This is a genomic window from Streptosporangium fragile (assembly GCF_039534445.1).
Taxonomy (GTDB): Bacteria; Actinomycetota; Actinomycetes; order Streptosporangiales; family Streptosporangiaceae; genus Streptosporangium; species Streptosporangium fragile.
In genome coordinates this window covers 1-57,671 of the sequence record NZ_BAAAVI010000022.1, presented here as the reverse complement: position 1 = coordinate 57,671, position 57,671 = coordinate 1, and the positions used below count along the sequence as shown (strand labels likewise).

The 57,671-nt window shown below is 72.0% G+C and carries 51 protein-coding genes and 1 pseudogene; 26 read left to right on the top strand and 26 right to left on the bottom strand.

From position 1 onward, the window contains the following. Positions 1-177: 177 nt before the first annotated feature. The gene (locus tag ABD841_RS16765) at positions 178-870 is read right to left on the bottom strand and encodes a TetR/AcrR family transcriptional regulator (protein WP_344972413.1); all 693 of its coding nucleotides are present in this window, start codon (positions 868-870) and stop codon (positions 178-180) included. Positions 871-936: 66 nt separating this feature from the next. On the opposite strand from ABD841_RS16765, the gene ABD841_RS16760 reads away from it, so the two are divergent. Beyond that, positions 937-2,097 carry an FAD-dependent oxidoreductase gene (locus ABD841_RS16760; protein WP_344972411.1) on the top strand — a complete coding sequence of 387 codons (1,161 nt, stop codon included), beginning with the start codon at positions 937-939 and terminating at the stop codon, positions 2,095-2,097. Here ABD841_RS16760 and ABD841_RS16755 read toward each other — a convergent pair. Together ABD841_RS16755 and ABD841_RS16750 are read right to left on the bottom strand one after the other, a co-directional pair. After that, positions 2,085-2,591 carry a transposase gene (locus ABD841_RS16755; RefSeq protein ID WP_344972534.1) on the bottom strand — a complete coding sequence of 169 codons (507 nt, stop codon included), beginning with the start codon at positions 2,589-2,591 and terminating at the stop codon, positions 2,085-2,087. The two genes, ABD841_RS16760 and ABD841_RS16755, sit on opposite strands and share 13 nt — an antisense overlap. Positions 2,592-3,408: 817 nt before the next feature. Next, complete coding sequence (locus ABD841_RS16750) at positions 3,409-4,005, bottom strand: chymotrypsin family serine protease (RefSeq protein WP_344972409.1); 597 nt, start codon at positions 4,003-4,005, stop codon at positions 3,409-3,411. A 286-nt stretch (positions 4,006-4,291) separates the two neighbouring features. Here ABD841_RS16750 and ABD841_RS16745 point away from each other — a divergent pair, with 286 nt between their 5' ends. The 3 genes from ABD841_RS16745 to ABD841_RS16735 all read left to right on the top strand — a co-directional run bounded on the left by ABD841_RS16745 (position 4,292) and on the right by ABD841_RS16735 (position 8,713). Beyond that, positions 4,292-4,729, top strand: a complete 438-nt coding sequence (locus ABD841_RS16745; protein WP_344972407.1) for a Fur family transcriptional regulator — start codon at positions 4,292-4,294, stop codon at positions 4,727-4,729. A gap of 34 nt (positions 4,730-4,763) precedes the next feature. After that, positions 4,764-6,995 carry a catalase/peroxidase HPI gene (katG, locus tag ABD841_RS16740; protein ID WP_344972405.1) on the top strand — a complete coding sequence of 744 codons (2,232 nt, stop codon included), beginning with the start codon at positions 4,764-4,766 and terminating at the stop codon, positions 6,993-6,995. Between the two features lie 578 nt (positions 6,996-7,573). Continuing rightward, a complete protein-coding gene (locus tag ABD841_RS16735) occupies positions 7,574-8,713 on the top strand; it encodes an MBL fold metallo-hydrolase (protein WP_344972403.1) in 1,140 nt (379 codons plus the stop codon). A gap of 109 nt (positions 8,714-8,822) precedes the next feature. Here ABD841_RS16735 and ABD841_RS16730 read toward each other — a convergent pair whose 3' ends face one another. Further along, entirely contained in the window at positions 8,823-8,978 is a 156-nt protein-coding gene (locus ABD841_RS16730) for a hypothetical protein (protein WP_344972401.1), read from the bottom strand. Between the two features lie 111 nt (positions 8,979-9,089). Here ABD841_RS16730 and ABD841_RS16725 point away from each other — a divergent pair, with 111 nt between their 5' ends. Further along, positions 9,090-9,239, top strand: a complete 150-nt coding sequence (locus ABD841_RS16725) for a hypothetical protein (RefSeq protein WP_344972399.1) — start codon at positions 9,090-9,092, stop codon at positions 9,237-9,239. A 206-nt stretch (positions 9,240-9,445) separates the two neighbouring features. Continuing rightward, complete coding sequence (locus tag ABD841_RS16720; RefSeq protein ID WP_344972397.1) at positions 9,446-9,847, top strand: hypothetical protein; 402 nt, start codon at positions 9,446-9,448, stop codon at positions 9,845-9,847. Between the two features lie 677 nt (positions 9,848-10,524). Here ABD841_RS16720 and ABD841_RS16715 read toward each other — a convergent pair. Continuing rightward, complete coding sequence (locus ABD841_RS16715; RefSeq protein ID WP_344972395.1) at positions 10,525-11,175, bottom strand: nucleotidyltransferase domain-containing protein; 651 nt, start codon at positions 11,173-11,175, stop codon at positions 10,525-10,527. A 158-nt stretch (positions 11,176-11,333) separates the two neighbouring features. Between ABD841_RS16715 and ABD841_RS16710 the strand changes: the two genes are divergently transcribed. Continuing rightward, complete coding sequence (locus ABD841_RS16710) at positions 11,334-11,504, top strand: hypothetical protein (protein WP_344972393.1); 171 nt, start codon at positions 11,334-11,336, stop codon at positions 11,502-11,504. 46 nt (positions 11,505-11,550) lie between these two features. Here the strand turns inward: ABD841_RS16710 and ABD841_RS16705 are convergent, their stop codons facing one another. Continuing rightward, entirely contained in the window at positions 11,551-12,570 is a 1,020-nt protein-coding gene (locus ABD841_RS16705; RefSeq protein ID WP_344972391.1) for an oxygenase MpaB family protein, read from the bottom strand. 89 nt (positions 12,571-12,659) lie between these two features. Between ABD841_RS16705 and ABD841_RS16700 the strand changes: the two genes are divergently transcribed. The 6 genes from ABD841_RS16700 to ABD841_RS16675 all read left to right on the top strand — a co-directional run bounded on the left by ABD841_RS16700 (position 12,660) and on the right by ABD841_RS16675 (position 19,461). After that, entirely contained in the window at positions 12,660-13,283 is a 624-nt protein-coding gene (locus ABD841_RS16700; RefSeq protein ID WP_344972389.1) for a TetR/AcrR family transcriptional regulator, read from the top strand. 159 nt (positions 13,284-13,442) lie between these two features. Beyond that, the gene (locus ABD841_RS16695; protein ID WP_344972387.1) at positions 13,443-15,425 is read left to right on the top strand and encodes a Xaa-Pro dipeptidyl-peptidase; all 1,983 of its coding nucleotides are present in this window, start codon (positions 13,443-13,445) and stop codon (positions 15,423-15,425) included. A gap of 187 nt (positions 15,426-15,612) precedes the next feature. Next, complete coding sequence (locus ABD841_RS16690; RefSeq protein WP_344972385.1) at positions 15,613-17,676, top strand: phosphocholine-specific phospholipase C; 2,064 nt, start codon at positions 15,613-15,615, stop codon at positions 17,674-17,676. A gap of 124 nt (positions 17,677-17,800) precedes the next feature. Beyond that, a complete protein-coding gene (locus ABD841_RS16685; RefSeq protein ID WP_344972383.1) occupies positions 17,801-18,292 on the top strand; it encodes a hypothetical protein in 492 nt (163 codons plus the stop codon). Beyond that, complete coding sequence (locus ABD841_RS16680; protein ID WP_344972381.1) at positions 18,264-19,136, top strand: alpha/beta fold hydrolase; 873 nt, start codon at positions 18,264-18,266, stop codon at positions 19,134-19,136. Before ABD841_RS16685 ends, ABD841_RS16680 begins: the two co-directional genes overlap by 29 nt. A gap of 154 nt (positions 19,137-19,290) precedes the next feature. Then, on the top strand, positions 19,291-19,461 hold the full coding sequence (locus ABD841_RS16675) for a hypothetical protein (protein WP_344972379.1): 171 nt from the start codon (positions 19,291-19,293) through the stop codon (positions 19,459-19,461). 116 nt (positions 19,462-19,577) lie between these two features. Here ABD841_RS16675 and ABD841_RS16670 read toward each other — a convergent pair whose 3' ends face one another. The 3 genes from ABD841_RS16670 to ABD841_RS16660 form a co-directional block, all read right to left on the bottom strand. Then, entirely contained in the window at positions 19,578-22,148 is a 2,571-nt protein-coding gene (locus ABD841_RS16670) for an MXAN_6230/SCO0854 family RING domain-containing protein (protein ID WP_344972377.1), read from the bottom strand. A gap of 373 nt (positions 22,149-22,521) precedes the next feature. After that, positions 22,522-22,740, bottom strand: a complete 219-nt coding sequence (locus ABD841_RS16665; protein ID WP_344972375.1) for a DUF2277 domain-containing protein — start codon at positions 22,738-22,740, stop codon at positions 22,522-22,524. A gap of 155 nt (positions 22,741-22,895) precedes the next feature. After that, the gene (locus ABD841_RS16660; protein WP_344972373.1) at positions 22,896-23,243 is read right to left on the bottom strand and encodes an ArsR/SmtB family transcription factor; all 348 of its coding nucleotides are present in this window, start codon (positions 23,241-23,243) and stop codon (positions 22,896-22,898) included. Between the two features lie 169 nt (positions 23,244-23,412). Between ABD841_RS16660 and ABD841_RS16655 the strand changes: the two genes are divergently transcribed. Beyond that, positions 23,413-24,513 (top strand): NADH:flavin oxidoreductase/NADH oxidase, encoded by a 1,101-nt coding sequence (locus tag ABD841_RS16655; RefSeq protein WP_344972371.1) that lies wholly within the window; start codon positions 23,413-23,415, stop codon positions 24,511-24,513. Between the two features lie 242 nt (positions 24,514-24,755). On the opposite strand, the gene ABD841_RS16650 is transcribed toward ABD841_RS16655, so the two are convergent. Continuing rightward, positions 24,756-26,063, bottom strand: coding sequence for a glycine hydroxymethyltransferase (locus ABD841_RS16650; RefSeq protein ID WP_344972370.1), 1,308 nt, complete (start codon positions 26,061-26,063; stop codon positions 24,756-24,758). A 176-nt stretch (positions 26,064-26,239) separates the two neighbouring features. On the opposite strand from ABD841_RS16650, the gene ABD841_RS16645 reads away from it, so the two are divergent. From ABD841_RS16645 to ABD841_RS16635, 3 genes are read left to right on the top strand one after another with little or no spacing between them, the layout of a single operon-like run. Continuing rightward, a complete protein-coding gene (locus tag ABD841_RS16645; protein WP_344972368.1) occupies positions 26,240-27,310 on the top strand; it encodes a PucR family transcriptional regulator in 1,071 nt (356 codons plus the stop codon). A 29-nt stretch (positions 27,311-27,339) separates the two neighbouring features. Continuing rightward, on the top strand, positions 27,340-27,498 hold the full coding sequence (locus tag ABD841_RS16640; protein ID WP_344972366.1) for a hypothetical protein: 159 nt from the start codon (positions 27,340-27,342) through the stop codon (positions 27,496-27,498). A 3-nt stretch (positions 27,499-27,501) separates the two neighbouring features. Beyond that, positions 27,502-28,938: a WS/DGAT/MGAT family O-acyltransferase gene (locus ABD841_RS16635; RefSeq protein WP_344972365.1), complete on the top strand. Its 1,437-nt coding sequence runs from the start codon at positions 27,502-27,504 to the stop codon at positions 28,936-28,938. Here the strand turns inward: ABD841_RS16635 and ABD841_RS16630 are convergent. From ABD841_RS16630 to ABD841_RS16615, 4 genes are all read right to left on the bottom strand, one after another. Next, positions 28,825-29,352, bottom strand: coding sequence for an ATP-binding protein (locus tag ABD841_RS16630; protein ID WP_344972363.1), 528 nt, complete (start codon positions 29,350-29,352; stop codon positions 28,825-28,827). The genes ABD841_RS16635 and ABD841_RS16630 overlap by 114 nt on opposite strands. Before the next feature lie 98 nt (positions 29,353-29,450). Then, positions 29,451-29,996, bottom strand: coding sequence for a type 1 glutamine amidotransferase domain-containing protein (locus ABD841_RS16625; RefSeq protein ID WP_344972361.1), 546 nt, complete (start codon positions 29,994-29,996; stop codon positions 29,451-29,453). A 62-nt stretch (positions 29,997-30,058) separates the two neighbouring features. Then, positions 30,059-30,343, bottom strand: coding sequence for a DUF4031 domain-containing protein (locus ABD841_RS16620; protein WP_344972360.1), 285 nt, complete (start codon positions 30,341-30,343; stop codon positions 30,059-30,061). After that, positions 30,340-30,903, bottom strand: coding sequence for a TetR/AcrR family transcriptional regulator (locus ABD841_RS16615; RefSeq protein WP_344972358.1), 564 nt, complete (start codon positions 30,901-30,903; stop codon positions 30,340-30,342). Before ABD841_RS16615 ends, ABD841_RS16620 begins: the two co-directional genes overlap by 4 nt. Positions 30,904-31,048: 145 nt before the next feature. Between ABD841_RS16615 and ABD841_RS16610 the strand changes: the two genes are divergently transcribed. Further along, positions 31,049-32,581, top strand: a complete 1,533-nt coding sequence (locus tag ABD841_RS16610; RefSeq protein ID WP_344972357.1) for an MDR family MFS transporter — start codon at positions 31,049-31,051, stop codon at positions 32,579-32,581. Between the two features lie 60 nt (positions 32,582-32,641). Next, positions 32,642-33,595, top strand: a complete 954-nt coding sequence (locus tag ABD841_RS16605; RefSeq protein ID WP_344972356.1) for a GNAT family N-acetyltransferase — start codon at positions 32,642-32,644, stop codon at positions 33,593-33,595. A gap of 331 nt (positions 33,596-33,926) precedes the next feature. Here ABD841_RS16605 and ABD841_RS16600 read toward each other — a convergent pair whose 3' ends face one another. The 4 genes from ABD841_RS16600 to ABD841_RS16585 form a co-directional block, all read right to left on the bottom strand. Continuing rightward, entirely contained in the window at positions 33,927-35,222 is a 1,296-nt protein-coding gene (locus tag ABD841_RS16600; RefSeq protein ID WP_344972355.1) for an AAA family ATPase, read from the bottom strand. A gap of 121 nt (positions 35,223-35,343) precedes the next feature. Further along, a complete protein-coding gene (locus tag ABD841_RS16595; protein ID WP_344972354.1) occupies positions 35,344-36,813 on the bottom strand; it encodes a hypothetical protein in 1,470 nt (489 codons plus the stop codon). Positions 36,814-36,922: 109 nt separating this feature from the next. Beyond that, positions 36,923-38,050 (bottom strand): hypothetical protein, encoded by a 1,128-nt coding sequence (locus ABD841_RS16590; protein WP_344972352.1) that lies wholly within the window; start codon positions 38,048-38,050, stop codon positions 36,923-36,925. 28 nt (positions 38,051-38,078) lie between these two features. Then, positions 38,079-38,855, bottom strand: coding sequence for a hypothetical protein (locus ABD841_RS16585; protein ID WP_344972351.1), 777 nt, complete (start codon positions 38,853-38,855; stop codon positions 38,079-38,081). Positions 38,856-39,103: 248 nt separating this feature from the next. On the opposite strand from ABD841_RS16585, the gene ABD841_RS16580 reads away from it, so the two are divergent. Then, on the top strand, positions 39,104-39,919 hold the full coding sequence (locus ABD841_RS16580; RefSeq protein WP_344972349.1) for a TIGR02452 family protein: 816 nt from the start codon (positions 39,104-39,106) through the stop codon (positions 39,917-39,919). Positions 39,920-40,078: 159 nt separating this feature from the next. Here the strand turns inward: ABD841_RS16580 and ABD841_RS16575 are convergent, their stop codons facing one another. After that, a complete protein-coding gene (locus ABD841_RS16575) occupies positions 40,079-41,398 on the bottom strand; it encodes an aminotransferase class I/II-fold pyridoxal phosphate-dependent enzyme (protein ID WP_344972348.1) in 1,320 nt (439 codons plus the stop codon). 76 nt (positions 41,399-41,474) lie between these two features. Here ABD841_RS16575 and ABD841_RS16570 point away from each other — a divergent pair, with 76 nt between their 5' ends. Together ABD841_RS16570 and ABD841_RS16565 are read left to right on the top strand one after the other, a co-directional pair. Next, positions 41,475-42,908 carry a hypothetical protein gene (locus ABD841_RS16570; protein WP_344972346.1) on the top strand — a complete coding sequence of 478 codons (1,434 nt, stop codon included), beginning with the start codon at positions 41,475-41,477 and terminating at the stop codon, positions 42,906-42,908. After that, positions 42,884-44,242, top strand: a complete 1,359-nt coding sequence (locus ABD841_RS16565) for a hypothetical protein (protein WP_344972345.1) — start codon at positions 42,884-42,886, stop codon at positions 44,240-44,242. The genes ABD841_RS16570 and ABD841_RS16565 overlap by 25 nt, the downstream gene beginning before the upstream one ends. Positions 44,243-44,359: 117 nt before the next feature. On the opposite strand, the gene ABD841_RS16560 is transcribed toward ABD841_RS16565, so the two are convergent. Together ABD841_RS16560 and ABD841_RS16555 are read right to left on the bottom strand one after the other, a co-directional pair. Continuing rightward, the gene (locus ABD841_RS16560; protein WP_344972344.1) at positions 44,360-44,809 is read right to left on the bottom strand and encodes an SDR family NAD(P)-dependent oxidoreductase; all 450 of its coding nucleotides are present in this window, start codon (positions 44,807-44,809) and stop codon (positions 44,360-44,362) included. A gap of 133 nt (positions 44,810-44,942) precedes the next feature. After that, positions 44,943-46,967 carry a HelD family protein gene (locus ABD841_RS16555; RefSeq protein ID WP_344972342.1) on the bottom strand — a complete coding sequence of 675 codons (2,025 nt, stop codon included), beginning with the start codon at positions 46,965-46,967 and terminating at the stop codon, positions 44,943-44,945. 97 nt (positions 46,968-47,064) lie between these two features. Between ABD841_RS16555 and ABD841_RS16550 the strand changes: the two are divergent. Beyond that, a pseudogene (locus ABD841_RS16550) lies at positions 47,065-47,184 on the top strand (TetR family transcriptional regulator); the annotation flags it as partial. Between the two features lie 645 nt (positions 47,185-47,829). Here ABD841_RS16550 and gndA read toward each other — a convergent pair. From gndA to ABD841_RS16535, 3 genes are all read right to left on the bottom strand, one after another. Continuing rightward, positions 47,830-49,260 (bottom strand): NADP-dependent phosphogluconate dehydrogenase, encoded by a 1,431-nt coding sequence (gndA, locus tag ABD841_RS16545; protein WP_344972340.1) that lies wholly within the window; start codon positions 49,258-49,260, stop codon positions 47,830-47,832. A 231-nt stretch (positions 49,261-49,491) separates the two neighbouring features. Next, positions 49,492-50,694 carry a serine/threonine-protein kinase gene (locus ABD841_RS16540; RefSeq protein ID WP_344972338.1) on the bottom strand — a complete coding sequence of 401 codons (1,203 nt, stop codon included), beginning with the start codon at positions 50,692-50,694 and terminating at the stop codon, positions 49,492-49,494. Positions 50,695-50,739: 45 nt separating this feature from the next. Next, on the bottom strand, positions 50,740-52,026 hold the full coding sequence (locus tag ABD841_RS16535; protein ID WP_344972336.1) for a glycosyltransferase family 4 protein: 1,287 nt from the start codon (positions 52,024-52,026) through the stop codon (positions 50,740-50,742). A 478-nt stretch (positions 52,027-52,504) separates the two neighbouring features. On the opposite strand from ABD841_RS16535, the gene ABD841_RS16530 reads away from it, so the two are divergent. The 3 genes from ABD841_RS16530 (at position 52,505) to ABD841_RS16520 (ending at position 55,514) form a co-directional block, all read left to right on the top strand. After that, a complete protein-coding gene (locus ABD841_RS16530) occupies positions 52,505-53,089 on the top strand; it encodes a TetR/AcrR family transcriptional regulator (RefSeq protein WP_344972334.1) in 585 nt (194 codons plus the stop codon). 848 nt (positions 53,090-53,937) lie between these two features. Continuing rightward, entirely contained in the window at positions 53,938-54,960 is a 1,023-nt protein-coding gene (locus tag ABD841_RS16525; protein ID WP_344972332.1) for a TerC/Alx family metal homeostasis membrane protein, read from the top strand. A 125-nt stretch (positions 54,961-55,085) separates the two neighbouring features. Continuing rightward, complete coding sequence (locus ABD841_RS16520; protein ID WP_344972330.1) at positions 55,086-55,514, top strand: phosphatase domain-containing protein; 429 nt, start codon at positions 55,086-55,088, stop codon at positions 55,512-55,514. A gap of 250 nt (positions 55,515-55,764) precedes the next feature. Here ABD841_RS16520 and ABD841_RS16515 read toward each other — a convergent pair whose 3' ends face one another. Both ABD841_RS16515 and ABD841_RS16510 read right to left on the bottom strand, forming a co-directional pair. Further along, entirely contained in the window at positions 55,765-56,583 is an 819-nt protein-coding gene (locus ABD841_RS16515; protein ID WP_344972328.1) for an ABC transporter permease, read from the bottom strand. After that, positions 56,580-57,299 carry an ABC transporter ATP-binding protein gene (locus tag ABD841_RS16510; protein ID WP_344972326.1) on the bottom strand — a complete coding sequence of 240 codons (720 nt, stop codon included), beginning with the start codon at positions 57,297-57,299 and terminating at the stop codon, positions 56,580-56,582. Before ABD841_RS16510 ends, ABD841_RS16515 begins: the two co-directional genes overlap by 4 nt. Positions 57,300-57,671 lie beyond the last annotated feature (372 nt).

Below are 57,671 nucleotides of genomic sequence, written 5' to 3'. Positions count from 1 at the left end.
CTTGTCCCCCCAGAGCCGGCGCTCGTCAGAAGCTTCAGCGGATGCGGAAAATCAGAGTCCGGACGATCACGGTTCCGCTGGGCCCCACACGCCGTTCCCGAGCTTGTTCTTTAACCGGTCAGGCAGGGTGGGCGCGCAGTCCGGCGGCGTCATGCGGTGCCACGGGAATCCTGAGCGTCACGCCGACGGCCGGGCGAGTCTGGCGGCCACGGCGTCGAGGACCCAGTCCAGGCCGGTCGCGAAGGACGCCTCGGCGTCCACCTCCGTGCCGTCGTGCACGACCTTGGCCAGCGCCGGGAAGCGGCCCGTGGCCAGCATCCTCATCACATGCGGGCCGGAGGCGCGCTGCCAGTCGCGCTTGGACAGGCCCGTGGCGCGCTCGGCCCGCAGGTTCGCGATCTCGCGCCTGATCGCGCCGGTGAAGTAGGCGCTGACGGTCTCCACGGCGCGCATGACGGTCTCGAGGTCGGCGAGGCCGTCGAAGGCGGCCAGCGTGGCCTCGGCCACGGCGAGGGCGTTCGGGCCCAGGGCCGGACGGCCGCCGAGCAGGTCGGCCAGCCATTCGTGACGGAGGGTGGCCTGCCTGGTGCGGTGGGCGAGGACGCGCAGCGCCTCCCGCCAGTCCCCGGGCTGCTCCTCGGGGAGGATCTCGGCGTGGACCTCGTCGACCATGAGGTCGAACAGCTCCTCCTTGGTGGAGATGTATCCGTACAGTCGCATCGGACGGGCGTCTAGCTGGGCGGCGACCTTGCGCAACGACACGGCCTCCAGCCCGCCCTCGTCGGCCAGAGCGATGGCGGCGGCGACGATCCGCTCCCGGCCGAGCGGCGCGGCGCGAAACTGCGGCTCCGGCCGGTCCCATACAGTCATGGGCTCCATCGTACTGTTGCGATATGTCGCAATCGTCAAGTACAGTGCGTCGCTATGATACACCGTATGATACAGCGTATCGCTGTGGTCGGAGGGGGCCCGGCCGGCCTCACCTTCGCCCGCGTCCTGCACCGCCACGGTCACCCCGTCACCGTCCTCGAACGCGATCCCGCCCCCGACGCCCGTCCCCCGGGCGGCACGCTGGACCTGCACGAAGGGATGGGCCAGCTCGCGCTGGGCAAGGCGGGGCTGCTGACGGAGTTCCAGGCGCTGTCCCGTCCCGAGGGGCAGGCCATGCGCATCCTGGACGCGGACGGGACCGTCCTCCGCGACTGGCAACCCCGTCCGGGTGACCGGGCCAATCCCGAGATCGACCGGGGGCAACTCCGTGACCTGCTGCTCGGCCCCTTGGACGTTCGGTGGGGGCGGGGCGTGACGGAGGTGGTGCCGGGGACCCGGGATGGCGTGCTGGTCCGTTTCGCGGACGGGCGACAGGAGACGTTCGACCTCGTGGTCGGCGCGGACGGCGCCTGGTCCCGGGTCCGCCCGGCAGTCTCGTCCGCGACGCCGCACTACACCGGCGTCACCTTGGTCGAGACCTCCCTGGACGACGTCGACACCCGCCACCCCGACCTCGCCCGCCTGATCGGCGACGGTTCCATGGCTGTGTACGGCGTGAACCGCGCCCTCGTCGCCCAGCGCAACAGCGGCGGCCACGTCAAGGTGTACGCCCAGTTCCGCGCGCCGCTGGACTGGCACACGAACCTGGACCGGCATATGGGCCTGAACCGGCGCGCGGGCCTGGACCCGGCCGACGTCGAGGCCGTGCGATCAAGCCTGCTGGCTCTGTTCGACGGCTGGGCCGCTCCCCTCCTCGACCTCCTCCGCCACGGCACCGCTTTCGTCCACCGCCCCCTCTACGTCATGCCCGTGTCCCACACCTGGGCCCACGTCCCCGGGGTGACGCTACTGGGCGACGCCGCCCACCTGATGCCCCCATTGGGGGTGGGCGCGAACCTCGCGATGCTGGAAGGCGCCGAACTCGCCGAGTCCGTCGCCGCCGCCCCCGGCCCTGGCGATCTGGACGAGGCCGTCCGCGCCTTCGAGGAACAGATGTGGGCGCGGGCCGGCAGGTGGGCGAAGATCACGACGGCCGGTCTGGAACGCCTCGTGAGCCCGGACCCCACCGAAGCCCTCGCCCTCTTCGACGAAGTTCAGCCATCCTGACTGCCAGGCGCGGGAGCACCAGCGCCAGCAGCTCGCCACGGCTTCACGGGGCGGCACGGCACCGCCGCGGTTCCTTCCGGCAGATCCACCGCCCGCCACGAGGCTGCGATAGTTCGGAGAAGACAGTAGACCCGTTCGTCGGCCCACCGGGTGGTCACCGCCACGATCCCGTTCTCGATCTTCCCGACCGAGTCCGGATACTGATGGGCGGTGTGCGCGGTGGCGGTGCCGTCCTTGCGGTCCCCGGTGTCATCGACCACCAGCGCCCCGCCCGCGTGCGGCGCGGTCGCCGGATCGGCACACGGCAGCTCAACGCGCCGGGCATTGACCCTCTCGTGGTCCCACCGCGACTCCGACAGCAAGAACCGCAGCCGCTGCACCGCCGCACTCCGGGCCCCGCCACCGGTGAAGACGACTGATTTCCCGCTGCGATGGCCGCAGGTGAGAGCGGCTGATGGCGGACCTGGTGTCGGGTGCCTACCTTGTCGGTCCAGACGCCGGGTCCGCCACGGCTTACGAACCGCCGGGCGATCGGTTGATCTCGACGCGTCGATGGCGCGTGTTGTCCAAGACGGTTCGCCCGCTAAGCGGTTGCCTTAATTTGAGTTTCACGAAACGCACATACCCTACGGCGAGGGTGGCTTTCCCCGGGCGTGGGCAACTGTTGCCTACCTGGATCCCGATGATCACTTGTGAAGGGGATTCACTTACTTCGGTGTCCGTGATCCTCTCGCATTGCGAGTCGTCGTCTCCCGGTGATGCGAGAACCAATTCCACGGTCAGTGTCCGCTCGTCTTCTGACAGCGTCGCCGTATTGATGTCCTGCCACTGGAGTCCGCTACAGGCCGTCAAGGCCAGGGTCGTCAATCCCGTAAGGAGGACTGGGGACAGTCTGCTGACGAGGGAAACGGTCATGGAAAATAGCCTGCTCTTATTGGCGTTTCATAACGTCGCCGCCGAAGGCCTGGCGGGCGTCATGAATATCAGTGAAGCGTAACGTGCGATAGCCGAGAAAGCCGCTCCCGCCATTGATGATTCCCTTGGCGGTCACGTATGCCTTTACGTCCGTCCCGACTTGGACCTTCTCGACAGTGTCGACCGGACCGCCGGAGTCGCCCGGTTCCGCGCGGCCGCCGGACCATGTCGCTGAGACCCCATGCGGGAGATGGCCTCCGAAGGCACCGGAGCCGGGATCGTGTGGCTTCATTGGCTTGTTGACTTCTCCGACCTTCCAGTTGCATGACTGGCCAGTGGTCCTTCCTCCCATGCACAAGAGGTCGCCCGGCACCGAGCGGCGACCCCAGCTGCGCCTTACAGGGCGCTTTTCAGCCGGTTCGACCCCCCGACGAATATTGACGCCGTGGGCTTGACCGCGGTGTCGGAGCACGCTATCAGTGCGATATTCCCGCGAGTCTTCGTCCGGCCGGGGAGCTTCGCGGATCCCGTGCCCGTCACCCAGTTGCCGGCCACGGCAACTCCGATATTTCTCCCGTCTCTGACCACGTATTGGAATTCACCGTCGGCGAGGTCGGGAAAACAGTGACCGGCCGTCACCATGCGCCTGCCGTCGGTATGCGCCCAGGCGAATCCCGTGGTGCATACGCGGCTCTTCGAGGTGTTGAATGAGCTTCCGCCGTTGATGTGGCCATCATTGTCGGCGTCTCGCGTGCCATGAGCCTGGCCGTGTGCGGCGTCTGGGTTCAGCCGGATGGTCACGGTGTTCGTACCGTAGCGCTGCGCCAAGGCCAATCGCGGCTCTGGGGTCACGGCGTTCGCGGTAAGGAGGACCTGGTTCCGTCCGGGCCACGGACGTGTTTCGACGACGCCACCGATACCGGGCACCTGGCTGGCGTCCAGCGTCAAAGTCTCGCTCGCGATGGTCGACAGCCGGCTGTAGCTGTTGACCACATCGGGGACCTGCGGGCTGAAGTTGTACTCCTCCGTCGGGCCTGCTGGCGCTTCGGCGTCGTCTTTGCCCGTCGAAGCGGCACACCCTCCTGGCGGAGCGGAACCCGCGGGCCCTCTCCGTTGTCGATCTCACGTGCGCGTACTCGTTCCGCCACCGGGACGGCCCGATCGTGACGCGCCCCCAGACCGTCACGCCGCGACGGGACGGACGCCGCCTGGCGCGGCGCAAAACTTGGACCGTTCACTATCTTGTATCGTTCGTGTTTATACCGGTAGGTTTGGCGCCATGATCTCACCCAGGACTCCGACCACCGCCGAGGAGCTGCGCGGTGCCGGACTGCGGGTGACGGCCGCCCGCGTCGCGCTGCTTGAAACCGTCCGGGACGGTGACCACCTCGACGTCGAGGCGATCGCCTCCGGGGTGCGCGATCGCGTGGGCCACATCTCCCTTCAAGCCGTGTACGAGGCCCTCCACGCGCTCACCGCGGCGGGTCTCATACGCCGCATCGAACCGGCCGGCAGCCCGGCCCGGTTCGAGGGACGCGTCGGGGACAACCACCACCACGCCGTGTGCCGGTCGTGCGGTGTCGTCGCCGACGTCGACTGCGCGGTCGGCGAGGCGCCCTGCCTGACCGCGTCCGACGACCACGGCTTCTCGATCGACGAGGCCGAGGTCATCTACTGGGGCCTGTGCCCCGGCTGTTCCACCGCCCGCAGTTCCTGAGCACCGTGATCCCCTCCAGTCCGGAAGGATTTCCATGTCTGAGAACCATGACGCAATCGTCACAGACCCGAAGCCGGAGAGCGCGGGTGGCTGCCCGGTCGCGCACGGGCGTGCCCCGCACCCGACTCAGGGCGGCGGAAACCGTCAGTGGTGGCCGGAGCGGCTGAACCTGAAGATCCTCGCCAAGAACCCCCCCGTGGCCAACCCCCTCGGCGAGGAGTTCGACTACGCCGAGGCGTTCAAGAGCCTCGACCTCGCGGCCGTGAAGCAGGACATCGCGGAGGTGCTGACGACCTCGCAGGACTGGTGGCCGGCCGACTTCGGCCACTACGGCCCGTTCATGATCCGGATGGCGTGGCACAGCGCGGGCACCTACCGGATCAGCGACGGCCGCGGCGGCGCCGGGGCCGGCCAGCAGCGCTTCGCCCCCCTCAACAGCTGGCCGGACAACGGAAACCTCGACAAGGCCCGCCGCCTGCTGTGGCCGGTCAAGAAGAAGTACGGCCAGAAGATCTCGTGGGCCGACCTCATGATCCTCACCGGTAACGTCGCCCTGGAGTCGATGGGTTTCAAGACCTTCGGCTTCGCCGGTGGTCGTGAGGACGTCTGGGAGGCCGACGAGGACGTCTACTGGGGCCCCGAGTCCACCTGGCTCGGTGACGAGCGCTACACCGGCGACCGGGAGCTCGAGAACCCCCTCGCCGCGGTCCAGATGGGCCTCATCTACGTCAACCCGGAGGGCCCGAACGGCAACCCGGACCCGCTCGCCGCGGCCCGCGACATCCGTGAGACGTTCCGGCGGATGGCGATGAACGACGAGGAGACGGCCGCCCTGATCGTGGGCGGTCACACCTTCGGCAAGACCCACGGCGCGGGCCCGGCCGACCACGTCGGCCCCGATCCCGAGGCTGCCCCGATCGAGGCGCAGGGCCTCGGATGGAAGAACACGTTCGGCACCGGCAAGGGCGCCGACACGATCACCAGCGGTCTCGAGGGCATCTGGACGAACACCCCCGTGACGTGGGACAACAGCTTCCTCGAGATCCTGTACGGCTACGAGTGGGAGCTGTTCAAGAGCCCCGCCGGCGCGCACCAGTGGCGGCCGAAGGACGGCGCCGGGGCCGGTACCGTCCCCGACGCCCACGACCCGTCGAAGAGCCACGCGCCGACGATGCTGACGACCGACCTCGCGCTCCGGTTCGACCCGATCTACGAGCAGATCACGCGACGCTGGCTCGAGAACCCCGACGAGCTGGCGGACGCCTTCGCCCGGGCGTGGTTCAAGCTGACCCACCGCGACATGGGCCCGGTCGTGCGCTATCTCGGCCCGGAGGTCCCGGCCGAGACGCTGCTGTGGCAGGACCCCCTCCCCGAGGTGACGCACGAGCTCGTCGACGCCGCGGACATCGCCTCCCTCAAGGGCCGGATCCTCGCCTCGGGCCTGTCGGTGTCCCAGCTCGTGTCCACCGCGTGGGCGTCGGCCTCGTCCTTCCGTGGCAGCGACAAGCGCGGCGGCGCCAACGGCGCGCGCATCCGCCTCGAGCCGCAGAGCGGCTGGGAGGTCAACGACCCCGACCAGCTGGCGACGGTGCTGCGCACTCTGGAGGGGGTCCAGGAGGCCTTCAACGCCGCCCAGACCGGCGGCAAGCAGGTCTCGCTCGCCGACCTGATCGTGCTCGGCGGGTGTGCCGCCGTCGAGCAGGCCGCCGAGGACGCCGGCTTCGACGTCGAGGTCCCCTTCACGCCGGGCCGCGTGGACGCGTCGCAGGAGCAGACCGACGTGGAGTCGTTCGCCGCGCTCGAGCCGACCGCCGACGGGTTCCGCAACTACCTCGGGAAGGGCAACCGGCTGCCGGCCGAGTACCTGCTGATCGACCGGGCGAATCTGCTGACCCTGAGCGCCCCCGAGATGACGGTCCTCGTCGGCGGCCTCCGCGTCCTGGGCGCGAACTACCGGCAGTCGCCGCTCGGCGTCCTCACCGCGACGCCCGGGTCCCTGACCAACGACTTCTTCGTCAACCTGCTCGACCTGGGCACGACGTGGAAGGCGACGTCCGAGGACGCGAACACGTTCGAGGCTCGTGACGCCGCCACGGGCGAGGTGAAGTGGACCGGCAGCCGTGCCGACCTCGTCTTCGGCTCGAACTCCGAGCTGCGCGCGCTCGCGGAGGTCTACGCGAGCGATGACGCGAAGGAGAAGTTCGTGAACGACTTCGTCGCGGCGTGGAACAAGGTGATGAACCTCGACCGGTTCGACCTCGTCTGATCATGACGTCCAGGTCGGCCCGCGCCGGCCGACCTGGACGTCTCAGTCGAAGGACCTCGGCTTCAGTCGAAGGGCCTCGGCGTCGTCCGTCTCCGGCGCGACGTCGAGAGGGGCGCGGTCGGGCAGGGCCGAGCCGGCATCCGCGCCGCAGTCGCCCTGCCGGCCCGGTCGCGGGAACACGGCACCGAACCGCGGCTCTGCGCTCAGGGCCACCTGGACGAATGGATGGCCACCGGAACCACGATCCGCTGCAGCGCCTGCGGCTTCATCGAGGGGTGCCGCCGGAACCGGCACATCGGCAAAGGGCTGCTCCCCGACCGGCCCGACGCCGGAGCCTAGGCGGTCGCCCGGCACCGGCATGGCATGCCGGCGTCGGCTGAAGCGCCGGTGTTCGGCAGCGCCTGCACGAGGCGCTCCGGGCCAGGCTTCGCGCAACCGACGCCCTCGACTGCCCCCGCGCCGGCGCCGGCGCGGGCCGGGCGCCCGCCCGCATGACGCCTCTCGCCCAGAGCGAAACGGGAACACCGGTGAAATCTAGATCGTTTTTTGGGGCGAGCTATGTGGGGAGCGTGGGGCGGATGGCGAGAAGCAGATCGATCGGGCGTGCCGTCGCGGGTGGACTGGCGCTGGCCGTCGCGGGATGGGCACTGAAAGACGTTCCGGCCGAGCTCGGCGGCCGGGCCACGGGGGAGCGGCTGGAGCGGATGCGCCGCTCGCCGCAGTTCCGCGACGGCGTCTTCCGCAACTCCGTGCCGAGCGTGGCGGCGCCGTCGCCGCAGAGCGCACGGGAAATCGCCTGGAACATGCTCTTCAACCGGGAGGAGCGCCGCCCGGCGGCGAAGATCCCGGTGGTCACCTCGCCGTCCGGCGGGCCATCCCGCGACGGGCTGAGCGTCGTCTGGTACGGTCACGCGACCGCGCTGCTGGAGATCGAGGGCCGCCGCGTGCTCGTCGACCCGGTGTGGAGCAGGCGTGCCTCGCCCACCCAGCTGATCGGTCCCCGTCGCCTGCATCCGCTGCCGGGGCCGCTGGCGGGCCTGCCGCCGCTCGACGCGATCGTGATCTCCCATGACCACTACGATCACCTCGACCGCGCGACGGTCCGCGCCCTCACCGCGCTGCAGGTCGCGCCCTTCCTGGTCCCGCTGGGCATCGGCGCCCATCTGGAGCGGTGGGGCGTGCCCCCCTCGCGGATCGTCGAGCTCGACTGGGAGGAGGAGGCGACCGTCGCCGGCCTGCGGTTCGTCGCCACCGCCGCCCGGCACTTCTCCGGGCGCACGCTCGTCCGCAACGTCACCCTATGGGGCTCCTGGGTGATCGCCGGCCGCGCCAAGCGGGTCTTCTACGCCGGAGACTCCGGATACTTCGACGGCTACGCCGGGATCGGGGCCGCGCACGGCCCCTTCGACCTCACGCTCCTGCCGATCGGCGCCTACAGCCCCGCCTGGCCCGACATCCACATGACCCCGGAGGAGGCGGTCGACGCCCACCTCGACCTGGGCGGCCGGCTCATGCTGCCGGTGCACTGGGCGACCTTCACCCTTGCCACCCACCCGTGGGCCGAGCCCGTCGACCGCCTGTGGCGCGAGGCCAAGGCCCGTGACATCCGCATCGTGGTCCCCCGGCCGGGCGAGCGCGTCGACACCGGCGACGTGCCCATGCTGGAGAGCTGGTGGGAGATGCTCCACGGCGGCGGGACGCTCCGCCCGCCGCGGTAGCGCTCGGGCCGCGGTGGCGCTCGGGCCGCGGTGGCGCTCGGGCCGCGGTGGGACGTTCCGTCCGCCGCGGTGGCGCTCGGGCCGGCGGGCGCGGGTCCTCGGGTGGTGTTCAGGCCTCGGCGGGCGCGAGCTTCTCCGAAGCGCCCGCCGACAGGCGGGTGCGGACGACCAGTTCGTGCAGGGCAGCGCCCGCCGACGCCGTGTCGGGCAGGCGGGAGGCATCCCCGGCCTCCGCCAGCTCTGCCTTCGAAGAACAATCGGACATGGGTCCGAGCGCTGTTCTGGGCTGTCAACGCTGTCCAGCGTAGCGCTCTGCCGCTGAGTGAACCCCAGGTCCGGTGACCGTCCACGTCTTATGACAGTGAGGAAGCCCCCTGTGTCTGAGAACAAGAACTTCATGATGAGCGTGACCGTCCCCGAGAGCTGGGGGCGGCAGGTGCGGGTCGTCGTCATCGCGATCGTGGTGGTGGCGTTTGTGGTCATGTGCGGCGGCGAAGACCTGCTCGCGCTTCTGGTGCGCCCGTAGTCCGCGAACGACGAAGCCCTCGCCGTTCGTCAGTGGGGCTTTGTCGGGGCGCTGCTAAGAGGCGCCCTCTCCAGGGATTGCAGTGGGTGACAAGCGAGCCGCAAGGCGATCTTGCCAACGTCGAGAGACCGTCTCCGCCAGCCGCCGGGTTGAGCTTTCGATATCTCGCCTGCCTGGGGGATGCCGCGACCCCCCATGGAGCTCTTGTGATCGATACGCAGTTCCCTCTCGCCAGCTGGTTCCTGCTCGTCTCCGCGGTTGGCTTTCTCGCCTTCTACGCCCTTCCGCTCCTGGTGGCGCCGCTGCGTTGGGCGCGCTGGTTTCAGTGGGAAGCTGCCTCGACTCCCACGGACCTCACCGTGTACTTCGGGCGCTGCCTGGGAGGTGTCGCGGTAGCGATCACCTGGGTTGCGCTCGCCGCGGCGCCCGATCCCGAGCACCACCTGATCGTGTTCGACCTCATCGCGGTCGCTTGCGGGCTCATGACACTCATCCATGTGGATGGGGCGGTGCGCCGGACCCAGCCGTGGACCGAGACCGTCGAGATCGGCCTGTATGCCGTCCTTTGTGGCGCTTCCGTCGCGATCCGTTTCCTGATGCTGGCGTGACCACGCTTGTTGTGTGGCGGCCCCGCTCCTCCTCCAAGTGAGCGGGGCCGCGTTCCGGCCGGGCCCCGGGGTAACGCCCAGGGTTGGCGTGCCCGGCCGGAAGATCAGGGCCAGTGCAGGCCGCGCGGACCGGTGCAGGCGCCCATCCGCCGGGAGTCGACGTACAGCGCCCCGACGGCGGTGTCGAGCTCGACGAATGCAGTACCGGCACCGCCCGCAAGGTGCTGACCCGGCTGAAAGACCAGGGCGTGGCCTACTCTGTCCCGGGGCTCGGCACGTTCGTCGCCGGGCGGGATTCGGCAGGGGCGTAAACCTCCCGTTTGGGGTGTGCGTCATATAGGTGCCCTCGCCGGGCAATACGGCCCGCCCCCGGTGATGCGGGGGCGGGCCGCTTCCATGGAAGACTCCGGTACGTCGGCTGTGGAGGCCCGCCTCTCCGAAATCACGCTCCCGAGAACACTGTCCAACAGGGGTCGGCGGAGGGGAAGCCGTACAGGTGGGCGCCGCCGACGGTGGCGAACGCCGCCGAGTACGCCTGGCCGGCCGGGATCTCCGGCAGTCAGGCGGGCAGGGTGACGGTCACGGCGCCGCCTCTCCGGTTCTCGCGACCGTGACGTGACCGCTCACGGCCGGAGCGCCGCCTCCGGTTCGCGTGGTCGTACCACGGCCGCTCGCGGTCAGAGCGCCGCCTCCCTCGTACTCATCAGGTACTCCTCCACGCGCCGCCGGTCGGGCTCGGCGGGCAGCGCGCCCGCCCCGTCGAACCCGGCCATCAGCTCCGCGCGCCAGCGCTCGACCTCCGCCCAGGGCACCTCGCCGCGCCGCACCGCGAGCAGGCGGTCGCGGTGGGTGTCCATCCGGACCAGGGGCTCGCCGTGGGCGACCAGGTGCAGTCCGCTCAGCAGCAGCCGCATCATGTGCATGGCCTGCTTCCACCGGGGCCGGTCGGGGTCCAGGCGGCGGAACTGGGCGTCGGCGTACCGGGTGAAGGTCTGGTGGGCACGCGCCGACAGGAACGCCCGGCGGATGGAGATCAGCTCCTCGCCCGCCGGGGTGGTGTGCTCGACGAGGGGCGACCACAGGCACTCCAGGACCGTCGGGTTCGCCTCCAGCGCCAGGCCGCAGAACCGCTCCACCTCCCAGGAGAACTGCTCGGGCAGCGGCCCCTCGACGTGGGTGGGAGGCTTCGACAGGCGCCAGAACTGCCGGGTCGGCGCCACGAAGACGCCGCGCCGGTCGACGTCGGACTCCGCGGTCTCCAGCCCGTAGGCCCGCGAGCCGACCACCACTGACAGCACCGAGTGGTCTGGAACGTACCGAATCTCCACCCGCACAGCTTGCCAGGCCGGCGGCTCCCGCCAGTACAGGTTTTCCGGGCGCCCGCGCCGTGGTTCCCCGGCCCGTGTCCCGGTTCCGGGCGTGTCCCGGCCTCGCACGTGTCCGGCCGGACGCGCCCCGATCCGGCGCATGTCCGATCCGATGGCTCATGCTGTACGGCGACGTGGCGCTGCTGCAGGTCAAGCTCTGCACCTGGGACCGGCGCCACGACATCGGCCCGCACGAGCCCGAGGGCTCCTCCGGGGTGGCCGGGATGGTCATGCCGGCGCTCTCGGCGCCCATCCACGTCACCTCGCCGATCGGGCGTCCGGGCGCGTGATCGGGAGCCTGGGCGCCCGATCGGCGAGTGAGGTGTCCGTCCCGGTTCAGGCCATGGCTTCGGCCTCCCGGCGGCTGCGGACGGGGTCGGTTCCGGGTTCGTGGGCGGGTGTGGTGTGGTCGCCGGTGGTGCCGGCGGCGACCCTGGCCTGCGCCTGGCGGAACTCCCTGAGGGGTCCGGTGACGGTGTGGACGCCGTTGAGGGCCAGCCAGAGGGTGGTGCGGCGGGCTCGTCGTTCGACGGGGTTGGGCGGCTGGTGCATGACCATGCGGGCGGCCCAGCCCGGAAGGGTGTCGCGGATGGCCCAGTCCATGAACGGGCCGGTGAGCAGGGTGGTCGGGGTGTTGCGAAGGTTGGGGCCGGTGCGTGCCGCCTTGCCGGAGGTGACGGCCAGGCGGGGGAGGTAGGACCGGAGGCATTCGAGGGTGTCGGCCTTGGTGGCGGGAAGGTCGGTGCCGCCGAGCGCGTGGCCGACGCGGACGAACTCGCCGTAGTAGCGGTCCAGATCCTTCCCGCGCAGCGGGCGGGGGTGGTAGCGCTCGTGCGCGGTGGCCAGGCCCCAGACGACGGTGGCGTAGTTCCAGCGCAGCCAGCCGGGGTCGTCGGCGTCGTAGGCGAGGCCGTCGGGGCGGGTGCCCTTGACGGTGTGGTGCATGGCGCGCACGGTGCGGGCGAGGCGCTCGGCGGTCTCGGTGGAGCCGTAGGCGGTGCCGATGAAGAACGACAGGGAGTGCCCGAACCGTACGGCGGCGCCTTCCACGTCGAACTCGCCGGTCGGTCTGCCTTCGGAGTCCCTGGCGGTGATCCGGGAGTGGTCGACGCCCATCCAGTAGATGCTGGGGTCCAGCCCTTCCAGGTAGGCCGCGCACGCCAGCCCGAAGGCCAGCGCCGGGGTGTGGGAGTGCACGTGCCACACCGCGCTGCCGGGGCCGAACCAGCCGGGATCACCTGCGGGGCCGGCGAAGTCGAGTCCCCGGAAGAAGCGGGACCGCACGTGGGTGTCGAAGTAGCGGTCGAACCGTCCGGCGAGGTGCCGGGTGAGCGTGTGGTGAGGCAGGGGGGCCATACCGACTCCCAACTCTGGCTACAGATGTAACCAGAATAGGAAAATTCTGGTTACATGTGTAGCCAGAGTCGGGTGGATAGGCTTGGCCTGTGGCGAGCGACACGGAGACCGCAGCGACCCGGTGGGCCGGCGTGCCGCTGACCGTCCGACGCGGCGAGCGCCGTGCCCGGTTGGTGGAGGCGGCGCTCGAGCTGTTCGGCACCCAGGGCGAGGCGGGGGTGTCGGTGCGCGCGGTGTGCCGGGCCGCGGCCCTGCACGCCCGTTACTTCTACGAGAGCTTCACCGACACCGGCCAGCTCCTCGGCGCGGTCTACGACAAGGTCGCCGCCGAGCTGGCCGAACGCCTCCTGGCGGTCCTGGAGGCGGCCGGTGACGACCTGGCGGAACGGATCCGGGCCGGCATCCGCACCGTGCTGGACTTCAGCTCGGCCGATCCGCGCCGGGGCCGGGTGCTGTTCACCGAGGCCCGCGCCAACCCCGTGCTGACCGCTCGCCGGCAGGCCACCCAGACCGCGCTGATGGACGCGGTCCTGCAGCAGGAGACCCGGACGCGCCCCGCCACCGATCCGCGCCTGGCACGAGTCGGCGCCGCGATGTTCACCGGCGCGATGGTGGAGCTCGCCCAGCAATGGCTGGCCGGCAGCCTCGGCGACGACCTGGACGCCGTCGTCGAGCACGCCGCCGCGCTCCTGCTGGCGCCCTGCGTCGCGTGACGGCGTGACCGGGCGGACAGTCCGGGGCCGCCGCCGGAGGGCCGCCCGCAACGACACGTAGCGGCTGATTCGTTACATCCAAGATCTTGCAGGAGAAGATCGGGTCGAAGAGATTGACGGCAGCTGTCAAATCTCCATCGGCTTTCGGAGCGACCCTCGATGAACAGATGGAAGAGCCTCCTGCTCGCCGTGGCGGTGGCCCTACCCGTGACTGCCCTGCCCCCGGCGACCGTCCCCGCCGCGTCCGCGGCCTCCTCACCCCGGCCGCCCGCGGCCGCGCCGGTCGAGAACAACGAGACCCAGCCCGTCCACTCCCGCGCCGAGGCGCTGACCGAGACCGTGTTCGTCGAGGTCGCCGGGGTCGACAGCGACGCCGACGGGCTCCCCGACCGGGTCGCCGTCGACATCATGCGCCCCAAGGAGACCGCCTCGGGCCTGAAGGTCCCGGTCATCATGGAGGCCAGCCCCTACTACGCGGGCGGCAACGACGTGGCCAACCACGTCGTCGACCTCGACGGCTCCGACCCGGCGGGCATGGAGTACCGGCGCAACAAGTTCGACGACCTGCGCGACGAGATGTTCGGCACCGACGACGGCCGCGCGGCCCGCGCGGTCGCGCCGCCCTTCCGCGGCTACTACGACAACTACTTCGTGCCGCGCGGCTACGCGATCGCGCTGGTCGAGAACCTCGGCTCGGGCCGCGCGACCGGCTGCCCGACCACCGGCCTGGACAACGAGACCGCCGGGCCCAAGGCCGTGATCGACTGGCTCAACGGCCGCGCCCGCGGTTTCGACGCCGCGGGCAACGAGGTCAGGGCCGACTGGTCCACCGGCAACGTCGGCATGATCGGCGTCTCCTACAACGGCACGCTCCCCAACGCCGTCGCCGCGACCGGGGTCAAGGGGCTCAAAGCGATCGTGCCGATCGCGGCCATCTCCTCCTGGTACGACTACTACCGCGCCAACGGCGGCGTGCTGGCCCCCGGCGGCTACCAGGGTGAGGACGCCGACGTGCTCGCCCGCTACGTCCTGACGCGGCAGGACGCCGAACAGGCGTGCGGGGCGCTCGTCGACCGGATCGAGGCGGAGCAGGACCGCGTCACCGGCGACTACTCCGACTTCTGGGACCGGCGCAACTACCTCAACGACGTGCGCAAGGTCCGCGCGGCCGTCTTCCTGGTGCACGGCCTCAACGACTGGAACGTCAAGACCAAGCAGGCCGTCCAGTGGTGGGACGCCCTCGCCGAGCGCGGCGTGCCCCGGAAGATCTGGCTCCACCAGGGCGCCCACTTCAACCCGTTCTCCTTCGCCGGGCGCAACGCCGAGTGGCTGCGCCAGCTCCACCGCTGGTTCGACTTCCACCTGTACGGCCTGCGCAACGGCATCATGGACGAGCCGCAGGCCGACGTCGAGTTCGGGCCCGGCCAGTGGGCCCAGCACGCCTCCTGGCCGCTGCCGGGCACCCGGGACGTCCGCCTCCACCTGGCCGCCGGGACCGGCGGCGGCAACGGCACCCTGAGCCGGGAGCGCGCCCGGGGCCGCGCGGTCGAGTCCTTCGTCGACCAGAACGCCCGCACCGCCGAGCAACTCGCCGAGAACGCCGCCGCGACCGACCCCAACCGCCTCGCCTACCTGTCCGCCCCGCTGACCGCCGACGCGCGGCTGTCCGGCACCCCGCGGGTCGAGGTCCGGGCGGCCTTCCGGGGCGGGCGCTCGCCGTACCTGACGGCGCTGCTCGTGGACTACGGCACCGACGCCCGCGCCTACGGGGACGTCGCCTACGGCGCCACCCCGGTCTGCTACGGGGAGGGCGTGCCCGGCGACACCGGGTGCGCGCGCCTGGCCGAGCACGTCACGGTGACCGCGCCCTACAAGATCATCACCAGGGGCTGGCTCGACGTCCGCAACCGCCGCTCCGACTCCCGCACCCACCTGCTGAGCGAGGGCCGCTTCTACGACTTCCGCTTCGACCTCCAGCCGAACGACTACGTCGTCAAGGCCGGCCACCGGATCGGCGTCGTGCTCATCTCCACCGACCGCGACTTCACCCTGCGCCTGCCCGCCGGAACCGGCGTCTCGGTCGAGCCGGGCGCGAGCTCGGTCACGCTCCCGCTCGTGGGAGGCCGCTCCGCCCTCGGCTGACGGTTCTCGCGGCCCGCCCGGGGAGAACCGTCCCCGGGCGGGCCGCGGCTCCGTCCCGCCCGGCTCCGCCGGACCCGGGCCCGCGCCGAGGTCGCCGCACCCGTTTCACCTGCCGGACACCTGTCGCTAAAGGACTGGTTTATCGCCATTGAAAGCCTTCCGGGGCTCCCCCGTGAAAGGAAGTCCCATGTCCGAAGGCCCCTCCCGGCGAAGGTTCCTCGCAGTCGGCGCAGGAATGCTGGCGGGCTCGTTGCTGCCGCCCTCCGTCCATCGCGCGCTGGCGATGCCGGTACCCCCCGGCGGCCTGTCCGCGATCAAGCACGTCGTCTTCCTGATGCAGGAGAACCGTTCGTTCGACCACTACTTCGGCACGCTGCGCGGTGTGCGGGGGTACGGCGACCGCAACGCGATCCGGCTCCCCGGCGGCAGGCCGGTCTTCGAGCAGCCCATGGCCGGCGGAAGCGTACTGCCCTTCTCGGTACGTGAGGCCGCCGGACTCGTCGGCAAGGACCTCCAGTGGATCTCCGCGCTGCCGCACGGCTGGAACGACGGCCAGGCCTCGGCCGCCAAGGGCTGGCACAACGGCTGGATCCCGGCCAAGTCCCCGGCCACGATGACGTACTACGAACGGCAGGACATCCCGCTGCAGTACGAACTCGCCGACACCTTCACCGTCTGCGACCACTACTTCTGCTCGGTGCTGTCCTCCACCAGCCCCAACCGGAACTACCACGTCAGCGGGCACACGGGCTTCGAACCCGGGACCACCAAACGGGCCATCGACAACGCCGCCTACAACGAGGACACCCACGCGGGCTACACCTGGGCCAACGCCGGGGAGATCCTGGAGACCGCCGGTCACTCCTGGCGCGTCTACCACGAATGGGACAACTACCAGGACAACAACCTGGAGTTCTTCGCCCGGTTCCGGCAGATCGCCCGCAAGGCGCTGCTCGGCGACTTCAGGAGCATGGACTCCTTCTACGGCGCGGTCCTCTCCGCCACGGAGCCGCGGCGCCAGGCGTTGCTCGCCCGCCTGGAGGAGGGCGTCGCGCAGCTCACCCCGCAGGAGCGCTCGCTGTTCGACCGGGCGCTGCGCCGAGTGCCGTCCACCACGCTGGCGCAGGCCTTCCGGGCCGACGTCGAGGCCGGGACGCTGCCCCAGGTGAGCTACATCGTGCCCCCGGCGGCCGACTCCGAGCACCCCTCGGCCTCCTCACCGATCCAGAGCGCGCGGATCACCTACGACATCCTCGACGCGATCGCCTCCACCCCCGAGGTGTGGCAGTCGACCGCGCTGTTCATCACCTACGACGAGAACGACGGTTTCTTCGACCACATGCCGCCCCCGCTGCCGCCCGCCGAGCAGACGGCGGAGTTCTACAACGGCAACCCGATCGGGCTGGGCATCCGGGTGCCCATGACGGTCATCTCGCCGTGGACCGCCGGCGGTTACACCTGCTCGCAGATCTTCGACCACTCCTCGACCGTGCGGTTCCTGGAGACCTGGCTCGGGGTCCGCTTCCCGGACATCTCCCCCTGGCGGCGTACGGTCTCCGGCGACCTGACCTCCGCCTTCGACTTCACCTCCGCCGGTCCCCGGCCCTCCCCGGCCCTCCCCGCGCCGGTTCCGGCCTTCACCGGCCGCTGGCGGCCCTCGCCCCCGGCCGAGCAGCGGATGCCGGTGCAGGAGGAGGGCACCCGCCCGGCCCGGCCGCTGCCGTACCAGCTGAACTCCTGGGCCCGGCTGCTCGGCACCTCCCTGGAGGTCACCCTGGCCAACACCGGCCGCGACAGCGCCCACCTGGCGCTCTACCCCTACGCGGGCGAGTTCGAGCACCCCCTCCACCTGGACGCCCTGGGCGTCACCACCCGCACCGTCGAGGTCAAGGACCGTTACGACCTGGTCCTGACCGGCCCGAACGGCTTCCGCCGCGAGTTCGCCGGGACCCTGGCGGGCAAAGCCGCCGGGGTCCAGGTCCAGCAGGTGATCGACATCGATCCCCGGAAGGTCCGGATCGAGATCACCAACCTGGGCGACCACCGGCTGACCCTGAGGGTGCGGGCCGACGCCTATGGCGACAAGGAGCAGACCGTGCCGCTGGGCGCGGGTCAGTACCGCCAGGTCATCTGGCCGGTGGAGGAGACGCACGGCTGGTACGACGTCCGGATCACCTGTGACGACGACCCCTCCTACGCCCGCCGCCTGATGGGCCATGTCGAGAACGGCCGGCCGAGCGTCACGGGCTGACCCTTTCCGGCGGCCCCGGCGCGCACCGGCCTTCCGCCGGTGCGCGCCGGGCACGGTTCCCGTCCCGGGCCCCACCCCGTAGCTACTTGACAGGAAATAGCAAGTACTTGCTATTGTCTGTCAAGTGGGCACTGCGGAACACGTGGAACTGGCGCGCGAGCTGACGCGCCTGATCGAGACGCGGATCGTCGACCCGCTGGAGATCCTCCTGGACCCCGGCGACGACGTGGGCGACGTGCGGGAGCGGCTGCGCGTGCAGGCCGAGGTGTGGGCCGCGCAACTGCTGGGGCCGGACGACCGCCTGGCCGTCATGACCTCCGCGCGGCTGATCGCCGCGCTCTTCCCCGGCGACGGGCCGTTCGACCCGCCCGACGAGTGGTGGCGCACCGCCTTCGGGCGCGCCGTGGCGCGCCGGGCCGGTCATCCGGGAGCGGAGGCGGTGAGCTTCGCCACCGCGGCGGCGATGCTCGGCATCACCCGCCAGGGTGTTCACGACCTGGTCAAACGCGCGAAGCTCGACCGGCACCCCGGCGGCGGGGTGACGACCGCGTCGATCCGCGCCCGGCTCACCATCCCCAAGGAGCAGCATGTCGCAGCACGACGTGACCATCACTGACCACCCGATCCCGCTCGCCGTGCGCGACCACGGCGGCGACGGCCCGCCCGTCCTGCTCCTGCACGGTCTGGGCGGCACGCTGGACGCCTGGCAGGAGGTGACGCCGCCGCTGACGGGCGCGTACCGTGTGGTCGCCATGGACCTGCGCGGGCACGGCCTGTCGGGCGACGCCCCATGGGAGTGGGACGCGGTCCTGGACGACATCGAGGCGGTGGCGGACCACCTGGGGCTCGGCGCGCCGGCGATCGTCGGCCACTCGCTGGGCGGGATGCTGGCCACCCTGTGGGCCGCGCGCCATCCGGAGTGCCCGGCCATCGTCAACCTCGACGGCCTGCGCTCGGCCGAGAACGAGCCCGCGAACTATCCCGGCATGGACCCGGCCCTGGTGGAACGGGAGCTGGCGCAGCTGAAGGCGATGTTCGACGCCCAGGCGGCGGCGATGGCCCGGCCGTTGCCGCCCGGGCAGGTCGCCGCGCTCCCGCCGCGCGCCGTGACCACCTCCGGCGGTGACAGCTACCTGCGGCCGGGCCCGCGGCTCCTGGCCGCCGTACGCTACGCCCCCCACTTCCGCGACGCCATCCCGTCGCTGCCGGCGGTGCGGTGTCCCGCCCTGGTGGTCCTGCCCACCCAGGACCCGCCGGGCATGCCCGGCAGCGAGCTCATGGCGGCCCTGCGCCGCGGGATACGCCGCGATCTGGCGCCCGTCACCGAGGCGCACCCCCACATCCGGGTGGTGGAGCTGGCGGCCAGCCACAACATGGTCCAGGAGAAGCCCGGCGACGTGGCCCGGCTGATCACCGAGTTCTTCGAGCGCACGTGGAGGTCGCAGCGGGCGCGCGCGTGATCTACGTGGAAGCCGGTCCCAGGCCCGCCGCACCGCCGACGTCCGGCCGGACAGCGGTCCGACTCAGGGCGGCTCTGCGGGGAAACCCTGGCTTGACCCTGACATCGGCTCGCGGCCCTGCCGTCCGCCGTGAGCAGGCCCTAACGTGGAGCACATGGGACGAATTCTTCTGATCGTGGCGGCCGTGGTGCTCGCCTTCTTCCTGCTCGGTCCGATCCTGGGCTTCGCCTTCGCCCTGCTCAAGTGGGCCCTGATCATCGGCCTGGTGGGCGGGGTGATCTACGCGGCGAGCAGGCTCATGCGCTCCTCGGGCGCGCGCCGCTGACCACGACCCGGCGGTGATCCGCCACGGGAGCCCCGCCCCGGCACGCGGAGACCGGGGCTCACCGGAGGACGTGACGGCCGGGGCCCGACGGAGACCGCCGGAGACCGGGGCGGCACTCAGCGGGAGGAGCCCGGAGCCAGGGCGCTGACCAGGTCGGCGGCGTCCAGCAGGGTCACCCGGCCGGGGTCCGCGCTCCACGGGTACAGCGCGTAGAGCCCGGCCCCCTCGGGCAGGTCCACATCCGCGTGGACGAGCGCGGCGAGATCCGCGCCGTCCACCGAGCCCTCCCACGGCCCGTCGGGCTCCCGGGCCAGCAGCCGGTCGGCGAAGCCCGCGGCGTTCTCGCCCGGACGGCGGGCGTAGCGGGAGACGGAGCCGTCGGGGCGGCGCACCAGCACCTCCCCGGCGCGACCCGCGGCGTGCCAGCACGCCACCTCCCACAGCGTGACCCGGCCGCCCAGGCCGTAGGAATCCTCCATCGCCGCCCCCAGGCGGGCCAGCCGCTCGTGGTAACCGGCCACGTTGTGCCCGTACCCGCCGCTGGTCTGGCTGAGGTCCACCCAGCGCAGCGTGCGCGACCAGAGGTCGGCCACCAGCGGAACCTGGATCTTCGCGGACCCGGACAGGTCGAAGCGCTGCTCGACCGCCCGCGGGTCGAACAGGTCACCGGGCCGGTCCATGAACCCGGCGAACCCGCGCACCAGGCTCTCGAACGGGACGTCGTTGTAGCTGAACACGACCGCCAGCGCGTACCGCCCGCCCAGGGCCCGCAGCGCGGGGACGTCGAGGTCGACGAACTCCGAGGCACCGAGCGGCTCGGGGGCGGAGGTCAGGTCGCCCGAGTGCACCGCGGCGGCGCCCCTCAGGCGCAGGCTCGTGTAGTCGCAGTGGCCGACGTACTTCCAGCGCGTGTCGTAGAGCACCACCGACAGGTCGAGGTCGATCCGCTCCTGCGGCGGCTGCGCCCAGTGCAGGAACAGCCGGATCCGCTCGCCCTCGGGGAGCGGCTGCACGCTGCCGCGCGGCATCCGGACCAGGGCGGCCGAGTCGGAACGCTCGGAGGTCGGCGCGATCAGGTCGTCCAGACTCTCGTCCAGCATCATCCGCCCGAGCGGGGGCAGCGCGGCGGCCCGGCGGAGCAGTTCGGCGGTGAGCGCCGCGCGGACCCGCGCGCTCTCCTCCCCGGGCAGCTCCGGGCGCCTGTCCGCCTCCACCCAGGCACGCGCGGTGCTGCCGCGCGGGAAGAACACGCGTGTCCCGCCCGGCAGCGCGCGGAGCCTGCCGAGGGCGGCGAGCAGCACGCCGGGGGCGACCCGCGGAGCCGCGGCCGCGACCGCCTCGGCCACGCCCTCCTCGCCCGCGGAGAGGACCTGGCCCAGCCGGCGGACGAGCTCGCCCGGACGGGTGGCGAGCAGCGGCAGCACCGGCTCGCCCCCGCCCAGCGCCCTCTCGACGCGGGCGCCGAAGCCCAGGAGGCGCAGCCGCCCGTCGCCGGTGCGCACCACCTCGGGATATTTGGCCGCCTGCTCCAGCATCGCCTGCCCGAACGCGCCGGTGAGCGGGGTGCCGCGCAGCATGGTGAACGCCAGCGCCGCCGTCGGGTGGCGGCCGTGGAACTCGTGCGGGTGCAGCACCTCGGCCATGTGCTTCCACGCCTCGGCGTGGCGGTGCAGGTCCTCCACGAGGTACGGCAGGGCCAGCGCGTCGAGGCGGGCCAGCAGCGCCCGCCGCAGCCGGCGGGGCGGCGAGACGCGGCGCGCCGGCCGGGTGCGCAGGCCCGGGTCGCCCCCCATGAACGCGTAGAGCAGGCGCAGCACGTCGGTCGCGGTGTCCGCGTACCGGTCCAGGAGGTCACGCGCGGCCGCCGCGTCGAGGCGGGGCAGCAGCGCCGCCAGGACGGCCGCCCGGGTCTCGCGGGCCGGGATGTTCTCGGGCAGCCATCCCGCGGAGTCCGGCAGGTGGGCGCCGACCAGCGCGATCACGTCGTCGCGGTCGCGTGCCGAGAGCGGGGTGGCGCGCTCCAGCAGGGGACGGACGACGGCCAGGGCGCCCGCGGCGGCGTCGTCGCAGAGCGAGAGCAGGACGAGCCTGCGGCCCGGGACCGGCGCGGTCTCGGCCACCGGGTCGTCGGCCGGGCGCAGGAACGGGTCGTCCGGGTCGATCCTGCGGTGGCAGATCGGGCAGCCGGCGAAGTCGGAGCCGTCCCAGCAGGCGCGGCAGACCAGATGGGCGCAGGGGGAGACCGCGTGCACGGTCCCGGACCGCCCGCACAGCGCGCACGGCTGCTCCGGGTCCTGCAGCAGGAAGGCGAACACCCGGCGCACGTAGAACTCCTCCGTGTCGGCGGGCACGCTCTCGGGGAACCGGCGGAACAGCGGCACGTGCTCCACGTGCCCGCCAAGCTCCGCCGGCAGCGCGCTCAGCAGCCGGTTGCCGGCAGCGGCGAGGTCGTGCGGGTCCATCCGCTCGAACGCGGCCCGCAGCCCGGCCGACAGCGCGAACCCGTACTGCAGGAGTTCGGTCTCCAGCACCTGGACACCCTGCCGGGCGTCGGGCGCGGTGATCCGGCGCAGCCCCCGCCGGCGGCGGGGCTCATGCCCCGGCGGGAGGGGACCGCCCCGCGCGGCCGGCAGGGAGGGCAGCACGAGCCGGCGCCGGCGCAGCAGGATCTCCGCCGTCTGGTCCATCGTGATCCCCTCCTGTGCCGACTCCGCTCCGGCTCCGCCGGGAACACGGCGACTCCACCCGGAACGAGGTGATTTCGTATGACGCCTGGGAACTTCGCCCGGAGCGAGGCCGGAGACTTCCGGAAAGCCGTTCCGGGCCCGCGCGAGCGGGCCCGGAACGGCGAGGAGAGGCGGAGAGCGGACGCACTACATGTCCTTTGAGAGAGAGAAGAAGGAAGCACGTCCAGGAGCCGCCGCTCGTGACCACCATACTGAGATAGATCACCTTCTGTCGCCCGGATTTTCGCAGGCGACCCTGCTCCTCCCACGACGGGCACCCGCTACCGTGCCGCCACGCCCGCCACGCGCACCGGTGTCTCGTTCTCTCCCGGAGTCAGCTCCGGGAGGCCTGCCTGAGCTGGAGCTCGTCCAGCAGGTTCCGGGTGGCGGCGGCCACCGCGTCCACGGCCCGCTCGAAGACCTCGGCGTTGCGGGCCGACGGGGAGCGGAAGCCGGACACCTTGCGGACGTACTGGAGCGCGGCGGCCCGGACGTCGTCATCGGTCACGTCACTGGTGAAGGGCTCACGGAGGGTCTTGATGCTGCGGCACATGACAGGACCGTACTCCGCGTCGCCGACATTCCGTGCGGGCGAGGCGGGGCGCCCCGATCGGCGACCGGGTGCCGTGCCCCGGCGTCCGGTCGCCGGAGGCGGGCCGGAGCGGAACCCGGACACGCGGGCCGGCGCGGGAACAGGTGCGGGGTGGTTCAGTCGGTGCGCCGTCGCTGGGCCGCGTCGGCGCGCAGGACGGTGTCGAGCAGTCCGGGGAAGAGGGTGTCGAGGTCACGGCGGCGTAGCGCGTTCATCTTCGCGGTGCCCCGGTAGACCTGGCTGACCACTCCGGCCTCGCGCAGCACCCGGAAGTGGTGCGTGGTGGTCGACTTGGCGATCGCCAGTTCGATCGCCGAGCAGGCGGCCTCCTCGCCTTCGGGCAGTCGCGACAGGTAGCGCACGATCTGCAGGCGCATCGGGTCGGACAGCGCGTGCAGCACGCCCTCCAGCCGGATCTCCTCGCACGTGGGGTGCTCCAGAGCCCTGACGGATGCGGTCGGCACGGCGGCTCCTTTCCTGCGACTCACTCGATTGTACGAAAGAAGTCGTAGTTTGACATTTGTCGTAGTACGTAGATTATCGTATTAAGCGGAGCCCGGGGGCGCGTCGATCCGCCCCGCGAGAGACCCGAAGAGCCCGAAACCCGGAAGAACCTGAAGAAGGAGCCCTGCCGTGAGCGCCCTGTTCGAACCCCTGACGCTGCGCGACCTCACCGTTCCCAACCGGGTCTGGATGGCTCCCATGTGCCAGTACTCCGCGCCCGTCGAGGGACCGGACCTGGGGGTGCCGACCGACTGGCACCTCGCCCACCTGGCCGCCCGCGCGGTCGGCGGCGCCGGCCTCATCCTGACGGAGGCCACCGCGGTGGCGCCCGAGGGCCGGATCAGCCCGGCCGACCTCGGCATCTGGAACGACCGCCAGCAGGAGGGGTTCGCCCGGATCACCCGCCTGCTGCGCGAGCACGGCGCCGTGCCCGGCGTCCAGCTCGCGCACGCCGGGCGCAAGGCGTCCACCCGCCGCCCCTGGCAGGGCGGCGGGCCCACCGGCACCGGCGAGCACGGCTGGCAGCCGGTCGGGCCGAGCCCGCTCCCCTTCGGCGAGGGCTACCCCGTTCCCACGGAGCTCAGCGTCGCCGAGATCGACCGGATCGTGGACGACTTCGCCGCGGCGGCGCGGCGGGCGCTGGCGGCGGGTTTCGAGGTGGCCGAGGTGCACGGCGCGCACGGCTACCTGATCGGCGAGTTCCTGTCGCCCTTCAGCAACCGCCGTACCGACGCCTACGGCGGTTCCTACGAAGGCCGCACCCGGTTCGCGCTGCGGGTGGTCGACGCGGTGCGCGCGGTCTGGCCGGACGAGCTGCCGGTGTTCTTCCGCATCTCGGCGACCGACTGGCTGGCCGAGGATCCCCTGGACGACCGTGAGGGCTGGACCGCCGACGACACCGTCCGGTTCGCCAAGGACCTGCTCGCCCACGGCGTCGACCTGCTCGACGTCTCCACCGGCGGCAACGTCGCCGGGGCGCGCATCCCCACCGGCCCCGGGTACCAGGTGCCGTTCGCCGCCCGGGTGAAGGCCGAGACGGACCTGCCGGTCGGCGCCGTCGGCGAGATCACCCGTCCCCGCCAGGCCGAGGAGATCGTCGCCACCGGCCAGGCCGACGCCGTGCTCCTCGGCCGCGAGCTGCTGCGCAACCCGTACTGGCCCAACCTCGCCGCCCGCGAGCTCGCCCCCGCGGCCGCCCGCTGGCCCGACCAGTACCACCGCGCGGTCTGACCCGCGGGACGGCCCGGAAGCTCCGGCGGGCACGGCCCGCCGCGTCCGGCGGGGGCGCGGGCCGGGGAGCGGGCCGGTCACCCGAGAGCGGGCCGGCCGCCGGGGGCCGGTGGGGCGGGAGAAGAGTGACCGGCCCGCGTGGGGGGTTCGCGGGCCGGTCCGCAGGGGGGACCGTGGGGCGGCGACGTTGACGGACCGGCCCGCCGGGGCGTGCCCCGGGGGTCAAGCGGGCCGGTCCGGGCTCATGAGACGGCGCGGCGCAGGGCCATCGCCTCCTGGAGGATCTTGATCGGCGGATGGCCGTCGACGAGCAGGCGGCGCATCAGCACCGCGACCTCTTCCATGGCGTCCGGGCCGAGGCCGCGGCGGGTCACCTCCTGGGTGCCCATCCGCAGGCCCCGCGCGGGCTCGCCGGGGGGCTGGCCGGGCAGGGCGATGCCGCCGAGATAGAGTCCGCCCTCGGCCAGCGACCGGGCCGCCTCGTCCCCTCCGCCGAACGCGGCGGCGTCCACCGCCACGTGGTGCGAGGCGGTCCAGCCCCGGTGCGTGGCCGTCACGGCGAAGCCCTCGCGGTGCAGCGCCGCGGCCAGGGCGGCCGCGTTGGCGACGCAGCGGTCGGCGTAGGCCGGCCCCTGGGCGGCGTGCTCGGCGGCCGTGACGGCCAGCGGCGCCAGACGGGAGGCGTCGTAGTTGGCGGTCAGGCCGGGGCAGGCCGCCGCCGACACCCGGCGGGCGAGGTCCTCGTCGCGGGTGACGACGGCCGCGCCCGGCGGGCCGCCGAAGGACGCGTAGGTCGACATGGTCAGCACGTGCGCGCCCTCGTCCAGCGGGTGCTGGAACCGCCCGCCCGCGATCAGGCCCGCCACCTGCGAGGCGTCGTAGAGCAGCAGCGCACCGACCTCGTCGCAGGCCGCGCGGATCCGCGCGACGTCGTACGGGAAGAGCATCAGGCTCGCCCCGACCATCACCAGGGCGGGACGGTGCTCGCGCAGGAACGCCGGCAGGGCGGTGTGGTCGACGTCGAACCGCCCGGCGTCGTAGGGCAGGTCGACCACCCGCAGGCCCCGGATCCCGGCGGCGCCCCGGGCGTGGTGGCCGGCGTGGCCGCAGGCGCTCTCCGGCAGGATCGCGACGGTGTCCCCGGGGTCGGTGAAGGCGCCGTAGCAGGCGAGGGTGGCCAGCGTCGCGCTCTGCAGCCGCACCTCGGCGAACGTGCCGCCCATCACCGCCGCGACCTGGAGCGGGGCGAGCACCTCCAGCACGTCCACCTCGTCCAGGCCGGTCTGCGGCTTCTCACCCGGCCAGCCCGTCGACGGGCGGCTGCCCAGTGAGACCTCGTAGGCGGCCCGTGCCCGCTCGCTCATCGTGTTGGTGCCCGCGTACAGGACCACGCCGTCCTCGTCGAGGCGCCCCCGGTGCTCGGCGAGCACCGCGTCGACCAGGCGGGTGACCCCCGCGAGGCCCAGCCCGGCCACCTCGGACTCCAGCTCGGCCAGGCGCAGCTGCGCCCGGGACGGTGCCCAGGGGGCGACACGGCTGCGCTTCTCCACGACGGTTCCCTCCCCACGGTGACGGCGCGACCGAATGCACGGCCGGATGCACAAGCTGATGCAAGAACAGATGCACGAGCCGATGCACGAGCTGATGACTGCGACGGTACGGCCCACGCCGGGGCGAGTCATCATTCCATCAGCGGAGATCGTTCCTACATCTGTAGGATCAAGGTGTGATCGCGGACGATGTTCAGGACATTCTGGAGTCGCTGGCCGCGGCCCTGGGCCGTGGCATGTCCGTGGACGACCTGGAGGGCCGGGTCGTCGCGCACAGCGCGCACCACGGCGAGGTCGACCAGGTCCGGGCCCACGCCATCCTGTCCCGCTCGGTCCCCGCGGAGGTGGGGGCCTGGCAGGAGGCGCACGGGGTGGCCGTGACCCGGGAGCCGGTCCGGGTCCCGAGCAACCCCGACCTGGGCATGGCGGCCCGGCTCTGCGTGCCCCTGCTCCACCAGGACCGCCGCGTCGGCTACCTGTGGATCATCGAGGGCGCGGGCCCGCTGACGCCGGCGGAGGAGGCCAGGGCCGTGCGCGACGCGGCGGCGATCGCCGCCCTGCTCGACGACGGCGGCAGCTCCCACACCCTGCGCCACCTGCTCACCGGCGTGCTCGCCGCGCGGCGGGCGGCCGGGGTGCTCGGCGAGGGGCCGCTGCGGGTCCTGGCGGTGCGGGGCGACCCGGCCGGCCTGCGCGACGTGGTCACCGCCGAGGTCGCCAGGGGCCGCCGCCCTCCGGCCTTCACGGTCCTCGACCGGCACGCCGTGCTCCTGCTGAACCGCGGCGAGGACGCTCAGACGCTGGGCGAGCGGCTGGCCGCCAGAACCGGCGGGAGCGCCGGGGTCAGTGACGTCCACCCGGGGCTCGAAGCGGCCGTCGAGGCGCACGCCCAGGCGGTCACCGCGGCCCGCGCGGCGGCGGCCGAGCCCGTGCTGGGGCCGGTCGCCCACTGGGCCGCGCTGGGGGCCTACCGGCTGCTCGCCGAGTCGGCCGCCCTCCCGCTCGCCCAGGCCGCCACCCCGCTGGCCCCGTTGAAGGAGCACCCGGCGCTCACGCTGACCCTGGAGACCTACCTCGACACCGGGGGAGACGCCCAGGAGACCGCGCGCCGGCTCCATCTGCACCGCACGAGCCTCTATTACCGTCTGGCCAGAATCGAGCAGCTGACCGACCGCAGGCTCAAGGACGGGGCCCACAGGTTAGAACTCCATCTCGCGTTGAAGCTCGTTCGCTGGAATACGGTGTAGCGGCGGAGAAAACGGGGCACAGCACTGCGGTGCTGCAGTTGATCAGCGAGATCATCACCATCGTGATCGTGCTCCTGCTCATCCCGCCGGCGTTGCTCCTGGTCTCGGTGGTCGTGCTCGCCGTCTTGGCGGCGCTGGCTCTGACGACCGCCCGGGAGCAGCATGGAAGCAGGACATACCGGAGGTAGACGGTGCGGCAGCTGAGCGCGGTGGACACGCAGTTCCTCAACTTCGAGACCGCGACGAACGTCGCGAACATCGGGGGACTGGCGATCCTGTCCGGCGGGCTGTCCCGCGCCGACCTGCTCTCCCTGCTCGCCAGGCGACTTCACCTGACCGCGCCGCTCCGGCTCCGGCTCGCCTTCGTCCCACTCGGCCTGGACCACCCGTACTGGACCGAGGACGCGAGGATCGACCTCGACTACCATGTGCGCGAGATCGCGCTGCCCGCACCGGGCGACGACGAACAGCTCGGTGAGCAGGTGGCCCGGCTGCACGCCCGCCGGCTGGACCGGGGGCGGCCGCTGTGGGAGATGTATCTCATCCACGGCCTCGCCGGTGGCCGGACGGCCCTGTACACGAAGGTCCACCACGCGGCGGTCGACGGCGTCACCGGGGCGGACGTGCTCGCCACCCTGCTGGACACCTCGCCCGAGCCCCCGGAGATCGAGATGGCTCCCCTGCGGGGGCCCGAGGAGCGGATCGGCACGCCCGAGATGGTCACCAGGGGGGTGGCCAAGGCCGTCGTCAACCCGGTCCACATGGTGCGGTTCCTGGCCGACGCGGTGCCGCACCTGGACGAGATCCCGCTGGTCTCCCAGGTGCCCGGGGCCGGGCTGGTCTCACGGATCGCCCGTGACCTGGCCGCCCGGCTGTCCGGCGCGGCCGAGGTGCCCGCGCTTCCCCGCATGCCCGTCCCGCGGACCCCCTTCAGCGGCCCGATCACCGCTCACCGCCGGTTCGCCTTCACCAGGCTGTCCCTGGACGACGTCAAGCAGGTCAAGAACGCCTTCGGCGTCACGGTGAACGACGTGGTGATGACCCTGTGCGCCGGGGCGCTGCGACGGTGGCTGCTCAAGCACGGTGCCCTGCCCGACCAGCCTCTCGTCGCGGGGGTGCCGTTCTCACTGCGCGCTCTCGGCGACCAGGGCGCCGGCAACCAGGTCACCATCATGATCACCGTACTGGCCACGCACATCGCCGATCCGGTGGAGCGCCTGATGGCCGTGCGCGACGCGATGCGCCTGATCAAGGAACGCTCGTCGCTGGCCCCGGCCCGCTGGATACAGGAGATCAGCGACATGATGCCCTCCGCGCTGACCGGCCTGGCGGCCCGCGCGGCGTTCGCCCTCTTCGCCGGGAGCGCGGGGCCGATCAACGTGCTGATCTCCAACGTCCCCGGCCCGCAGATCCCCCTGTACGTCAGCGGCGTCCGGCTGCTGGCCTACCACCCCGTCTCGGTGGTCACCGACGCCAGCGGCGGCCTCAACATCACCGTCTTCTCGTACGACGGCTCACTTGACGTCGGCGTGATCGCCTGCCGGGAGATGGTCCCCGACGTGTGGACGATCACCCACCATCTCCGGGACGCTCTGCTGGAGCTGAAGCTCCTCGCTGAGCAGCAGTGACAGCCCGGGGGCGTCCTCGACGAAACGCAGGCTCTTCTCCAGGCAGACGACGGAGCCGCGCTCGGGCCTGCTGGTGAAGCGGATGTCGTCGGCCAGGGCGCGCATGATCTGCAGCCCCCTGCCGTGTTCCGCCGTGGGGGCGGCCAGGGCGGCCTCGGTGAAATCGAAGCCTCCTCCGGCGTCCACGACTTTGATCACACACCGGTCGCGGGCGAGTTCCGTGCTCACCATGTAGTCGTCGCTCGGTGTCGCGTGTTTGATGACGTTGGAGCATGCCTCCGAAAGCATGAGCTGAATGTCCTCCCGGACCCAGGCCTCCACACCGAGGGTGCGGAGCGAGGAGTCCAGAAGCTGTCTGATGACGGGAACACTCGCGGCGTCACGCGGTAGACGCAACGCGATCGTGGCCTCCACAGTCCCTCCTTCACATCCGACCCCTAGACCCTTGCCCCACCCGGCCCGTCCTAACCGGGACGGGGCGGACGGGACGTCCGACCGGGCCGGGGAATCGGCTACTCGCCGAAGGCGTCGACGGCGGCCTGGCAGAAGGCCTTGAGGTCGTCGGGCTTGCGGCTGGTGATCAGGGTGTTCGGGCCGCCGGTGCAGATCACGACCTCCCGGTCCTCCCAGGTCGCCCCCGCGTTGCGCAGGTCCGTCCGCAGGCTCGGCCAGGAGGTGACCGTCCGGCCGCGCACCGCGTCCGCCTCGATCAGCGTCCAGGGCGCGTGGCAGATGGCCGCGACGGGCTTGCCCGTGTCGAAGAAATCCCTGGCGAACCGCACGGCGGCCGGTACGGTGCGCAGGAAGTCGGGGTTGGCGACGCCGCCGGGCAGCACCAGCCCGTCGAAGTCCGCCGCCGACACCTCCTCGGCCGTCGCGTCCACCGGGAACCGGTCGGCCTTGTCGAGGTGGTTGAACGCCTGCACCTCGCCGGGCTGGACGGAGACCAGTTTGGGCGTGCCGCCCGCCTGCTTGACGGCGTTCCACGGCTCGGTGAGCTCGACCTGCTCGATCCCCTCCGGGGCGACGAGGAACGCGATCGTCTTGCCGTTGAGCATGTTGTCTCCCCTTGACGTGTGTTACGTCCTTCAGGGGCCCGTCATGCCCGACATGTCAAGATCTATTCAGATATGGGGGATTTATTACGGACCTTGCGCCGGCGCAGCCCCGCCGCGGTGAGGCGGCCGACCAGCTCGCGCGAGGACACGGCCTCCGCGCCCAGTGCGACGGCCCGCCCGTAGACGGTCTCGGGGACGTCGTAGTGGTCGCGGTCGAACGCCCGGCGCGGCACGCCCAGCCGGGCGGCGAAGGCGTGCAGTTCCTCGGCCGAGGCGTCGCTGACCAGATGCGACCAGAGCAGACCGCGCGGACCCGGCCAGTTCGGCGGGTCGATGAGGACGCTCACCGCCGCACGAGGTCGAGCGCGACCTCCAGGGCGGCGGCCCGGCGCTCGTCGTCGGAGACTGTCTCGTCCGGCAGCACGAACCACGCCGCGTGCAGCGCGAACAGGGCCATCGCGTTCCGCAGCCGGGTGGTCGTGGGGTCGCCGGGCTCGACGAGGAAGGTCAGCAGGTGGAGCATCCGCCCCCGGTTCTTCGTCATCACCGGGTGGTCCTTCAGCGCCGTCTGGTTGCGCTCGAAGAACCGCATGACCTCGTGGTGCCGGCCGCGGTGCAGGCTCTCGGAGTAGCGGCGGACCAGCTCGCGGCGGGCCTCTTCGGTGCGCGGCTGCGACTCGGCCCAGGCGATCAGCTCCTCGATCGTCCGCATCCGGTCTTCCGCCAGGCTGAGGACGATGTCGTCCTTGGTCTTGAAGTGGTAGTAGAGGGCGGCTTTGGTCACGCCGAGCGCCTCCGCTATCTCGCGGAGCGAGGTGGCCTCGTAGCCCTGCTCCACGAAGAGCTTCAGGGCGATCTCCTGGATACGCGTCCGGGTGTCGGCGTTCTCCCTCATGATTCCCTTCACGGCGAAATTAACTTGACGGCCGGCAAGTAAGCGATCATTCTTTCGGATCATATCCGAAACTAGCCGGTCGGCAGATAAGCAATCCTTTTCCAGGGGGGAAGACGTGAACGAGACCGCGCCCGCGCCGGGCCGACGGCGTGAGGTCATGGTAGTGCTGCCAGGGCTGATGCTCGCGATGGTCCTGGCCATGCTGGACAACATGATCGTCGGCACCGCCATGCCGCGCATCGTCGGAGAGCTGGGCGGCCTGGCGCACCTGTCGTGGGTGGTGACCGCCTACGTCCTGGGCACCACCGTCTCGACCCCCATCTGGGGCAAGATCGGTGACCTGTACGGCCGGAAGAACATCTTCCTCGCCTCCATCGTCCTCTTCATGGTCGGCTCGGTGCTGTGCGGCATGGCCGGCTCCGACATCCTCGGCGGGCCCTCCGACGGCATGGCCCAGCTCATCGCCTTCCGCGCCCTGCAGGGCCTGGGCGCCGGCGGCCTGATGGTCAACGCGATGGCCATCATCGGCGACCTCGTCCCGCCCCGCGAGCGCGGCCAGTACCAGGGCATCATGGCCGCGGTGATGTCGCTGGCCATGATCGCCGGCCCGCTCGTCGGCGGGTTCATCACCGATCACCTCGACTGGCGCTGGGCCTTCTACGTGAACCTGCCGGTCGGCTTCGTCGCTCTCGCGCTGCTGGCGGCCAAACTGAAGCTGCCCAAGCTCCGCACCGAGCACCGTATCGACTGGACCGGCGCGATCCTGCTCTCCGTCGGCATCACCGCGCTGGTCCTCATCACCACCTGGGGCGGGAACGACTACGAGTGGGGCTCGCCGCAGATCCTCACGCTGGCCGCGGTCGCCGTGGTGTCGCTCGCCCTGTTCGTCCCGGTGGAGCGCCGCGCGGCCGAGCCGATCATGCCGCTCAACCTGTTCGGCAACCGCAACTTCACGCTGATCTCGCTCGTCGGCTTCCTGCTCGGGTTCGCCATGTTCGGCGCGATCAACTTCCTGCCGCTGTTCCAGCAGACCGTCCAGGGCGCCTCGGCCACCAACTCCGGCCTGCTCCTGCTGCCGATGATGGGCGCCGCCATGGTCGTCTCGCTGTTCGTCGGCCGGGCCATCACCACCACCGGCAAGTACAAGGTCTACCCGGTCCTCGGCGGCGTGATCATGGCCGTGGCGATGTGGCTGCTCTCCCTGATGGACGTCCACACGCCCGCCTGGCAGACCGGCGTGTTCATCGCGGTGCTCGGCCTCGGCATGGGCTTCCTGATGCAGACCACCATGCTGATCGCCCAGAACAGCGTCGAGCAGAAGGACCTCGGCGTCTCCAGCAGCGCCTCCACGTTCTTCCGCTCCATCGGCGGCTCGTTCGGCGTCTCCCTGTTCGGCGCGATCTTCAACAACCGGCTGAGCGCCGGCCTGGAGAGCAAGCTCGGCGCCGCGGGCGAGAAGCTGGCCGCCGGCGGCGGCCAGTTCGACCCGTCCGCCCTGGAGCGGCTGCCCGCGAACGTGCGGACCGGCTTCCTCGACTCGCTGGCCTTCGCCGTCTCCGAGGTGTTCTGGTGGGCGATCCTGTTCGCGGTCCTGGTCCCGGTGTTCGCGGTCTTCATCAAGGAGGTCCCGCTGCGCGGCGGCCCCGAGCAGGCCGAGAAGTCCGACGCCCCGGTCCCCGCCCTCGACTAGTCAACGGTCGCCAAGTCCGTACTCAGCCATGACCAAGCCGTCTCCGGCACGATCGTGGCCATGAACACAACCACCCCCGCCGCCGGGCACACCACCCGGCGGCCCTCCGCCGACGACGCCCGCGAGATCCACGAGCTGATCTCGCTCTGCGACACCCAGGTGATCGGCAAGGCCGACATGACCCTGGACGACGTCGCCGACCAGTTGAACGACCCCGCCTTCGACCGGGAGTCCGACGGCTGGCTCGTCCACGACGAGTCGGGCCGCCTGGTCGCCTGGGCCTGGGCCTGCCGCAAGGGCACCAGCGACAACGTGGACATCGACGTCGTCGTGCACCCCGACGCCGCCGAGCTGACCGGCCGGCTCTGGGACACCGTGACCGAGCGGGCCAGGCGGATCGCCGCCGAACTCGGCCACGACCGGGCCGTGCTGGACATCGGCCTGTACCGCGAGGACAGCGGCAAGCGGGCCATCGCCGCCGCCCGCGGCTTCACCGCCGCCACCAGCTTCATCCGGCTCCGCGCCGACCACGGCGAGACCGTCCCCTACCCCGACCTGCCGCCCGGCGTGACGGTGCACGACGGCCTCACCGAGGAGGTCCGCCGCCAGGGCCACGCCGTCCAGCAGGCCGGTTTCGCCGACCACTTCGGGTTCGCCGCGAAGAGCTACGAGGAGTGGTACGAGGAGATGGACTCCTCCGCCAGCTCCGACTGGGCGCAGCTGGCGGTGGCGCGCGTCGACGGCGAGCCGGCGGCGATGCTGCTGGGCACCAACGCCTTCGTCGGCGACGAGAACTGCGGCTATGTGCGCCAACTGGCCGTGCTCCGCGAGTTCCGGGGCCGCGGGCTGGGCCGTCTCATGCTGCGCAGGGCCTTCGCCGAAGACGCCCGGCGCGGCCGGGTCGGCACCTACCTGCACGTCGACGCCAACAACAGCACGCCCGCGCTCGACCTGTACCTGTCGGTGGGCATGCGCCAGGTGCTGGCGATCGACGTCTGGCGGCGTACCGTCTGACGGCGCGGTCTCCGACCGCGCCCGCGGAGCCGGGGAGCTCACCGGCGCCGCAGCAGCGGCAGCGCGCACGCCCCGGTGACCAGGGCCGTCACCGCCGGTACCGTCCCGGTCACCGCCAGGGCCACCGGGAGCAGCGGCCCGCCGGCGCACCCCCGGTCCGCGCCGCGAGGAGGTCGCCCTGCTCGCCGGGGTCGGGCCCGAGACGAGGATGGTGATCTACACGCCCCTCGACGAGGAGAGCCGCGAGCGCATCACCCTGATCCGGTCCGATCCCCGCCTGCGGGTGCCCGGCCACACCCACTGAGCGCGCCCGGACCGGCGGCGGCGCCGGTCACCCCGCGGGAGTCACCCGGTGCTTGGACAGATGGGCCAGCACCGCCTGGTTGGCCTCCCAGCCGTCGGGGAACTTCACCGGCACGCCCAGCTGGACCGGCTCGGCCGACGGATGGGAGTCGAGCAGCTCCGGGATCCCCGCCCTGGCGACCACCAAGCAGGCGTGGCGGTGCCGCGAGGTGAGCACGCACAGGCGCCCCGACTCCAGGTGGAAGGCGGTGGCGTCGCGCCGCCCGGAGAGCGGGTGCAGCACGATCGTCACGTCGTACTCCCGGCCCTGCAGCCGGTTGGCGGTGTCCACCGTGATCTCCTCCGGCACCCCGGCGGCGCGGATCGCGGCGACCTGGTCGCGGTGGGCGGCGCCGATGGCGATCCGGTCGGCCGTGACCCGGTGGCTGCCGCGTTCGGAGTGGGCGACCGGCCCCCGCTGCAGCAGCCGCACCGCCAGCACCGCCGTCGCCTGCACCGCCTCGGCGTCCGTGCGCACGGTGTGCCGGCTCGGCAGCTCGTACAGCGCCCAGCCCGAGGCGGCGGCCTCCTCCAGCGCGTGGTCGTAGGAGGTGCGCATGCCGTTCACGGTCAGCTCCAGCGACCGGTCGGCGTGACCCGTCCCCGCGCGGAACCCGGTGAACGGGTAGAACGCCTCGGAGACCACCGGCGCCGCCGAGGCGGGCAGCCGCCACGAGACCGGCAGCCGGTGCACCGGCAGGTTGGGGTTGTGCCGCAGCAGCACCGAGATCGCGCTCTGCACCGGGTCCCACGACAGGCCCGCCCAGCGGTCGCCGTCCACGATCGAGAAGGGGTCGAGCTGGCCGGGGTCGCCCACGAACAGCGCCCGCTCGAACAGCGAGGCGATGCGCAGCAGCTTGTCCGAGCGCATCTGGTAGGCCTCGTCGACGATGGCCCACGGCCAGGTCCGGTCGCCGATCCAGGCCCACTTGTCCGCGGTGGCGATCACCACGGCCGGGTCGCCCAGGTCGGGCAGCTTGCCCGCCACCGAGACGTTGGGATGGGCGAGGATGCGGCCCGGCGTGATGTAGCCGCCGGCCGACAGGCGGCCGATCGTCAGGTCGGGGTGCTCGACCGCGAGCCGTTCCACCAGGTCGTCGACCTGCTCGTTCGTCTGTGCGACGATCATCAGCGGCTCACCGGTCTCGGCGATGTGCCCCGCCGCCCTGACCACCAGCGTGGACTTGCCCGCGCCGGGCGGCGAGTCGACGACCACGCCCCGGTGCCGGGGCAGGTCCGCCAGGACCGCCCCGACCACGGCCGCGGCCTCCTGCTGGGGCGTCATGCCGCACCTCCCGCGCGGTCTCCGGCACGGCTTCCCGCGCGGCCTTCGGCGCGGTTCCCCGTGTGGTCTCCGGCACGGCTTCCCGCGCGGCCCGCCGCACGCCCCGCGGCCCGGTGAGCGCTCACGACCATTCCTCCTGGGCGTCGTCGTCGTTGGGCACGTACTCCTCCGGCGGCCCGCCGTGGGTCCATGGCGTCTGCTCGGGGTCGGGAAGCGCCGCCGACGACTGGAAGTCGTCCGTCAGCGACGTGTAGCAGACCCGCTCGCCCGGCTCGGGGACCGAACCCGGCGCCGGGGTCTTCCCCCGGCCCATTCCCTTGACGATCTTCAGGGTGATCTCCCCACCCGCGATCTCGACGATCTCGGCGGCGTGACCGCGCCGGTCGGGGCTGCCGACCGTGGTCCCGGACGCGAGCCGCACCGGATCGTCCGTCTCGACCGTGACCAGCGGCCGCAGCTTGCGTGAGCGGCCCTCGCCCTCGGTGTGCTCGGGGTCGGCGTACGTCACCGTCCCGGCGAAGGCCTCGCCGGTCAGCCGGTACTCGGCCATGACCAGCGGGTCGTCGTAGGCCCGCTGCACGTCGTAGCTCGCCCGCGCCCGTTCCATTCCCGCCAGTCGCGCGGCGGCGCCGACCGCGCCGTCCCGGCGGGCCTGCGGCGGCCCGCCCTCGGCGATCCGCTCGACGAACCGGGTGAACGACCCGCGGTCGGCCTCCCAGCGGTCCTTGACCCGTGCGCCCTCGGGCAGCGCCCGCAGCAGGCCGACCGCCCGCCACATCAGCCGCCAGGTCGGGTCGAGCTGGGTGCGCAGCGCCTCGCTGATCCGTTCGACGGCGCGCTCGGCCGGCGCCTCCTCGTACGCGCCGATGGCGGGGGCCAGCACCTCGTTGTCGAAACCCGGGTCGGTGGCCGGCCCGGCCGGCGGCCAGAGCAGCGGGTCTTCGGCCTCCTCGGCGGCCTGCCAGCCGGACATCCCCGCCGGCGGGTCGATCCATCCCATCAGTGCCGCCAGGTTGGCGTCCTCGAGCCCGCTCTGACCGGTCGCCCAGTGCTGGGCCAGCGCCTCGGTGGCCACCAGCAGCAGGGAGGAGCCCGGCTGCTGCGACCGGTCGGCGAAGTAGGTCAGCCACCGGCCGAGCATGGGCACCGACGGGTGCACCGGGTAGGGGCCGTCGGCCCGCCGGAACCGGGTGGACCGCCCGAGCAGCCCGACGAACGAGGCCGCCGGGCGGTTCGGCACGAGAATCTGCGGCGCGTCCAGGCACCGCTCGTACGGGTCGCCGCTCCTGCGCTCGACCGTCTCGGTGGTCTTCTGGAACCCCTCGATGTACGGCAGCAGCACCTCGGCCAGCCCGGCGGTGAAGGCGAAGCGCAGGTCGCGGTCGCGCGGTTGCGGGACGACGAGCAGCCGGGGGTGGTCCGGATCGGTGCCCACCATCGCGGCCAGCGGCGCCGCGGCCTCGCCTGCGAGCTTGAGCGGGATGAACACCAGCGGCCGGGCGGCGACGTGACAGTGCCTGACCGTGGTGGTCCGCTGCGCCACGCCGTCCCGGGCGGCCCGCAACTGCGCCAGCGCCGTCAGCGCGCTCACGGCGCCCCCTCCGCGGCTCCCGCGATCGCCTCGCGCCGTCCGCCTCCCGCGACCCGGTCACCGCGGCCGGCGACCGCCGCGGGGGTCGCCCGCGCGCCCCGGTCCGCGGTCACCGCAGCGACTCCTCGCGCAGCCGGTTCGCCAGCCGGAGCAGCTCGGCGATCTCCTCCTGGCCCTCGGCCGGCTCCCGCGTTCCCTCGGCCAGGCCCAGCGCCTCGCTCACCCGTGAGACACCGCCCAGCTGGTCGCGGATCTGGCGGCCGAGCATGTCGGTCGAGCCGCACACGCGGGCCTCGTCACGGCAGAACATGCACAGGTCACACGTCGACAGGCAGTCGGGGGCGTAGCGGGCGGGCACCTGGCGCAGCGCCTCGGCCAGTTCCTCCGCCGAGCGGGTCGGCACCCCGCTCTCGTCGGGGGCGAGGTCGAAGGTGAGGCCGGCCGGCAGGTCCGCGAGCAGGCGCTCGACCCGGGTCATCCGGGCCAGCTGCCGGTTGAGGACCGCCAGCTGCTTGCGCACGTCGATCAGGGCCCCGGCCGGGCGGTTGGCGAAGTTCTCCGGGCAGATGAGCACCACGTCGTGTGAGACGCGCTCCGGGTCGTGCCCGAGGTCGGCCAGGAGCCGGCGCAGCGCCAGGACGTACACCGCCGCCTGCCGCGCCGCCGCGGCCACCTTGCCCGGCTCGGCCTGCCCGTCGACCAGGCCGAACGACTTGATCTCCACGATGTGGAAGCGCCCGCCGATCTGGAAGGCCACCACGTCCGGCTCCAGGTAGGACGTGTGACCGGCGATCTCCAGGCTGAACAGCGGGTGGTCGTAGAACACCGCCGCGCCGTCCTCCTCGCGCGCCGCGCGGTCGATCAACGCCCGGGTGTGGGAGTGGCGCAGGTGGGAGCCGACGCTCTCCACGTCCTGGTAGCCGACCTGGGAGACGGGCAGCCCGAGCAGCTCGCGCAGGACGCGCAGCAGCTCGGCGCAGCCGTTCTCCTTCACCAGCGCCTCGAACCCGTTCCCGCGGGTGATCGCGAACTGCGACTGGCCGAACGGCGCGGGGAAGCCCACGTGCCGGGCCGTGCGGTCCTTGTCGATTCCCGCGGCGTCCATCACGGAGCGGCGGGTGCAGCCGGGGTTGGCGGCCAGGGCCGCGATGGCCCGCGCGTCGTGCGGGCGCGGCGGCACCGGCCCGCGCAGCTCTTCCAGCCTGTTCAGGAAAGCTCGCTCCTGGAGCCGGTTCACGAGCCGGCTCCCTCGTCCCGCCCGGTCTTCAACAGGCCCCCCTCAGGGTGTTCATCGCGGTGACGCCGAACAGGCGCTCCACGTCCGACAGTCGGCTCGTCGCGCGCGCCGCGACCTCGGCCCGCTGGGCGGCGTCGGCGGCCCGGTGCACCTCCAGCTCGGCCCCGGCCGCGCGGATCGCGGTCACCGGGTCGGCCGGGGCGAACCCCTCGACGGCGCCCGGGATGTTCTGCGCCATCCGCGACAGCAGGCGCATCGCCCCCTCGGGCGGCTCCGCCAGGCGGGTCAGGTGCTCGGCGATGCGCATCGCCGAGGTGAGGAAGTGCACGCGGGGGCTGAGCGGACCCAGCACCCGCAGCTCCGTCGGCCACGTGCTGTCGGTGAGCAGTCCGCGGGCGGGGGAGAGACGGTCGGTCAGGGCGGCGCACAGGTAGTACGGCCTGGCGTAGGGGTCGCTGCGGAAAGACCGTTCCTCGTCGCGCCGGAGGCTGGTCAGCTGGGAGCCGCGCAGCTCACGGGAGAAGAACGCGTCGTTGACCGCCACGATCAGCTTGGCCGAGGTGGGCACGCCCAGCAGGGCGAGCGCCTGGTGCACCTGCTCCCTGATGGGCACCAGCGCGATCTCCGGCTCGCGCTGGCGCGGCGGCGCCTCGGCGGTGACCGCCGCGTCCCAGGCCTGCTCGGCCCGGCGCAGATCACCCCGGAGGGAGCGGGCGAGCGCGTTCTCCCGCGCCGCGACGGCCCGCCGCACTTCGGCGCGGAGTTCGGCTATCCGCCGTTCCAGCGCGTCCAGTGAATCACTCACGGCCCGGAGCGTAACAGGAGTTCCATCAGTCTCCCCTGAATTCCAGCGATTTCCAGCATTAAAGTCCGGACCATGCGACGGTAATAATGGGGCGAAAGGGGCATTTCATGCGAAACCTATCGCAGGTCGGGCCGTTCAGGTGTTGGACGTGAAGAGCCTCGCTGGAGTCGCGCACCCCGTGTCCTCCGTCATTCTCGTATTGAGAATTTCTCACGATGAGACTAATTTGATCTCGCAGAGGAGGGCACATGAGAGACGCACGCCGCAGGATCGCCGAGGAGACGGTCGGGATCCTGGACCGCGGCTGGTACGACCACCCCGAACGGGGACGGGTGACCATCACGGAAGAGGTCGCCGCCGCCGTCGCGGGCACACGGCTGTGGACCCCGGGCGAGCTGCGCCGGCTGCGCCCCCGCCCGCCGTCCGTCGCCACCTCCGTGGAGGTGACCAACGAGACGTCCCTGTCGGCCGCCCGCCGGCTGGCCGCCGCCGGCGACGCCGTCGGATGCCTGAACTTCGCCTCGGCGAAGAACCCGGGGGGCGGGTTCCTGAAGGGCGCGGAAGCGCAGGAGGAGACCCTGGCCCGCGCGTCGGGGCTCTACGCCTGCCTGGCCGGGGTGCCGGTGTTCTACGCCTTCCACCGTGCGCAGGCCGACCCGCTGTACAGCCACCACGCGATCTTCTCGCCCGCCGTCCCGGTCTTCAGGGACGACCGGGGCGACCTGCTCAGCCGGCCGTACCCCGTCTCGTTCGTCACCTCCGCGGCACCGAACGCCGGTGCCGTGGACGAGGGCGACCCCCGGCGCGACCTGCTCGCCGAGGTGCTGTCCGAGCGGGCGGCGGGCGTCCTCGCCCTGTTCGCCGACGCGGGAACGCGCGGGATCGTGCTCGGGGCCTGGGGGTGCGGCGTCTTCCGCAACTCGCCCGAGCAGGTGGCCGCCGTCTTCGCGGCGCACCTCGGCCCCGGGGGAGCCTTCCACGGATCGTTCGAGCGGGTGGTGTTCGCCGTGCTCGACCGGGCTCCCGGCACCCCGACCTACGGGGCCTTCGCCAAGGCGTTCTGAGCCCGGCTCGCCGCCGGGGCCCGACCGGTCCCCGGGAGGGCGCGTGGCGGGAGCTCGGCCGCATTGGGGGACGGCCCATGGCGGAGGGGCTCAGCCGGTGTCGGGGGAGGGCCTGCGGGGAAGGTCCAGGCCGGTCTCGGCGAGGGCCCGGGGCGGGGCTCAGCCGGTCTCGGTGAAGGGCAGCGCCTTGCGGCAGCGGACGAGCGCCCGGACGAGGTCCTCCACCTCCTCCGTCCCGAGGTCGGCGCGCATGGCCAGCCTCAGCACCTCCCGGCCGGCCGGCATCAGGGGCCCCTGGAAGACGGACACGACGAACCCCTCCTGCCGCAGGAACTCCAGCACGCGGCCGCCCAGTCGGGGGTCCCGCAGCGGGATCGCGAGGATGGGCGTGTCCGCCGAGGGGTCGCCGACCAGGTCGAACCCCGTCTCCGCGAGGCGGAGGCGGGCGTGCCGCGCGACGGCGCGCAACCGTTCGCGGCGGGCCTCCCCGAAGTCGCCGGCCACCATCTCGATCAGCCGGACCGTGGCCGCCGCGATCCAGGGCGGGACAGGGGCGGAGAAGACGTGCTGGGGGCTGCAGAACTTCAGCAGCGACGCCAGCTCCGGGTCGCCGACTGCCGCGTACCCGCCCGGCTGGCAGAACGCCTTGGTCAGCGTGCCCATGATCACCAGGCGGTCGCGGTAGCGGTCGAAGTCCGCCACCCCGGCGGTGACGCCGCGCCCCTGAGGGCCGACGACGCCGACCGCGTGCGCCTCGTCCGCGTAGAGCAGGCAGTCCCACTCCTCCGCCAGGCGGCACAGTTCGGCCATGTCGAACACGCGGCCGGTGGCGGACTCGAGGGTGTCGGTGAGGATGATCCTTACGGCATGGTCGCCGTGGGAGTCCATCGACCTCCGCAGGAGGGCGGAGAGGTGATCGGCGTCTCCGGTCCGGTAGGTGTAGGCGGCGCACGCCCCGTCCCGCAGCCGGGAGGCGAAACGGATGCCGTGCCGTGCGGAGAAGTGCAGGTCGCCGTCCATGAAGAACAGCGTGGGGGCGGACTTTACCGGGGCCGTGGGGAAAACGTCACGGTACATGCGGATGAAATGGCTGTTCATCCGCAGGCCGAGGGCCTCCATCAATGAGAAGTTGGTGGAATATCCGGAGCCGAAGGTAATCGCCGTTCCCCGCCCGAGGTGGAAACGGGCCAGCGCCTGTTCCAGACGGTGGGACTGGTCTGTCTGAATGATGGCCTCGCTGCCCGGAATGCCGCAGTCGTGGCGTTCGAGGCTTTCGGCCATCACGCTTTTGACCTGCTGATCCGACCCCAGGGCGAGGTAGTCCAGCCCGGAGAGGTCGATCGCCCGCCCGCCGGGGACGTCGAGGTGCTTACCCGTGAACGCGTTCCCGCGCGTGCGGTGACGCGGTTCGAATACGGCCACGCCTTCGGCGGCGCGCCGGAAGGCCTCGGCTTCTTCGTGCAGAATTCGGATGCCCATCGTCACGAAGGATAGATAAGACGCCCGGCTTTACGATAGGGGTTGACTCACATCCACAGGATGGTAACTGTGAGGTGTGAATGGCGCGGAGACATCTCTCGCGGCGGCGGCGCTCGCGCATGAGCTGAAGCGGCGCGGCGGCCGCAATCTGATCGATCGTGAATTCGCCGGCCTGGTGCCGGACGAGGACGTGCGCGAGGATGCCGGTGAGCACGCCGCCCATCTGGACGCCCACGGCATCCGCCACGAGCGCAAGCCCATCCCGTTCGAGCCGCTGCCCTACGTGATCACCACGTCGGCCTACGCCCGGATCGGCGACCGGTTCCGGCGGCTCTTCCAGATCCTTGAGCGGGTCATCGACCTGTACCTGGCCGAGCCGGCCGTACGGGACTTCTTCCGCCTCGCCCCCCGGCACGACGGGCTCATCCGGATGGACGCCTCCTACCGGCCGCGGATCCAGTACTGCCGCTACGACTTCACCCTGGACTCCGGCGGGACTCCCCGGATCTACGAGTTGAACACCCACTCCCCGGCGGCCGCCACCTTCAGTCCCCACTTCGCCCGGCTGCTCGGGCGCAGCCGCACCCTGGACCGGCTGCGCGCGGCGGGCCTGCGGCCGGTGCCGACGGCACTCGAAGAACCCGGCGCCTTCGCGCGCGCCGTGCTCGCCTCCGCGCGGCGGGCCGGCGCCCTGGACCGGGGCACCAACGTCGCGGTGCTCAACAGCCGCTATCTCACCATGACCACCGAGCTCGACCACATCGCCGCGCAGTTCCGCGAGCAGGGATGCACGACGGTGCGCTGCTTCGTCGAGGACCTGGGATTCGACGGGCGGCGCCTGCACTACGGCGGCCTCCCGGTGCACCTCGTCTACAACAAGTACGACGACTCGCGCGGGCCCGGGGCGTTCGAGTGCGCCTTCAGCCGCACCACCGCCGAGGTGCGGCCCTACCTGGACGCCTACCGGGCGGGGGTGGTGTTCTCGGTGAACTCGCTGCCCAGCATGTACCTGCCGGAGCAGAAGAGCACGCTGGCGTTCCTGTGGAGCCCTCTCTTCCACGAGTACGCCGGCCGTGAGGACCTCGAACTCGTCCGGGAGATCATCCCCCGCACCCGCCTGGTCCGCCACCTGGACTCCGGCGAACTGGACGAGGCCGCCGCCCACCGGGAGCGTTACGTTCTCAAGCGCTCCCTGGACACCCGGGGCCGCAGCCTGCTGATCGGCCGCTCCACGGCCGAGGACCGGTGGCTCGCCGCGCTGGGGACGGCGCGGGCCGAGCCGCCGGGAGACGACTACGTCCTGCAGGATCTCGCCGCCGCCGAGCAGAGCGTCACGCGGGACGCCAAACCGGTCCACACCTCACTGGCCTGCTTCCTCTTCGCGGGCGAGCCGGCCGGGCTGATCGTGCGCACCTCGGCCGAGGAGACGACCAACGTCGGCCGCCAGGGCTTCATGCAGCCTCCCCTGCTCGTCGAGGAGCCGCCGTGGACCCGCTCATCCACCACCTGAGCCCGCCCGCGGACATCGCCCCCGAGCTCCTGCTGAAGGACTTCCGGGAGCGGCTCCGCCGCACCACCTGGGGGCACGAGACGCCCGACACCCCGCTGGTCCCCGTCTGGTCGGAGGCGTCCTCGCTGGGGCGCTTCGAGTCGGCGCTGCGGGCGCTCTTCCGGGCCCACCTCAAGGTGCTCGACGCCGTGCGGGCTGGCCGGTGCCCGCCGGAGTACGGACGCCTGGAACGGATCGTGCGCGGCCACTACCTCGACTGGCCCGCCCTGCCCGGCGAGGAGCCACCCGAGGAGGTCCCGCCGGGGCGAGACCCCGCCCGCCATCTCTTCGGGCGCCCCGACGTCATCCTCGGCCCGGACGGCCCCAAGGTGGTGGAGACCAACTTCGACACGGCGGCCGCGGGCCACGAGCGGCCCGACGACATGTGGACGATCGCGGCCGACCTGTTCCGCGCCCCCGCCGACCTGCTGCGCGCAGGCCGTCCCCTGGAGGGGCTGCGGCAGTACTTCCTCGACCTGGCGGGCGGCACGCCGTGCGACATCCACTGGATCATGAAGGACGACGACGCGGCCCGCCGGGAACTGGCTCCCACCATCGAGTTCCTCAACCGCGACCACCGGCGGGTGCGGCACACCATCCACTTCGCGGGCGATCCGCCGCCCGCGCCGCCCGGTGACCGCCCCGCCTACATCCACCGCGCCTGCTCGATCTTCACGGTGAACCGCGACCGCGAACGGTTCGCGGACCTGCTCGCGCGCCTGACCCGGGTGGCGCCCCGCTGCACCGTGCCGGTCGGCCTGTCCCACCTGTCCTCCAAGCTCTTCCTCGCCTGGCTGAGCGACCCCGACGCCCGGCCCGCCACGCTGACGGCCGAGGAACGCGCGGCGGTGGAGGCGCTCGTGCCGTGGACGCGGGTCCTGGCCCTGCTCGGCGCGGAGGAGCTGCGACTCCTGCGGACCGGGCGGGACGGCTTCATCCTGAAGAAAGCCGACTCCCACCAGGCGAAGGACGTCTACTTCGGGTGCAACCTGTCCGACGGCGAATGGCGCGCGCTGCTGGAGGCCAAGCGCGCCGAGCCGGCCGAGCCCGCCGGACCCGGCGCCGCGCCCGGCATCTGGATCGTCCAGGAGCGGGTGCGCCCCCGGGAGTACACGCTCACCGAGATCACCGACGCGGGCCCGGTGGAACGCCGTACGGGACTGTCGTGCTGCCCCTACCTCATGGGCGGGCGGCTACGGGGCCTGGAGACATGGGTCATGCCGTTCACCCCGACCATGACGATGATCGAACGGATGCAGTTCGTGGCCCACTTCGTGAGGACACCCCGACCATGAGCATGCCCTGATCGTGGGAGCGCCCGGAGAACCGGTCCGGCGCCGCGCCCCGGCCGCCCGGCCCGATCCGGCCGTCCCGCCGCGGTGCCCCGGCCGCCCCACCGGAGCGGGCCCGTCTCAGAGTGTCTTGAGCTGGCCGCCGTCGACGCGCAGGAGCGCGCCGGAGATCCACGAGGCCCGGGGCGAGGCGAGCATGGGGGCGACGTGCCGGCTCGCCCGTACGGCGGCCATGAGGTCGACGGCGAACGCCCGCTCCCAGTCGGGGTCGTCGTCCCCGTCCACGAGCGCGCCGGCGTTGTTCACCAGGACGTCGACCCGGCCCAGCTCCGTGCCGGCGGCGTCCAGGAACGCCGTGAGCGCCGCCGGGTCGGCGACGTCGCAGACCGAGGCGTGCACGGCGACGCCCTTCGCCAGCAGTTCCTCCTCGGCCGCCCGCAGCGCCGCGCCGTCCCGGGCGCAGATCGCCACGGCCGCTCCCTCGTCGGCGAAGGCACGGGCGATCGCCAGCCCGATGCCCCTGCTCGCCCCCGTGACCACGGCCGTCCTGCCGGCCAGTCGGAGATCCACGAACGCCGCCCTTTCCCCGCCGTCCTTCCCCGGAACGGAGCGCCGGCGTGACCCGCCGGCTCGCGACGCGACACCGGCGGCGGCCGGACGCCGAACACGATAGCTCAGGGATCGGCCGGGCGGCGGTGACCGCTCAGGCGGGCGGGGGGAACCAGTCCGGGAGCGGGCGGGCGTGGAGCACGTCCAGCCGCGAGACGGCACGGGTCAGCGCGACGTAGAGCCGGTTGAGCCCTCGTGCCCCGGTGCCGGCGATCTCGGCCGGTTCGACCAGCACCACGTGGTCGTACTCCAGGCCCTTGGCCAGCGACGCGGGAACGGCGGTCACCCGGGCCGCGGCGGCCCCGTCGCCGATTCCGGCGGCCTCGATTCCGGCGGCCCGCAGCTCCGCCGTCAGCGGGTCGAGGGCGCCGTCGGCGGCGATCACCGCGATCGATCCCTCGTACCCCAGGGCGTCGCGCACCGCGTCGGCCGCGGCGGCGGGGAGGGCGCCGTGACCGGCCGCCCGGCGGACCCGGAGCCGGCCGTCGGCGCGGAACGAGCGGGTGGCGGGCACGTCCACGGCCAGCTCCGCCAGCAGCCGGTTGGCGACCTCGACGACGGCGGCGGGCACCCGGTAGCCGGTGGTCAGCGCGATCAGCTCGGCGTCCGGCTTGCCCAGGTGTCCCAGATGGTCGCGCCAGTCGCGGGCGGCCCAGGGCGCGGTGCCCTGGGCGAGGTCGCCGAGCACGGTGACGGAGCCGTGCTCGCTCCTGCGGGCGACCGCCCGGCACTGCATCGGCGACAGGTCCTGTGCCTCGTCGACGATGACGTGGCCGTACCCCCGAGGGCGTTCCAGCAGCCCCGCGACCTCGTCGAGCAGCACCGCGTCGGCCGCCGACCAGCGTGCGCTCCTGAAGGAGCGCGGCGGCCGGGCCCACAGGATCGCCGACTGCTCCCGCGGGGTCAAAATCCCCTCGGCGGCCCCGGCCAGCGCCTCGGGGTCACCCAGCAGCCCCGCCAGCACCTCTTCCGGCTGCGCGGCGGGCCACACCGCGTCGAGGTGCGCGGCGACCGCCCTGCCCATCCTCCGGGTCCAGGCGGCGTCGATCATCCGTCCGCGCGCCTCGGCCTGCCGCCGCAGGACGGAGACGATCCGGGACAGCGCGCGCTCACGCCCGACGCCGTACGGGCTCTCCTCCCGGAGGACGCCCGCCACGATGTCGCGGAGCTCCTCCTCGTACACGCGCCAGCGGTAGGAACCGTCGGGGACGACGAGCGGCTCCACCGGGGCGGTCACCCGCCCGTACAGTGCCCGGCGCAGCACCGCCGCCATCCGGGCGTCGTGCTTGACACCCGCCGCCTCCTCGCTGTCGGCGCCCCGGAGCGGCCCGCGCGCCAGCAACCGCTCCACGGTCGTCTGCTCGACGTCGACCTCGCCCAGCGCCGGCAGCACGGCCGAGATGTAACCGAGGAAGGCCTGGTTGGGGCCGAGGATCAGCACGCCGGTGCGTTCGAGCCGCTGCCGGTGGGTGTAGAGCAGGTAGGCGGCCCGGTGCAGTCCCACGGCGGTCTTGCCCGTGCCGGGCGCGCCCTGGACGCAGATCGACCCGTCCAGCCCGGCGCGGACCAGTTCGTCCTGCTCGGGCTGGATGGTGGCGACGATGTCGCGCATCGGCCCGACCCGGGGCCGCTCGATCTCGGCCGCCACGATCCGGCTCGTCGCGCCCGGGTCCCCGCCCCGGCCGAGGTGCTCGTCCTCGAAACCGGTCAGCGCGACCGGCTCCCGCGACCAGCCGAAGCGGCGCCGCACGGTGACCCCCTGCGGATCGCGAGCCCCGGCCCGGTAGAACACCCGGGAGACGGGCGCACGCCAGTCGATCACCATCGGCTGCCGCCCGGTGCCGGCGGAGACGTGCCGTCTGCCGATGTAGTACCGCCGTCCGGCGTGCTCGCCCGTGCCGAAGTCCAGGCGGCCGAAGAACGCCGGGCCGTCCGGCTCCTCACCCAGCTGCTTGGCCAGGCTCTTCAGGTGACGCCCGAGCCGCTCCGCGCTGTAGCGGTCGCCCGCCACGTGCTCGCCGACGACGACGTTCAGCCGCGCGTCCTCCAGCATCCGCCGCATGGCCGCCCTGCACTCGGCCAGGTAGGCCCGCTCGCGGTCCAGTTCCGTGCCGGTCATCCTCACCCCCACAATCCTTAACCTGGTAAAGATATTAACCAGGTTAAGAAACCTGGTAAAGATATTAACCAGGTTAAGACTCTGTTAGGGTGGACCGGTGACAGGGTTGAGGGAACGCAAGAGGCGGCAGGTCCACGAGGCGATCTCCGCGGCGGCGGTCGCGCTGTTCCTGGAGCGCGGATTCGACGAGGTCTCGGTCGCCGAGGTCGCGGCGGCGGCGGGGGTCTCCAAACCCACCCTGTTCAAATACTTCGCCGCCAAGGAAGATCTCGTCCTGCACCGGATCTCCGACCACCAGGGCGAGGCCGCCCGGGTCGTCCGCGAGCGCGCGCCGGGGGAGGCGCCGCTGGCCGCGCTCCGTCGTCACTTCCTGGCCGGGCTCGACCGGCGCGACCCGGTGACGGGGCTGAACGACGACCCCGAGGTGCTCGGCTACCACCGGATGGTCTTCGCCACACCCGGCCTGGCCGCCCGCCTGTTCCACTACATGGCCCTCGACGAGGAGATGCTGGCCGCCGCGCTCGCCGAGGTCACCGACGAGCTCACCGCGCGCCTCGTCGCCGGGCAGGTCCTCGCCGTGCAGCGGGTGCTGGCCCGCCGGAACTGGCTCAGACTGGCCGAAGGGGAGAGCGCCGACACGGTCCATCCCGCGGCCGTGGCCGCCGCCGACCGCGCCTTCGCGCTGCTCCCCGCCCTTCCGCCCGCGCGGTGGCCGCCCCGGCCGCCGGGCCGCGGGCGCGGGAAACGCTCAGGCCGCCGGTCCGGGCGGCCGGACAGCGGCGCGGTGAGCGTGCGGGCCGCCGGTCCGGGCGGCCCTGACACGACGCGGGGAACGCCGCGGCCCGGCCGCCCGGTGGCCTCCTCAGGCCTCGACCTCCGTACGGTCGCCCGACCACAGGGTGTGGAACGAACCCTCGCGGTCCACCCGCTGGTAGGTGTGCGCGCCGAAGAAGTCGCGCTGGCCCTGGATCAGGGCCGCCGGCAGTCGTTCGGCCCGCAGCGAGTCGTAGTAGGCCAGCGCGGTCGAGAAACCGGGAACCGGGATGCCCAGCTCGGCGGCCTTGGCCACCACGCGCCGCCACGAGTCCTGCGCCAGCGTCAGCGCCTCGGCGAAGTACGGTGCGGCCAGCAGCGTGACGGGCTTGTCCTCCGCCTCGTACGCCTCGCGGATGCGGTCGAGGAAGACGGCCCGGATGATGCAGCCGCCGCGCCAGATCGTGGCCAGCGCGCCCGGATCGACGTCCCAGCCGTACTCCGCGCTGCCCGCCCCGATCTGGTCGAAGCCCTGGGCATAGGCGACGATCTTCGAGGCGTACAGCGCCCGCCGCACGTCCTCCACGAACTCCTCGCCGACGGACCCGGCGGGTACCCGCGACGGGCCGGGCAGGCCGCGCGCCGCCGCCCGCAGATCCGCGTGACCGGAGAGCGAACGGGCGAACACCGCCTCGGCGATGCCGCTCACCGGGACGCCCAGGTCCAGCGCGATCTGCACGGTCCAGCGGCCGGTGCCCTTCTGCTCCGCCCGGTCCGCGATCACGTCGACGAGCGGCCCGCCGGTGGCCGCGTCGACCTGGCGCAGCACCTCGGCGGTGATCTCGATCAGGTACGAGGACAGCTCGCCCTCGTTCCACGCCGCGAAGACGTCCGCCAGCTCGGCCGGGGACCGGCCCAGCCCCTGCCGGAGCAGGTCGTAGGCCTCGGCGATGAGCTGCATGTCGGCGTACTCGATGCCGTTGTGCACCATCTTGACGAAGTGCCCGGCCCCGTCGGGACCGATGTGCGTGCAGCAGGGCACGCCGTCCACCTTCGCCGCGATGTCCTCCAGCATCGGGCCCAGCGCCTCGTACGACTCCGCGGAGCCGCCCGGCATGATGCTCGGCCCGAGCAACGCGCCCTCCTCGCCGCCGGAGACTCCCGCGCCGACGAAGTGGATGCCCTGCTCGCGCAGTGCGGCCTCGCGCCGGCGGGTGTCGGCGAAGTGGGCGTTGCCCCCGTCCACGAGCATGTCGCCCGGTTCGAGCAGCGGCGCGAACTCCTCGATCACCGCGTCGGTCGGGGCCCCCGCCTTCACCATGATCAGAACGCGCCGGGGGCGTTCCAGGGCCGCGACGAGTTCCTCCGGCGTCTCACAGGCGACGAAGTCGCCCTCGTGCCCGTGCTCCTCGATGAGTGCCTTCGTCCTGTGGTGCGACCTGTTGTGCACCGCCACCGTATGTCCGTGCCTGGCCAGGTTGCGGGCGAGGTTCGCGCCCATCACGGCCAGTCCTGTCACGCCGATCTGCGCCTGCGTCATACCGACACTCCCTGTCTCCACGTCCGAGAATGACAGTCTGCACCTACCGGTTTTCACGAGCGCGGAGAGGGCACGGGTGCGAGGACGCCGCGATATCGGGCCATGACCGTGCCGGCCCCCGGCGCCCCGGCGGCCGCACCGGTCCGCGGAACACCGGAGGACACCCGGAGGACACCGGGGGACGCCCGGGGGGACACGGTCTCGCCCCGGAGCGCCCGCGCCGAGGAGCGCCTACGTGCCCGTCTGCCCCTGCCGGGCGGGCAGCCCCTGGTCGCGATTCTCGATGATCATCAGCCCGATCCCGGCCAGCAGCAGGATCAGGAAGGCCGCGGCCACCGCCAGGAAGACCCGCGCGTTCGACGAGCCGGGCCGCCCGGTGCGCGCCTCGACGGACTGGGTGCTCGACGTCCCCTTCAGACCCGGCGACGTCAGGTGTGAGCGCACCGGCTCCCTGCCGGGCCCGGAAGGCACCCCCGGCATGCCGTACGGGGACGGCGGCGCCGGGGCGTACGGCGGCGCCCCCGCTTCGGGCACCGTTCTCAGCAGCGGGGACGGCGGCGGGACAGGGGAGGCGGGGCGCGGCGGAACGGCCCGCGGCGCCCCGGCGCTCCGCTCCAGCCGCAGGTCGCTGAGCGCGTCCCGCAGCGCGGCCACGGACGGGGTGCGCTGCGCCGGGTCGCTGACCATGGCCTGCCGCAGCACGGCGGTGAGCTCCGGCGGCACGTCCGGGATATCCGGGATGGGCAGGCGGTGCAGGGCCATGATGACCGCGATGTTGACCACGCCGTTCTCCGGGAAGCGCGGCGGGCGCCCCGACAGCAGCGCGTACAGCGTGGCGCCGAGCGAGTAGACGTCGCCCGCCGCGGCGGGCTCGGTCAGCTCGAACGCCTCCGGCGGGGCGTAGGCGGGGGTGAGCGACTCGCGCGTCACCGAGGCCTCGCTGCCCGGGGACGGCATGGTGGCCAGGCCGAAGTCGGAGAGCACCACGTTGCCGTACCGGTTGATCAAGATGTTGGCCGGTTTGATGTCGCGGTGCAGCACCCCGGCGGCGTGAGCGGCCGCCAGCGCGTCGGCGATGCGGATGCCGATGTCGGCGACCTCGGCCGGTAGGAGCCGCTTCTCGACCCGCAACCGGTCCAGCAGCGAACCGCCGGGGCACAGCTCCATGACCATGTACGGGCGGCCGTCGGGCAGAACCCCCGCGTCGTAGACGTGCGCGACGTGCGGGTGGCCGGACAGGGCGCCCGCCGAGGTCACCTCGCGCATGAACCGGCGCCGGTCCCGTTCCGAGACCAACACCCGGTTGTCCACCTTCAGCGCGACCTCGCGATCCACCGCGAGCTGCCTGGCCCGGTAGACGATCCCGAAACCGCCCTGGCCGAGCACGCCGGACACCTCGTAGCCCGGTACCGCAATGGCACCCGCTTCGGCCACCTGCCACCTCCTGGAGACGTGCGGCAGATTACCGGAATTTTGCTTTCAGACCGGTTGCATATTCCTTGCGGACGGTGTCGCGGTCCGGTCCGGCGCCGAGGGGCTCCCGAGAGCCGGTCGCCCCGCCAGGTCCGACAGCAGCCGGTCCCAGCGGGCGCCGACGGAGTCCAGGTCGTATCCGGCGGATGTCAGGGCGGCGTTCCGGCCGAGCCTGCCGAGCAGCTCCCGGTCCTCGATCAGCCGGCAGAGGGCCTCGGCGAGGGCGGCGGGCTTCTTCGGGGGCACGAGCAGGCCGTCGTACTCGTGCGTGACGATCTCCCGGGGACCGTGGGGGCAGTCGAAGCTCACCACGGGAACGCCCTTGCTCATCGCTTCCAGGATCGTCATGCTGAAGCCCTCGTAGCGCGAGCTCACCACGTGGATCGACGACCTGGCCAGCTCGACGCCGATCTCGGTGGAGCCGCCCATGAGCAGCATCGAGCCCGACAGCCCCGCCTCCTCGATCCTGGCCCGCAGCCGCGCCTCCGCCTCCGGCCTGCCGCGCCCGTACACGCGCAGCACCCAGTCCGGATGCGCCTCCGCGACCTGCTTCCACGCCCTGACCAGCAGGTCGAAGCCTTTGGCGTGGACGAACCTGCCGATGGCGATCACGACCTTCTCGTCCAGTTGCGACATGCCGCCTTCCAGCGCGGTCACCGCGTTGGGGATGCGCAGCAGCTGTGCCGGCGGGTTCTTCAGCGTCTTGGCGTAGCGGTCCAGGTCCGCCTGGGTGAGGGTGACGAACGCGTCGAACCGGCCGTAACGCCGTTTGATGAGCCGTACGACCTCGGGGGAGTGCACGTCCAGCGTCACGTGCTCCTGCCCGATCGTGATGACGCCCGGTGGCGCGAACAGCGCGGTGACCAAGTTGAGCCCCGGACGGGTGGAGATCACCACCCCGCTCCGCATGGACCGCAGGAAGCCGACGAGGCGCAGGTCGGTCCAGAGCGAGAGCGATGTGTAGACGTTTTCTTGCTGCGGAATCAGCACGCTCGGGAAACGTGACAACAGCCGCGCCACCGGACTCCGGCGCCCGGTCCTGTCGTCCAGGAACGACACCCGCACGCCCGGCGGCACGGGGAAGAACGGCTTCTTCGCCGTCCGCACCACGCTCACGACCTCCACATCGCGCTCGCGTGCCAGGTAGCCCGCCAGGTTGAGCACGGTCCTGATGGTGCCGCCCATCCCGTACGCGTGATGCAGCAGGATCCGCACCGTCCCGGTGTCCGCTGCCGGGGTGCGGCGCGCACGCCTCGCGTTGAGCGTTCTCAGCAGCCACAGCGCCGCCGACACGGCCGCTCGCGCCGGCCGGGACGCCGCCCGCCGGGCCGCCCCGCGCCCCCGGCGTACCGTGCGTCGGGCCGTCTCCTGCACCCGGTGTGCCGCGCGTCCGGTCGCTCCCCGCACCTTCCCCGACATTCCCGAAAAGCCCCCTGCCCGTCGATTGGCTCCCTGACCCCACCGCTCCGGCTGTCCGGCCGTCTGCCGTACGGTGCCCTTGAACGGCCGTCCCCTGCCCAGAAAGCAGATAAATATCCTTTTCGTGGTGGCCGTTCCGCCGGAGACGGAAACAAGCGCACTCCGGCGTCGGTCCGGGCGGCTTTCCCGCGGTACGGCGTTCAGGCTCCTTCTCCGCCTCTCCACGGACTCTCCGGGAGCCGGCCACCTCCTTCACCCGCCGCACCCGCTGTCCGCCGGAGCCGTGATCGTCCTTCCCGCCCTCGGAGGGGACGCGGCCTATGCTGTTCCCCTCTGGAAGGGAGACCCAGCGGTGAGCGGACGGGATCCGGATCGGCGGCGGGCGCTGCTCGACGCCGCGGACCGGGTGATCCGGCGGGAGGGCCCCGAGGCGTCCATGGCCTCGATCGCCGCCGAGGCCGGGATCACCAAACCCATCCTCTACCGGCACTTCGGCGATAAAAGCGGGCTCTACCAGGCCCTGGCCAACCGGCACGTCCGCACCGTGGTCAGCACGCTCCGCCCGGAGTTCGACCGCGACAAGACGGACCTGAGCAGCCGCGCCCGCGCGACGATCACCGCCTACCTGGAGATGATCGCCGCCAACCTGAACCTCTACCGTTTCCTCTTCCACCGGGCCGGCGCCGAGGACAGCCGGACCCATTCCCAGATGACCGCCATCGTGCGCAGCCTGGGTGAGGAGCTCGGCACGGTCATCGCCGCCGAGACGGCCGTACCCGACCCGATCCGCGCCCAGGTCCTCGGGCACGCCTTCGTCGGGATGGTCCAGGCCACCGGAGACTGGTGGCTGGAGCATCCCGAGGTGGACCGCGCCGAGGTCGTCGAAGGGCTGGTCAGCGTGATCGTGGCGACGATGGAGGCCACTCTGCCCCGCTGACTCCGTCCCGCGCCGCTGTCACCCGTCACCCGCGAGCGGCCATCACCCGGGACGCGGCGGAGGTCTGCGCGGCAGACGGAGACGACGACCGGATCGCGGAAGATCGCGGGACGGCCGGCGCCGGGCTCAGGCGCTTTCCCCGAGAAGGCGGGGCACCCGTGATCCCCGCCGAGCGGATCCCGGTCGCCGAACCCGCGAGCCACTGTCGAGGACACGTCGGCCGCCGCCGCGATCGTCCCGGCGGCGCAGGCGTGTTCCACCGCCGGCGCCGGCGCCCCCGACCGGTCATGTGCCGGCGCCCCCGGCCGGTCATGCGACGGCATCTCCGACCGGTCACCGGCGGACCGCATCGAGGGGGCGGTTCGAGAGCGGACGGCGGCCGGGGCCCCGGCCGCCCCGGCCACAGGACGGCGAGGGTGACGATCGCGGAGATCGTCAACGGGACTCCCAGCAGAACTTCGAGAAGCACGGTGGCGGACATCGAGCCCTCCTCGACCTCGCCATGGACACGTGACCACGAGGACGAAGGTCTTCCCACGCCCCCATGTCGAACGAGAGGGCCACCCCGCCGGGTCTCCCTGCGCCGGGGACCGTGATGACGATCGGGGTGTCGGACGGTGGGTACTCCCCTCCGCTGGTTCCACTGTACGCGGGGCTCGGGCGCCGCGCCCGGCCACCGGCCGGGGGTGGAGCTCCGCCCGGGGGGTGGCCTAATCTGGAACGGCGAGGGGAGTACTTCCCAAGAGTCGATCCGGTCAGTACGGATGTTCCGAAACATCCCCGGACGGCCACCCGCATAGTGCAGGTGAAGGAGACCTCGAACGACCGAGCGCGTTCGAGGGGGTTTTATGCCTGCCCAAACAGTCCTGTCCACAGCCGAGATCCAAACGGTCGGTTCGCCGCAACTGTGGGTGATCACCGTGGCTGCTCTGGTGCTGCTGTTGGCCGTGGACTTCATGCTGACACGACGCCCGCACGAGGTGCGGATGCGCGAGGCGCTGGGCTGGTCGGTCTTCTACCTGGCGCTTCCCCTGGCCTTCGGCGTCTACCTGTGGAGCGCCTTCGGGTCCGGCGTGGCGGTGGAGTTCTTCACCGGCTACGTGGTGGAGAAGTCGCTGTCGGTGGACAACCTGTTCGTGTTCATGCTGCTGCTGTCCGCCTTCGCCGTCCCGGCCGCGCTGGCCCAGCGGGTCCTGCTGTACGGCATCGTCGGGGCACTGGTGCTGCGTGCCGTCTTCATCGCGCTGGGGGCGGCCGTCCTGCAGAGCGGAACATGGGCGTTCCTGCTGTTCGGCGGGGTGCTGATCGTCACCGCCGGGAAGATCCTCAAAGACGCCCTGAGCGGGAAGGAGCAGGAGGTCGACATCTCCTCCATGCGCACCATCCGGCTGCTGCGGCGCTTCATGCCGGTCACCGACGACTACCGCGGTTCCCGCCTGGTCGTCCGGGAGGGCGGCCGCCGCGCCCTGACCCCGCTGGCGCTGGCGATCGTGGCCGTCTTCGCCACCGACATCGTCTTCGCCGTCGACTCGGTGCCCGCGGTGTACGGCGTGACCGAGGATCCCTTCCTCGTCTTCACCACCAACGCCTTCGCCCTGCTGGGCCTGCGGGCGCTCTACTTCGTGCTCCTGAGCGTCCTGGCGAAACTGCGGCACCTGAACCACGGGCTCGGCATCATCCTGGCCTTCATCGGGATCAAGCTCGTCCTGCACTGGGCGCACGGCGTCTGGACATGGGTTCCGGAGATTCCCACGCTGCTCTCGCTGGGGGTCATCGTCGTGGTTCTGGCCACGGTCACGATCACGAGCCTGTACGCCAACAGTCGCGACGCGAAACCCGCCGCGCTCGCCGGCCGCGACCCCCGCGTGTAGCCGACGTGCCAAGCCCGTCCGGGTTCCCCGGGCGGGCTACGGGAGACGACCTGCCGGGCCCCGGCCACCCACCCGAGCTGTTCCGCGGGCGTCACATGGCTCGCCCGGCAGGAAAGATGGGCACCATGAGCATCGGAAACGGCGCCGTATGGATCGTGGACATCGACGGCACCCTCGCCCTACGAGGTGACCGGGGCCCCTACGACTGGGACCGTGTCGGGGAGGACCTGCCGAACCCTCCCGTCGTCGCGATCGTCCGGGCCCTCATCCTCGCGGGCCATCCGATCGCCTACGTGTCCGGCCGGATCGAGAGAACCCGCCGTACCACGGAACGCTGGCTGCGGGCCCACGTCGGACACTTCGACAGTGCCGAAGGGCTGTGGCTGAGGCCGAACGGCGACCGCCGACCCGACACCGTCTGGAAAGCCGAGGTCTACCGGGAGCACTTCGCGTGTCGAGAGGTCGCCGCCGTCGTCGAAGACCGGGCAAAAGTCGTGGCGATGTGGCGCTCCCTCGGGCTCACCGTGGTCCAGGTCGCCGAAGGGAACTACTGACGGGTCGCGACCATGCCGCCTGTCGTGAGGCACGGCGGCCGCGTCCCGGGGAGCGCCGCCGCTGACCTGCGGCCTCATCCCGGCGGCCGCGGAAGGGCCGGCGAGGGGGGACGCCATGCACCCGGACCCGGACCGTACCGGCCACCTCGCCCGGGTGCTTCCCCGCAGCGACGTCGTGCACCCGGCCCCGGACCGGCGCCCTCGGGGCCACCGACGACGTCCCGGCCTGGACGCGACGTACCGGAGCTTCTCATTCACCGAAACGCGACAGCCGGCCGCGGGCACGGGCATGGCGCAACGCCCAGGCGAACAGGCCCAGCGTGGCGGCGAGATAGACCGCGTCCAGCGCTGCCGCCCAGGCCAGGCTCTCCCACGGCACGGCGCCGCCGTTGAGGACGATCCGCATGCCCGCGAAGACGTGCGTGGCGGGCAGGCACCAGGCGATCGCCTGGACCGGACCGGGCAGGACCTCCACCGGATAGAAGATTCCGGCCAGCGGCTGTACGACGAAGACCAGGGACCACGCGATCACCTGCGCGTTCTCACCGAAGCGCAGCACCGCGGAGATGCCCACCAAGCCGAGGGACCAGCCCATCACCAGCAGCAGCCCCATGAAGGGGACCAGCCCGGCGCCCAGGCTCGTGACGCCGAAGCCGTACAGGACGAGCGCCAGCCCCGACATGATCAAGACGGCGAAGACGACCTTGCCCAACGAGAACACGATCAGCCCGATCACGTACTCGACACTGGAGAGCGGACTGACCTGGACGTTCAGCAGGTTTCTACTCCAGATGTCCTCCAGGAAGGCGATGGAGATCTCATTGCTGGCCTTCTGGAGCACCTGCCAGAGCAGGACCGCGCCGAGCAGGAACGCGGCCACGAACGGCACCTGCTGCGATTGCAGGTACAGCGTCACGAAGCCCCAGACGAACAGCTCGATCGTCGGCCAGAAGACGATCTCGAACATCCGGACCGGGCTCCGCCGTAGCGCGGCCAGGTCGCGCAGGACGACACCGCCGATTCGCCGCCTGCGAGCGGCGAGGCCGAGCGGAGGAAGAACCACCGTCATGATCGCGCCACCTTGAGAAACACCTCTTCCAGATCCACCGCCCCGTAGACGTCGGTCAGCTCGGCGGGGCTCCCGCCGGCCACGATCCGTCCTTCGGACATGAAATGGATGCGGTCGCACATCCGCTCCACCTCCCGCATGTTGTGCGAGGTGATGAGCATCGCCCTGCCACTCTCTCGGGCGACCCGGACCAGCAGGTTGCGGATCCGATCCCCGGCGTCGGGGTCGAGGCTCGCGGTGGGCTCGTCCAGAATGAGCAGGCTCGGCTCGTTGAGCAGAGCCTTGGCCAGTTGCACGCGGGTGCGCTGCCCCGACGAGAGTTCCATCACACGCCGCCTGCGCAGCCGGCCCAGGTCGAGCAGTTCGACGACCTCCTCCACCCGGGTCTTCGGGTGCCGTACCCCGTACAACCGGGCGAAGGCGTCAAGAACCTCCCGCACGTGCAGGACGCCGGGCAGGTCGACGTAGCTCGCCGCGAAGTTGATCCGGCTGAGCACCTCTGTCCGGTGCCTGGCCAGCTCCAGGCCGAACATGCGGATGTTCCCCGAATCGGGAGTGATCAGGCCGAGCAGCATGTGCAGGGTCGTCGACTTGCCCGCGCCGTTGGGACCGAGCAACCCGACGATCTCACCGGGGTCGACGATGAGGTCCACCTTCTCGACGGCGGTCACCGGACCGAACCTCTTCGCGAGAGCCGTCGCCTCGAGAATCGCCACCTGTCCAGCGTGCGGCCGTCCCCGCCCTGCGGGCAATCGGTTTTCCGCTGGTCGGAGCGCCGATTTGACGATCCCGATCGGGGTCCATAAAGTTCACCAGGCCCGAGGGGACGGCCACGCTGCCGCGGCCTCGGGATTCCTTCCGATCACACCCGCTCTCCGGCCTGATTCGACATGGGTCGGATGATGGAGTAGGTTAGAAGGGTTGCCCCGAAAGGGGGGACGCCGGAATTCGGCAGGCAAGCGAAATCGGGTCGGTTTGACACGAAAATGCGGGCCTGAAAGAATAAAGGCACAACGAAAGAACGAAACAAAAACGAACGCCCCGGGCGATCGGCCGCTGAGTCGGGAGTGCGGTGTACGCGTCCGTTT

Coding starts and splice junctions, on each gene's coding strand:
- ABD841_RS16680 (WP_344972381.1), top strand. CDS start 18,264: ATGTCGCAGCACGACGTGACCATCACTGACCACCCGATCCCGCTCGCC.
- ABD841_RS16515 (WP_344972328.1), bottom strand. CDS start 56,583: ATGACGGTGGTTCTTCCTCCGCTCGGCCTCGCCGCTCGCAGGCGGCGA.
- ABD841_RS16765 (WP_344972413.1), bottom strand. CDS start 870: ATGACTGTATGGGACCGGCCGGAGCCGCAGTTTCGCGCCGCGCCGCTC.
- ABD841_RS16575 (WP_344972348.1), bottom strand. CDS start 41,398: ATGGGCATCCGAATTCTGCACGAAGAAGCCGAGGCCTTCCGGCGCGCC.
- ABD841_RS16710 (WP_344972393.1), top strand. CDS start 11,334: ATGCTGTACGGCGACGTGGCGCTGCTGCAGGTCAAGCTCTGCACCTGG.
- gndA (WP_344972340.1), bottom strand. CDS start 49,260: ATGACGCAGGCGCAGATCGGCGTGACAGGACTGGCCGTGATGGGCGCG.
- ABD841_RS16625 (WP_344972361.1), bottom strand. CDS start 29,996: ATGCTCAACGGCAAGACGATCGCGTTCCTCGTCGCCCCGGAGGGGATC.
- ABD841_RS16525 (WP_344972332.1), top strand. CDS start 53,938: ATGCCTGCCCAAACAGTCCTGTCCACAGCCGAGATCCAAACGGTCGGT.
- ABD841_RS16605 (WP_344972356.1), top strand. CDS start 32,642: ATGAACACAACCACCCCCGCCGCCGGGCACACCACCCGGCGGCCCTCC.
- ABD841_RS16580 (WP_344972349.1), top strand. CDS start 39,104: ATGAGAGACGCACGCCGCAGGATCGCCGAGGAGACGGTCGGGATCCTG.
- katG (WP_344972405.1), top strand. CDS start 4,764: ATGTCTGAGAACCATGACGCAATCGTCACAGACCCGAAGCCGGAGAGC.
- ABD841_RS16665 (WP_344972375.1), bottom strand. CDS start 22,740: ATGTGCCGCAGCATCAAGACCCTCCGTGAGCCCTTCACCAGTGACGTG.
- ABD841_RS16695 (WP_344972387.1), top strand. CDS start 13,443: ATGAACAGATGGAAGAGCCTCCTGCTCGCCGTGGCGGTGGCCCTACCC.
- ABD841_RS16610 (WP_344972357.1), top strand. CDS start 31,049: ATGGTAGTGCTGCCAGGGCTGATGCTCGCGATGGTCCTGGCCATGCTG.
- ABD841_RS16730 (WP_344972401.1), bottom strand. CDS start 8,978: ATGTCCGATTGTTCTTCGAAGGCAGAGCTGGCGGAGGCCGGGGATGCC.
- ABD841_RS16760 (WP_344972411.1), top strand. CDS start 937: ATGATACAGCGTATCGCTGTGGTCGGAGGGGGCCCGGCCGGCCTCACC.
- ABD841_RS16745 (WP_344972407.1), top strand. CDS start 4,292: ATGATCTCACCCAGGACTCCGACCACCGCCGAGGAGCTGCGCGGTGCC.
- ABD841_RS16675 (WP_344972379.1), top strand. CDS start 19,291: ATGGGACGAATTCTTCTGATCGTGGCGGCCGTGGTGCTCGCCTTCTTC.
- ABD841_RS16690 (WP_344972385.1), top strand. CDS start 15,613: ATGTCCGAAGGCCCCTCCCGGCGAAGGTTCCTCGCAGTCGGCGCAGGA.
- ABD841_RS16555 (WP_344972342.1), bottom strand. CDS start 46,967: ATGACCGGCACGGAACTGGACCGCGAGCGGGCCTACCTGGCCGAGTGC.
- ABD841_RS16670 (WP_344972377.1), bottom strand. CDS start 22,148: ATGGACCAGACGGCGGAGATCCTGCTGCGCCGGCGCCGGCTCGTGCTG.
- ABD841_RS16705 (WP_344972391.1), bottom strand. CDS start 12,570: ATGGCCCCCCTGCCTCACCACACGCTCACCCGGCACCTCGCCGGACGG.
- ABD841_RS16735 (WP_344972403.1), top strand. CDS start 7,574: ATGGCGAGAAGCAGATCGATCGGGCGTGCCGTCGCGGGTGGACTGGCG.
- ABD841_RS16600 (WP_344972355.1), bottom strand. CDS start 35,222: ATGACGCCCCAGCAGGAGGCCGCGGCCGTGGTCGGGGCGGTCCTGGCG.
- ABD841_RS16520 (WP_344972330.1), top strand. CDS start 55,086: ATGAGCATCGGAAACGGCGCCGTATGGATCGTGGACATCGACGGCACC.